General features: G+C 57.2%; 56 protein-coding genes and 2 tRNA genes (1 of these 58 cut by a window edge). 20 read left to right on the forward strand and 38 right to left on the reverse strand.

The window, feature by feature from the left end; all coding sequences use genetic code 11:
- Positions 1–286: 286 nt before the first annotated feature.
- The 3 genes from msrQ to ACR0BI_RS19315 form a co-directional block, all read right to left on the reverse strand.
- On the reverse strand, positions 287–901 hold the full coding sequence (gene msrQ / locus ACR0BI_RS19305) for a protein-methionine-sulfoxide reductase heme-binding subunit MsrQ (RefSeq protein ID WP_480563095.1): 615 nt from the start codon (positions 899–901) through the stop codon (positions 287–289).
- Positions 902–905: 4 nt separating this feature from the next.
- A complete protein-coding gene (msrP, locus tag ACR0BI_RS19310) occupies positions 906–1805 on the reverse strand; it encodes a protein-methionine-sulfoxide reductase catalytic subunit MsrP (RefSeq protein WP_170398526.1) in 900 nt (299 codons plus the stop codon).
- Positions 1806–1936: 131 nt separating this feature from the next.
- Complete coding sequence (locus ACR0BI_RS19315; RefSeq protein WP_170398523.1) at positions 1937–2476, reverse strand: winged helix-turn-helix transcriptional regulator; 540 nt, start codon at positions 2474–2476, stop codon at positions 1937–1939.
- Positions 2477–2516: 40 nt separating this feature from the next.
- On the opposite strand from ACR0BI_RS19315, the gene ACR0BI_RS19320 reads away from it, so the two are divergent.
- Positions 2517–2894, forward strand: a complete 378-nt coding sequence (locus ACR0BI_RS19320) for a VOC family protein (RefSeq protein ID WP_170398520.1) — start codon at positions 2517–2519, stop codon at positions 2892–2894.
- Between the two features lie 72 nt (positions 2895–2966).
- Here ACR0BI_RS19320 and clpB read toward each other — a convergent pair whose 3' ends face one another.
- Positions 2967–5585 (reverse strand): ATP-dependent chaperone ClpB, encoded by a 2619-nt coding sequence (gene clpB, locus ACR0BI_RS19325; RefSeq protein ID WP_480563067.1) that lies wholly within the window; start codon positions 5583–5585, stop codon positions 2967–2969.
- Positions 5586–5712: 127 nt separating this feature from the next.
- Positions 5713–6033 carry a hypothetical protein gene (locus ACR0BI_RS19330; protein WP_170636920.1) on the reverse strand — a complete coding sequence of 107 codons (321 nt, stop codon included), beginning with the start codon at positions 6031–6033 and terminating at the stop codon, positions 5713–5715.
- 141 nt (positions 6034–6174) lie between these two features.
- On the opposite strand from ACR0BI_RS19330, the gene pyrF reads away from it, so the two are divergent.
- Positions 6175–6879, forward strand: a complete 705-nt coding sequence (gene pyrF / locus ACR0BI_RS19335) for an orotidine-5'-phosphate decarboxylase (RefSeq protein WP_170636919.1) — start codon at positions 6175–6177, stop codon at positions 6877–6879.
- Between the two features lie 307 nt (positions 6880–7186).
- Here pyrF and ACR0BI_RS19340 read toward each other — a convergent pair whose 3' ends face one another.
- A complete protein-coding gene (locus ACR0BI_RS19340; RefSeq protein ID WP_480563068.1) occupies positions 7187–7585 on the reverse strand; it encodes an NUDIX hydrolase in 399 nt (132 codons plus the stop codon).
- 91 nt (positions 7586–7676) lie between these two features.
- On the opposite strand from ACR0BI_RS19340, the gene ACR0BI_RS19345 reads away from it, so the two are divergent.
- On the forward strand, positions 7677–8930 hold the full coding sequence (locus ACR0BI_RS19345) for a DNA polymerase IV (protein WP_170819142.1): 1254 nt from the start codon (positions 7677–7679) through the stop codon (positions 8928–8930).
- A 2-nt stretch (positions 8931–8932) separates the two neighbouring features.
- On the opposite strand, the gene ACR0BI_RS19350 is transcribed toward ACR0BI_RS19345, so the two are convergent.
- On the reverse strand, positions 8933–9805 hold the full coding sequence (locus ACR0BI_RS19350) for an N-formylglutamate amidohydrolase (protein ID WP_170514642.1): 873 nt from the start codon (positions 9803–9805) through the stop codon (positions 8933–8935).
- A 149-nt stretch (positions 9806–9954) separates the two neighbouring features.
- Between ACR0BI_RS19350 and ACR0BI_RS19355 the strand changes: the two genes are divergently transcribed.
- From ACR0BI_RS19355 to ACR0BI_RS19390, 8 genes are all read left to right on the forward strand, one after another.
- A tRNA-Val gene (locus ACR0BI_RS19355) sits at positions 9955–10029 on the forward strand.
- Between the two features lie 92 nt (positions 10030–10121).
- Positions 10122–10247 carry a type B 50S ribosomal protein L36 gene (ykgO, locus tag ACR0BI_RS19360; protein WP_005648635.1) on the forward strand — a complete coding sequence of 42 codons (126 nt, stop codon included), beginning with the start codon at positions 10122–10124 and terminating at the stop codon, positions 10245–10247.
- Between the two features lie 184 nt (positions 10248–10431).
- Positions 10432–10818 (forward strand): hypothetical protein, encoded by a 387-nt coding sequence (locus ACR0BI_RS19365; protein ID WP_170398504.1) that lies wholly within the window; start codon positions 10432–10434, stop codon positions 10816–10818.
- On the forward strand, positions 10808–11329 hold the full coding sequence (locus tag ACR0BI_RS19370) for a hypothetical protein (protein ID WP_480563069.1): 522 nt from the start codon (positions 10808–10810) through the stop codon (positions 11327–11329). Before ACR0BI_RS19365 ends, ACR0BI_RS19370 begins: the two co-directional genes overlap by 11 nt.
- A 20-nt stretch (positions 11330–11349) precedes the next feature.
- Positions 11350–11913, forward strand: a complete 564-nt coding sequence (locus tag ACR0BI_RS19375) for a hypothetical protein (protein WP_480563071.1) — start codon at positions 11350–11352, stop codon at positions 11911–11913.
- Positions 11914–12054: 141 nt separating this feature from the next.
- Positions 12055–13071: a Fe(3+) ABC transporter substrate-binding protein gene (locus ACR0BI_RS19380; protein ID WP_480563072.1), complete on the forward strand. Its 1017-nt coding sequence runs from the start codon at positions 12055–12057 to the stop codon at positions 13069–13071.
- 116 nt (positions 13072–13187) lie between these two features.
- The gene (locus tag ACR0BI_RS19385; RefSeq protein WP_480563073.1) at positions 13188–13742 is read left to right on the forward strand and encodes a helix-turn-helix domain-containing protein; all 555 of its coding nucleotides are present in this window, start codon (positions 13188–13190) and stop codon (positions 13740–13742) included.
- A complete protein-coding gene (locus ACR0BI_RS19390) occupies positions 13739–14257 on the forward strand; it encodes an N-acetyltransferase family protein (RefSeq protein WP_480563074.1) in 519 nt (172 codons plus the stop codon). The genes ACR0BI_RS19385 and ACR0BI_RS19390 overlap by 4 nt, the downstream gene beginning before the upstream one ends.
- A 154-nt stretch (positions 14258–14411) precedes the next feature.
- Here the strand turns inward: ACR0BI_RS19390 and ACR0BI_RS19395 are convergent, their stop codons facing one another.
- The 8 genes from ACR0BI_RS19395 to ACR0BI_RS19430 all read right to left on the reverse strand — a co-directional run bounded on the left by ACR0BI_RS19395 (position 14412) and on the right by ACR0BI_RS19430 (position 24490).
- On the reverse strand, positions 14412–15656 hold the full coding sequence (locus tag ACR0BI_RS19395; RefSeq protein WP_480563075.1) for a molybdopterin molybdotransferase MoeA: 1245 nt from the start codon (positions 15654–15656) through the stop codon (positions 14412–14414).
- Entirely contained in the window at positions 15649–16134 is a 486-nt protein-coding gene (locus ACR0BI_RS19400; RefSeq protein ID WP_223117415.1) for a plastocyanin/azurin family copper-binding protein, read from the reverse strand. Before ACR0BI_RS19400 ends, ACR0BI_RS19395 begins: the two co-directional genes overlap by 8 nt.
- Positions 16135–16160: 26 nt before the next feature.
- The gene (locus tag ACR0BI_RS19405; RefSeq protein ID WP_480563076.1) at positions 16161–18359 is read right to left on the reverse strand and encodes a HEAT repeat domain-containing protein; all 2199 of its coding nucleotides are present in this window, start codon (positions 18357–18359) and stop codon (positions 16161–16163) included.
- A gap of 144 nt (positions 18360–18503) precedes the next feature.
- On the reverse strand, positions 18504–21185 hold the full coding sequence (locus ACR0BI_RS19410) for an arsenate reductase (azurin) large subunit (protein WP_170664170.1): 2682 nt from the start codon (positions 21183–21185) through the stop codon (positions 18504–18506).
- Between the two features lie 13 nt (positions 21186–21198).
- Positions 21199–21768 (reverse strand): arsenate reductase (azurin) small subunit, encoded by a 570-nt coding sequence (locus ACR0BI_RS19415; protein ID WP_170425700.1) that lies wholly within the window; start codon positions 21766–21768, stop codon positions 21199–21201.
- 5 nt (positions 21769–21773) lie between these two features.
- The gene (locus tag ACR0BI_RS19420) at positions 21774–22958 is read right to left on the reverse strand and encodes a cytochrome-c peroxidase (RefSeq protein WP_480504086.1); all 1185 of its coding nucleotides are present in this window, start codon (positions 22956–22958) and stop codon (positions 21774–21776) included.
- 11 nt (positions 22959–22969) lie between these two features.
- A complete protein-coding gene (locus tag ACR0BI_RS19425; RefSeq protein WP_170398482.1) occupies positions 22970–24073 on the reverse strand; it encodes a cytochrome c peroxidase in 1104 nt (367 codons plus the stop codon).
- A gap of 162 nt (positions 24074–24235) precedes the next feature.
- Positions 24236–24490: a BolA family protein gene (locus ACR0BI_RS19430; protein ID WP_170398480.1), complete on the reverse strand. Its 255-nt coding sequence runs from the start codon at positions 24488–24490 to the stop codon at positions 24236–24238.
- A 107-nt stretch (positions 24491–24597) separates the two neighbouring features.
- Here ACR0BI_RS19430 and ACR0BI_RS19435 point away from each other — a divergent pair, with 107 nt between their 5' ends.
- Positions 24598–25221 (forward strand): DnaJ domain-containing protein, encoded by a 624-nt coding sequence (locus ACR0BI_RS19435; RefSeq protein ID WP_170398478.1) that lies wholly within the window; start codon positions 24598–24600, stop codon positions 25219–25221.
- A gap of 33 nt (positions 25222–25254) precedes the next feature.
- Here ACR0BI_RS19435 and dld read toward each other — a convergent pair whose 3' ends face one another.
- The 3 genes from dld to ACR0BI_RS19450 form a co-directional block, all read right to left on the reverse strand.
- Positions 25255–26937 carry a D-lactate dehydrogenase gene (gene dld / locus ACR0BI_RS19440; protein WP_480563077.1) on the reverse strand — a complete coding sequence of 561 codons (1683 nt, stop codon included), beginning with the start codon at positions 26935–26937 and terminating at the stop codon, positions 25255–25257.
- A 14-nt stretch (positions 26938–26951) separates the two neighbouring features.
- Complete coding sequence (locus tag ACR0BI_RS19445) at positions 26952–29018, reverse strand: TRAP transporter large permease subunit (protein WP_480563078.1); 2067 nt, start codon at positions 29016–29018, stop codon at positions 26952–26954.
- A 128-nt stretch (positions 29019–29146) separates the two neighbouring features.
- Positions 29147–30199 carry a TRAP transporter substrate-binding protein gene (locus tag ACR0BI_RS19450; protein ID WP_170513809.1) on the reverse strand — a complete coding sequence of 351 codons (1053 nt, stop codon included), beginning with the start codon at positions 30197–30199 and terminating at the stop codon, positions 29147–29149.
- Positions 30200–30529: 330 nt separating this feature from the next.
- Here ACR0BI_RS19450 and ACR0BI_RS19455 point away from each other — a divergent pair, with 330 nt between their 5' ends.
- Positions 30530–31303, forward strand: a complete 774-nt coding sequence (locus ACR0BI_RS19455) for a FadR/GntR family transcriptional regulator (RefSeq protein ID WP_170408227.1) — start codon at positions 30530–30532, stop codon at positions 31301–31303.
- Positions 31304–31359: 56 nt separating this feature from the next.
- Here the strand turns inward: ACR0BI_RS19455 and ACR0BI_RS19460 are convergent, their stop codons facing one another.
- The 10 genes from ACR0BI_RS19460 to ACR0BI_RS19505 all read right to left on the reverse strand — a co-directional run bounded on the left by ACR0BI_RS19460 (position 31360) and on the right by ACR0BI_RS19505 (position 38070).
- Positions 31360–32121, reverse strand: a complete 762-nt coding sequence (locus ACR0BI_RS19460) for a hypothetical protein (protein WP_480563079.1) — start codon at positions 32119–32121, stop codon at positions 31360–31362.
- A 144-nt stretch (positions 32122–32265) separates the two neighbouring features.
- Positions 32266–32859 (reverse strand): GNAT family N-acetyltransferase, encoded by a 594-nt coding sequence (locus ACR0BI_RS19465; protein WP_480563080.1) that lies wholly within the window; start codon positions 32857–32859, stop codon positions 32266–32268.
- On the reverse strand, positions 32852–33250 hold the full coding sequence (locus ACR0BI_RS19470; protein WP_480563081.1) for a ketosteroid isomerase-related protein: 399 nt from the start codon (positions 33248–33250) through the stop codon (positions 32852–32854). The genes ACR0BI_RS19465 and ACR0BI_RS19470 overlap by 8 nt, the downstream gene beginning before the upstream one ends.
- Positions 33251–33252: 2 nt before the next feature.
- A complete protein-coding gene (locus ACR0BI_RS19475; protein WP_170398460.1) occupies positions 33253–33705 on the reverse strand; it encodes an arsenate-mycothiol transferase ArsC in 453 nt (150 codons plus the stop codon).
- A gap of 3 nt (positions 33706–33708) precedes the next feature.
- Complete coding sequence (locus ACR0BI_RS19480; protein WP_170398457.1) at positions 33709–34188, reverse strand: UPF0262 family protein; 480 nt, start codon at positions 34186–34188, stop codon at positions 33709–33711.
- A gap of 98 nt (positions 34189–34286) precedes the next feature.
- Complete coding sequence (hisD, locus tag ACR0BI_RS19485; protein ID WP_480563082.1) at positions 34287–35588, reverse strand: histidinol dehydrogenase; 1302 nt, start codon at positions 35586–35588, stop codon at positions 34287–34289.
- Positions 35589–35648: 60 nt separating this feature from the next.
- Entirely contained in the window at positions 35649–36170 is a 522-nt protein-coding gene (locus ACR0BI_RS19490; RefSeq protein ID WP_170636901.1) for a GNAT family N-acetyltransferase, read from the reverse strand.
- The gene (locus ACR0BI_RS19495; RefSeq protein ID WP_170425681.1) at positions 36167–36643 is read right to left on the reverse strand and encodes a DUF2948 family protein; all 477 of its coding nucleotides are present in this window, start codon (positions 36641–36643) and stop codon (positions 36167–36169) included. The genes ACR0BI_RS19490 and ACR0BI_RS19495 overlap by 4 nt, the downstream gene beginning before the upstream one ends.
- Complete coding sequence (gene murA / locus ACR0BI_RS19500) at positions 36640–37908, reverse strand: UDP-N-acetylglucosamine 1-carboxyvinyltransferase (protein ID WP_170398447.1); 1269 nt, start codon at positions 37906–37908, stop codon at positions 36640–36642. The genes ACR0BI_RS19495 and murA overlap by 4 nt, the downstream gene beginning before the upstream one ends.
- Before the next feature lie 6 nt (positions 37909–37914).
- Entirely contained in the window at positions 37915–38070 is a 156-nt protein-coding gene (locus ACR0BI_RS19505) for a hypothetical protein (RefSeq protein ID WP_170398444.1), read from the reverse strand.
- Between the two features lie 86 nt (positions 38071–38156).
- Here ACR0BI_RS19505 and ACR0BI_RS19510 point away from each other — a divergent pair.
- From ACR0BI_RS19510 to ACR0BI_RS19535, 6 genes are all read left to right on the forward strand, one after another.
- Positions 38157–38231: transfer RNA gene (locus ACR0BI_RS19510), tRNA-Thr, on the forward strand.
- A gap of 79 nt (positions 38232–38310) precedes the next feature.
- A complete protein-coding gene (locus ACR0BI_RS19515; RefSeq protein ID WP_170625443.1) occupies positions 38311–38922 on the forward strand; it encodes a DUF6538 domain-containing protein in 612 nt (203 codons plus the stop codon).
- Positions 38923–39736: 814 nt separating this feature from the next.
- On the forward strand, positions 39737–41233 hold the full coding sequence (locus ACR0BI_RS19520) for an alkaline phosphatase family protein (protein WP_170398441.1): 1497 nt from the start codon (positions 39737–39739) through the stop codon (positions 41231–41233).
- Complete coding sequence (locus tag ACR0BI_RS19525) at positions 41226–41453, forward strand: hypothetical protein (RefSeq protein ID WP_170398438.1); 228 nt, start codon at positions 41226–41228, stop codon at positions 41451–41453. Before ACR0BI_RS19520 ends, ACR0BI_RS19525 begins: the two co-directional genes overlap by 8 nt.
- Complete coding sequence (locus tag ACR0BI_RS19530) at positions 41422–42870, forward strand: class I SAM-dependent methyltransferase (protein WP_480563083.1); 1449 nt, start codon at positions 41422–41424, stop codon at positions 42868–42870. The genes ACR0BI_RS19525 and ACR0BI_RS19530 overlap by 32 nt, the downstream gene beginning before the upstream one ends.
- A 44-nt stretch (positions 42871–42914) precedes the next feature.
- On the forward strand, positions 42915–43529 hold the full coding sequence (locus tag ACR0BI_RS19535; RefSeq protein WP_170398434.1) for a YidC/Oxa1 family membrane protein insertase: 615 nt from the start codon (positions 42915–42917) through the stop codon (positions 43527–43529).
- 621 nt (positions 43530–44150) lie between these two features.
- Here the strand turns inward: ACR0BI_RS19535 and ACR0BI_RS19540 are convergent.
- The 6 genes from ACR0BI_RS19540 to ACR0BI_RS19565 all read right to left on the reverse strand — a co-directional run bounded on the left by ACR0BI_RS19540 (position 44151) and on the right by ACR0BI_RS19565 (position 51797).
- A complete protein-coding gene (locus tag ACR0BI_RS19540) occupies positions 44151–45968 on the reverse strand; it encodes a BCCT family transporter (protein ID WP_170425677.1) in 1818 nt (605 codons plus the stop codon).
- Between the two features lie 77 nt (positions 45969–46045).
- Complete coding sequence (locus tag ACR0BI_RS19545; protein WP_480563085.1) at positions 46046–47056, reverse strand: Ldh family oxidoreductase; 1011 nt, start codon at positions 47054–47056, stop codon at positions 46046–46048.
- A gap of 13 nt (positions 47057–47069) precedes the next feature.
- Complete coding sequence (locus tag ACR0BI_RS19550; protein ID WP_480563087.1) at positions 47070–47699, reverse strand: DUF3726 domain-containing protein; 630 nt, start codon at positions 47697–47699, stop codon at positions 47070–47072.
- Positions 47696–49378 carry a hypothetical protein gene (locus tag ACR0BI_RS19555; RefSeq protein ID WP_480563096.1) on the reverse strand — a complete coding sequence of 561 codons (1683 nt, stop codon included), beginning with the start codon at positions 49376–49378 and terminating at the stop codon, positions 47696–47698. Before ACR0BI_RS19555 ends, ACR0BI_RS19550 begins: the two co-directional genes overlap by 4 nt.
- Positions 49378–50355: a membrane dipeptidase gene (locus ACR0BI_RS19560; protein ID WP_170566732.1), complete on the reverse strand. Its 978-nt coding sequence runs from the start codon at positions 50353–50355 to the stop codon at positions 49378–49380. The genes ACR0BI_RS19555 and ACR0BI_RS19560 overlap by 1 nt, the downstream gene beginning before the upstream one ends.
- The gene (locus ACR0BI_RS19565) at positions 50355–51797 is read right to left on the reverse strand and encodes an aldehyde dehydrogenase family protein (protein ID WP_170398417.1); all 1443 of its coding nucleotides are present in this window, start codon (positions 51795–51797) and stop codon (positions 50355–50357) included. Before ACR0BI_RS19565 ends, ACR0BI_RS19560 begins: the two co-directional genes overlap by 1 nt.
- Positions 51798–51896: 99 nt before the next feature.
- Between ACR0BI_RS19565 and ACR0BI_RS19570 the strand changes: the two genes are divergently transcribed.
- Positions 51897–52769 (forward strand): LysR family transcriptional regulator, encoded by an 873-nt coding sequence (locus ACR0BI_RS19570; RefSeq protein WP_170398414.1) that lies wholly within the window; start codon positions 51897–51899, stop codon positions 52767–52769.
- A 28-nt stretch (positions 52770–52797) separates the two neighbouring features.
- Here the strand turns inward: ACR0BI_RS19570 and ACR0BI_RS19575 are convergent, their stop codons facing one another.
- The 4 genes in view from ACR0BI_RS19575 to ACR0BI_RS19590 are tightly spaced (each overlapping or abutting the next) and all read right to left on the reverse strand, a layout consistent with a single transcriptional unit that may run on beyond the window.
- Positions 52798–53043, reverse strand: a complete 246-nt coding sequence (locus tag ACR0BI_RS19575) for a MoaD/ThiS family protein (RefSeq protein ID WP_170398411.1) — start codon at positions 53041–53043, stop codon at positions 52798–52800.
- Entirely contained in the window at positions 53036–55291 is a 2256-nt protein-coding gene (locus ACR0BI_RS19580; protein ID WP_170408212.1) for a xanthine dehydrogenase family protein molybdopterin-binding subunit, read from the reverse strand. Before ACR0BI_RS19580 ends, ACR0BI_RS19575 begins: the two co-directional genes overlap by 8 nt.
- On the reverse strand, positions 55291–55770 hold the full coding sequence (locus ACR0BI_RS19585; RefSeq protein ID WP_170408211.1) for a (2Fe-2S)-binding protein: 480 nt from the start codon (positions 55768–55770) through the stop codon (positions 55291–55293). The genes ACR0BI_RS19580 and ACR0BI_RS19585 overlap by 1 nt, the downstream gene beginning before the upstream one ends.
- Positions 55767–56278, reverse strand: partial view of an FAD binding domain-containing protein gene (locus tag ACR0BI_RS19590; RefSeq protein ID WP_480563089.1) — the 3' portion only. The gene runs 355 nt beyond the window's last position; the window shows 512 of its 867 coding nt (coding positions 356–867); its start codon lies beyond the right edge, outside the window; its stop codon occupies positions 55767–55769. Before ACR0BI_RS19590 ends, ACR0BI_RS19585 begins: the two co-directional genes overlap by 4 nt.

The raw sequence follows: 56278 nt of genomic DNA on the forward strand, positions 1-56278 counted from the left end.
AAAAACCTCAGATGCCCCCAGTCTCTCCCGAGCGTCTCCGCAGCTTCCACCGCGTCCCAGCACCTCAGCAGCGCCGGTGAAGGGCGTTCTAAGTATATCGCCCAGAAGCCGCAAGTGGAAAAATCAAAAAAACACAAAAAAACGCAAAAACAGTATTTTATCATACTAAAACAAATAGTTACGAAGAGTATTCAGCCATTCAACCCGGAAGTCGCAGACACAGACCATCGCAAATCAGCGCCATGGATATGTTATTCACACTGTTACCCACAGACTCGCCTGCGAGTCAGGCTGAATCGGCTTGCCTAAACCGGATCAGGAATGATGTGACCGGCAGGCGCATGACCAGAAGGCCCAGAATAATAGCCAGGTAGACCAATGGCTCGATCTGAAACCCCTTCGCCAGCATCACATAATGAAGCGCGCCCAGAATTGCTGCCGGGTAGACCAGACGATGCAATTTGCGCCAACGAGGCCCCAAACGGCGAACCGCCCAGTTGTTGGACGTGATTACAAGCGGCAGTAACAATACAAAGGCAGCCATGCCCACCGTGATATAGGGCCGCTTGATAATGTCCGCCCAGATTTGGCTGGGAATCTGAACATCCAGAACCAGCCAGATCAACAGGTGCAATGCGACATAGGAAAATGTCAGTACACCTATCGCGCGGCGGAACTTCATCAGATTTAGGCCAGCGAAGCGACGCAAGGGCGAAATCGCGAGACCCAAAATCAGAAGCTGCAGCGCCAGTTCGCCAAACTCGTGCTCGAGCGCCTCGATCGGCTCGACCCCGAGACCACCGGTCATGCCCTGATAAAACAACCAGGGCGCAGGCAGTGCGCCCAGCAGATAAACAGCCCAATTGGGAAGCCGTCGCAAGAGGTCGTTGAGCCGCCGCATCATCTCAGTAGTTCTTCGCCAGATCCATGCCTTCGTAAAGGCTGGCGACCTCATCTTCATATCCGTTGAACATCAGCGTCGGGATTCGCTTGGCAAACAGACCTCCGCCGATTTGACGTTCCGAAGCCTGCGACCAGCGGGGGTGATCCACATTGGGGTTCACATTGCTGTAGAACCCATATTCCCTAGGACCTGCCATGTTCCAACTTGTCGGAGGCTGGGTATCCGTCAAGGTAATCCGCACGATCGATTTGATCGATTTGAAGCCGTATTTCCACGGTACCACCAATCGCAAAGGCGCGCCGTTCTGGTTCGGGATGTCCCTGCCGTAGATCCCAGTAGCCATAATGGTCAGCGGATGCATCGCCTCATCCAAACGCAGCCCTTCGCGATATGGCCAGTCTAGTACCGGATACGCCACACCCGGCATCTCATCGGGACGATAGGCGGTCTCAAACGCCACGTATTTCGCGCCGTCCTGAACGCCAGCCATGCCGAGTAGATCTGCCAGTTCAAACCCGTTCCAAGGTATCACCATCGACCAGGCCTCAACACAGCGGAACCGATAGATTCGCTCCTCAACAGTCATTTCAGACATGATGTCTTTGAAATCATAATCACCAGGGCGGTCGACCAGACCGTCGATGGTGACACTCCAGGGCTCGGTCACCAGTGTGTGTGCATATTTCGCCGGATCATCCTTGCGAGTCCCGAACTCATAATAATTGTTGTAGGAAGTAATCTCTTCCCATGTATTCGGTTCAAGCGCCTCGGCCGCCGCTGGCCGCGCCAGACTCGCCAGCCCGACACCCGCCAAACCGGCCATGACCTGTCGCCGGTTCAGAAACGCCGCCCTTGGGGTGACGTCCGCATGCGTCAGTTTGTTGGTCCAGCGATGCGCCATTTGGTTCTCCGTTATCCATTAACCTCGAAACTGAGGTAAGGTCTGATAGCACAGAGCCAAGGAAACAGGCGTCACGATTGAGCGAACAGATTGTAACGAAAATTAGGTACGCTTGGGCGCGAGGATAACGGTCATCCGATGTTCAAGCCGACAACACGGTTTATTTCGCATCCAAGATTGACCGCCTGATAGGTCGGAAAAGGCAGCCGGGCCGAAGTTTCGATATCGCGTCGCACCCAGTCCTGCTCCTCTAATTGCTTGAGCGAGGATGACAATGCGCGATCAGTGATCACCTGAAGATCCGACCTGAGCCCTGAAAAGCGCCGCGGTTGGCGGGTCAGCGCCAGAATAGGAACCGTCCAGCTGCGGCGCAGTAGCTTCAATTCAGTATCGTTCGGCACCAAGGCCAAGATTTCTGCCGCTACAGCCGCCGCCTGAACCCCGGCTTTGGTCAAACGGAATTCAGGTCTTAAAGGGTGGCCGTGGCCCGGGTTCCGTTCAAGCAATCCAAGGCTGACCAGATGTTCAAGACTTGCCGCAAATGCCGTCCGGCTTGCCCCGGTCGCGGCGAGCAATGGGGCCTGCCTGCCCGGAACCCCCTGGTGCAGCTGCGCAAGGATGTTCAGCGACCAGGCCCGGGAGGTAAGCTTGACAAGTAATTTTATGTCCATAATATATATTTACTTTATTTTAGGACAAAAGGAAAGTTCCATGGCCCTCGTTTCCTTAGAAAACACCATCACTCTTGCCATTTCGGTCAAAGATCGCCACGCCAGTGCGCGCTGGTATAATGACAAGCTCGGGTTTGAGTTGATCCATCATATTGATGAGGCGGGTTGGAGCGAGATGCTCACCAAAACCGAAGGCGTCACCCTTGGTTTGGGCGAGCAGGCAGAACCAGCGCCCGGAAACACCGTTCCGGTCTTTGGTGTTGCTGATATCGCAAGCGCACGCGATGCTTTGGAAGGGGCCGGAGTTCGGTTTGACGGCGAAACCGAGACGATTGAGGGGATGGTCAGCACTGCCACATTTTACGACCCGGACGGCAATGCAATGATGCTGGCGCAGGATCTGACCGGGCAGGTCTGAACGCTCTTAGTCGCAATACAAGCCACCAAAAAAAGACCCGCCTGGATGGCGGGTCTCTTCATTACCTGAGATTTAATGCACGACTGCATCATCCGGGCGCGGACGCTCGGACGTTCCCAGCCGGTCGCCGATGATCAAACCATCGGTTCCGGCGGTCACCGGAACGGTCTCACCATCCTTTATCTCACCGGCCAGCAGTGCTTCGGCCAACGGGTTCTGCAGGGCGCGTTGGATCACGCGTTTCAATGGGCGGGCACCGAAGACCGGATCATAGCCTTCATTGGCCAGCCATTCCTTCGCGCCATCGTCCAGTGCCAGCTCGATCTTGCGGGCAGCCAGACGTTTCTGCAGACGTGCCATCTGGATATCGACGATGCCATCCATATCGGCCCGTTTGAGCCGGTCGAAGATGATGGTCTCATCCAGACGGTTCAGGAACTCGGGCCGGAAATGCGCCCGGACCGCATCCATCACGTCGCGCCGCGCCTGCGCGCTGTCCGCTCCTTCAGGCAACTGGCTGAGCGCCTGAGAGCCAAGGTTCGACGTCAGGATGATCAGCGTCTGCTTGAAGTCGACGGTACGACCCTGACCATCGGTCAGGACGCCATCGTCCAGGACCTGCAGCAGCACGTTGAACACATCCGGGTGTGCCTTTTCGACCTCGTCAAACAGCACGACCTGATAGGGTCTGCGCCGCACGGCTTCGGTCAGCACACCACCTTCGTCATAGCCGACATAGCCCGGAGGGGCACCGATCAGACGGGCGACCGCGTGTTTCTCCATGAACTCGGACATGTCGATGCGCACCATCGCGTTGTCGTCGTCGAACAGGAAGTTCGCCACGGCCTTGGTCAGCTCGGTCTTGCCCACGCCGGTCGGGCCGAGGAACAGGAACGAGCCCAATGGGCGGTTCTCGTCATTCAGACCGGCACGCGCACGGCGCACGGCGTTGGCAACAGCAGTGACCGCCGCATCCTGACCGATCACGCGGGAATGCAGATCGTCTTCCATCCGCAGCAGTTTCTCACGCTCACCTTCCAGCATTTTCGAGGTCGGGATACCGGTCCAACGCTCTACGACGGAAGCGATCTGTTCAGGGCGCACCGTTTCCTCGGCCATCATGGCGTTGCTTTCGGCGTTTTCGGCCTCGGTCAGCTTTTTCTCAAGCTCAGGGATGACACCGTAGGACAGCTCACCCGCTTTGGCGAGGTTCCCTTCGCGCTTCGCGATTTCCAGATCAGCCCGCGCTTTGTCGAGCTGTTCTTTCAGATCGCGCGCACCGGCCAGCTTATCGCGTTCGGCCTGCCATTGGGCGGTCATCTCGGCGGATTGCTCCTGCAGGTCGGCCAAATCCTTTTGCAAGGTTTCCAGACGATCCTTGGAGGCCGCGTCATCTTCCAGCTTCAGCGCCTCTTCCTCGATCTGCATTTGCAGGATCTGACGATCCAGCTGATCGAGTTCCTCGGGCTTGGAATCCACCTCCATCCGCAAACGCGACGCCGCTTCATCTACAAGGTCGATGGCTTTGTCAGGCAGGAAGCGGTCAGTGATGTAGCGATGCGACAAGGTCGCCGCCGACACGAGCGCCGAGTCCGAGATGCGCACACCGTGGTGCAGCTCGTACTTTTCCTTGATACCGCGAAGGATGCTGATCGTGTCCTCAACTGTCGGCTCAGTGACCATCACCGGCTGGAACCGTCGTGCAAGGGCCGCGTCTTTCTCGACGTATTTGCGGTATTCATCCAGCGTCGTCGCGCCGATACAATGCAACTCACCCCGGGCAAGCGCAGGCTTGATCAGGTTGGCGGCATCCATCGCGCCGTCGGATTTACCGGCACCTACCAGCGTGTGCATCTCGTCGATGAACAGTATGATCTCACCGGCGGCTTCGGTCACCTCGGTCAGAACAGCCTTCAGTCGTTCTTCGAACTCACCGCGATATTTAGCACCGGCGATCAGCGCACCCATGTCGAGCGCGAGAAGCTTCTTGTCCTTCAATGATTCCGGCACATCACCATTGACGATGCGCAGGGCCATGCCCTCGGCAATCGCGGTCTTACCGACGCCGGGTTCACCAATCAGTACCGGATTGTTCTTGGTGCGGCGCGACAAAACCTGCATCGAACGGCGGATTTCCTCATCCCGCCCGATGATCGGGTCGATCTTGCCTTCGGCTGCAGCCTCGGTCAGGTCGCGCGCATATTTCTTAAGCGCGTCGCAGCCTTCTTCCGCCGATGCGGTGTCAGCAGTGCGGCCCTTGCGGATATCGTTGATCGCTTCGTTCAGTTTCTGGGCCGATACAGCACCGGCCTCCAAAGCCTCTTTGGCTTTGGATTTCACCATACACAGCGCCATCAGAACGCGTTCGACCGGCACAAAGCTGTCGCCCGCCTTGGTGGCGAGCTTCTCTGCCTCGTCCAAAACCTTGGCGGTCTGGCCGTCCATATAGATCTGGCTCGCGTCGCCGCTGACCTTCGGAATTTTGCCCATGGCCGCGTCCAACGCCTCAACCACGCGGTTCGGTGCGCCGCCAGCGCGTGTGATCAGGTTGCTGGCCAGCCCCTGATCGTCGTCCATCAATGCTTTCAAGATATGTGTGGGCTCCAGCCTTTGGTGCCCCTCGCGCAGCGCAATGGTCTGCGCGGCTTGCACGAAACCCCGTGCCCGCTCGGTGAACTTGTTCAAGTCCATAGCATTCTCCTTTTCTTAAGCGCCCCGTATTGATGCGCCCGCTTGGCGGCACGCGTCGGTCTGGGCCTCACATTCAATTTGGGAAATGTCTTTTCCCATTCAAGAGGCTAGAGCATATAAAACGGCGTCATCCGCGCGGAATCGAGTAGACGGAATAACCGCCAGTTTCTCCCATCAATTCAGCGTTGTACATTTCGACCAAAGACTGCTCGGCACTGCTGCCTGTAGGGCATGAAACCAGATCTGCTGTATGATCGAGGAAGTTGCCGGTATAGGCTGTTTCCCCGGTCAATTGACACCAGTCGTCTTCCGATCGGTACCCACGCACTAACAGAAGATTGTCATTGGTTGGAGCCGGCGCGACACCGGTTTCGGGCGGATCGCTTTGAGGCGCGTCTTCGCATGCGGCCAACATCAGTGCCACGCCAAGTACTATTACCTTTTTCATCATTTCTATCCCTGTTCTGAACGTCGGTACTTTAGCACATTGCGCAAAATAGTGAGTGATCTGCGTCACCTCGGGCTTCACACATGGACAGATCGCCCTGAACCCGTTAGGACGCAAACGTTTGCCAAAAAGGAGCGCCCCATGTCCGATGACCGCCTTATCGTAGCCCTCGACGTCCCAAACGCCCTGCAGGGTCTAGCCATGGCCGAGCGGCTGGGCGACTCGGTTTCGTTCTATAAGATCGGGCTGGGTATGTTGACTGGCGGCGGTCTGGCGTTGGCCAACGAGTTGAAACAGGATCACGGAAAGCGCATTTTCTTGGACATGAAGCTGTTCGATATCGGCAACACTGTAGAAAATGCAGTGCGTGGGTTGGCTCAGTTCGATCTGGACTTCTTGACGGTGCATGGTGATCCGCATGTCGTACGCGCCGCAAAGGAGGGCGCTGCAGGCAAGGACATGAAAATTCTGGCGGTAACCGTCCTAACATCACTGAACAGGGACGATCTGGATGCAAGCCTTCTGAAAGCGGGTGACGTGCAGGACCTCGTTGTAGAACGCGCGGCCAAGGCTTTCGAGGCCGGAGCTGATGGCGTAATCGCCAGCCCTCAGGAAGCCGCGCTAATCCGCGCCCTGCCCCAATCCGAAAGTCGTTTGATTGTAACCCCTGGGGTACGCCCTGCTGGTGCAGCTTTGGGCGACCAAAAGCGGGTCGCAACCCCGGCCAGTGCAATCGGCGATGGGGCCGATCATATCGTCGTGGGCCGCCCGATTTATCAGGCGGATGACCCCAAAGCCGCCGCACAAGCAGTTTTGAGCGAGTTAAATTCATTGACTCACCATTAGGCGAAAAGCCAAAAATTGCGGAAGGAACGGTGCTCAAGCAATTGACGTTAGGTCAATTTTTTGCGCCGCCGCGCCAAATCGTCCCTGTGCCCGAAAACACACATGAAAAACATGAGTTTTATGGCGTTCGGCTTGTGGCTATCGAAAAACGCCATTTTCGGCGATTCTACACACAAGACACTCCCCAACGGGCCATCTCTTCCTGAGGCTCGTTACCTCCCCCCGCAGGCGCGGGGGGTTTTCTTTCGAAGTCCCGTTCAAAGCTGCGCCGTTAAGTCCCGTTCAAAGCTGCGCCGTTAACTCCCGTTCAAAGCTGCGCCGTTTCCGACAAATAATCCCGAAGGCGATCTGCAAAATTTGGAATGGCCAACGGATTCGACAGATAATCCCGCGGACAAATCAGCCTCCACCCCTGCCCTTCGTTTCCAAAACGGATCAGGCCAACATCTTCCGGCGGGCGCAGGGCGACGTAGAACCAGCTTTGACCATATTGCCGTGACCAGACAAGATCGGTTGCGCACAGGCGCAGTCCAACCTCTTCATCTGTTTCACGCAACGCGCATTCGATCGGTGTTTCGCCTGGCTCTTTCCCGCCGCCTGGAAAATCGAGATGACCTGGAAACGGAATATCTGATCGATCATCTCTTAGAATGACCAGCAGCTTGTGCCCCAGAAACAACGCTATTTTTGCCCCGGAGAAGTCCATCGGTCCTCTTTTTATCCTTATCCATTCGCGATACCTTTTAACCTATCGAATGTCTTGACCAATCCGCCGCTGGCCGGAAAGAAACTACATCATGCCCGCCATCTGTCGCGACTGCCTGAAGGAAACTAAGCAAGGGCCGCGCTGCCCAACTTGCAGCAGCCCGAGGGTCAAATCGCACCCAGAGCTGTTTGACCTGACGATCGCGCATATGGATTGCGATGCTTTTTATGCTTCGGTCGAAAAGCGCGACAATCCCGAACTTGTCGACAAGCCTGTGATCATTGGCGGCGGCAAGCGCGGGGTGGTTTCGACTGCCTGTTACGTGGCCCGCGTTCGCGGGGTACGTTCAGCCATGCCAATGTTCAAGGCGCTTCAACTATGCCCCGAAGCGGTGGTGATCAAACCGCGTATGTCGGTCTATGCCAGCGTCTCGCGCGAGATACGCACCATGATGGACGAGTTGACACCTGATGTTGAACCGCTGTCGCTGGATGAGGCGTTCATGGACCTATCCGGCACCGAGCGGCTGCATGGTGCACCGCCAGCGGTCATGCTTGCGCGTCTGGTCAAGAGGATGAAAGATGAGCTGGGCCTGACGGGATCGATTGGCTTGAGCCATAACAAGTTTTTGGCCAAGGTGGCCTCGGATCTCGACAAGCCTCGGGGTTTTTCAGTGATCGGCAAGGCCGAGACGGCTGATTTCCTGCATGACCGGCCGGTGCGATTAATCTGGGGAATTGGTCCGGCGGCGCAGGAATCTCTGGATCGCGCAGGGATTCGCACATTTGCTGATCTTCTGCGCTGGGATCAGGAGGCGCTGACAGCGCGGTTCGGATCAATGGGCTACCGTCTGTGGCATCTGGCGCGAGGGCAGGACAAACGGCGCGTATCGGCCCATGAGCCGATGAAGTCGATCAGTAATGAGACCACTTTTTTCGAGGATACCGCCAGTCTTGAAATTCTGGACGGGCATCTGTGGCGTATGTCTGAAAAGGTAGCTGACCGGGCCAAAGCCAAGGGATTGGCTGGGCGAGTGGTGACGCTGAAGCTGAAACAGGCCAACCACAAGATCATCACCCGGCGCATATCACTACGCGATGCGACTCAGATAGCGGACCGGATTTATCGCACCGCTCGTGGGCTATTTGATCAGGTTGGCGATCAGGGTCCCTATCGCCTTTTGGGATGCGGTCTGTCTGACCTGTGCTCAGAGGATCAGGCCGATATCTCGGGCGACCTTCTGGATCCCGGTGCAGAACGCCGATCACAGGCCGAACGTGCGACGGACGAAATCCGGCGCCGTTTCGGTAGTGATGCAATCGTAAAAGGTCGTGCGCTGCGCTAGGTCTATTCGGCGGCAAGTGACATTGGATCGGACCCGATACTGGTGATCTGCGCGGTGACCTGCCGCAACACATCACGCAACGCCTCAAAGTTGCCGTTCGGCTGGATCGTTTCCTCGTTCATATAAAGTGACCGATCGATCTCGATTTGAACCGCATGCTGATGGCGGGCAGGTCGACCATAGGTCTGGGTGACGTAGGCCCCAGCAAAAGGCGTGTTGCGCGCCACATTCAGACCCGCGTCGGCAAAAGCGGCCTCGATCTGATCAACGATCACACCGGAAGCGGCCGCACCGAACCGATCGCCCAAAACGATTTCCGGTCGGGCCCGGCGCGAGCCGCCGGCCAGCGCCACCGCCTCGTGCGGCATCGAGTGGCAATCGATCAGAATGGCCTGCCCAAACATCTGATGCGATTCCGCCAGCAGAGATTTCAGACGAGTATGGTATGGACGCCAATAGGTATCGATCCGCAGGCGCGCCTCATCCATAGTCAGCTTGCCGCTGTAGATCGCCCTGCCGTTGGCGACCACGCGGGGAATCACCCCGAGGCCCGAGGTAACCCGCGGATTATGTCCGTGACGACGCGCACCCTGTATCAAAGCGGGGTCCAATTCATCCGAATTGCGATTCAGGTCCAGATAGGCGCGCGGCATGGCCGCGGCGAGCAGCGGTGCACCGAATTCAGCGACTGAGGAAAAAAGCTGATCGACATACGCATCCTCGGAGGACCGAATCATATTGCGGTTCAAAACAGACCGCTTCAACAAAGACTCGGGATAGGTCCGACCGCTATGGGGCGAGGCAAATACCACGCAGGACGTACGCGTTGCGGGCATATCCAGAATATAGGCTGCATTGGTGGCGGCGTCGGGCATGGGCTCTCCGTTGTTCGCACTCAACATAGACCGTAAAATAGTTCTGCCAAACCCCTTGATCCCCCCAACGACTCCTTTTATAGACCCCGCTACCGGCGCGGGGTTCCGCGCCCCATTTCGTTATGGGGCAGGTCACGCAACGGTTTCATGGGCGGTTAGCTCAGCGGTAGAGCACTTCGTTGACATCGAAGGGGTCACAAGTTCGATCCTTGTACCGCCCACCATGAATTCATTGCTCTGGTCTTTCCGGGGCACCCGATTAACCCAGGCGCTGGCCACGTCTTTGATGAAGGCGCCGCAGATTGGAGACAGACCCATGAAGGTCAAGAACTCGCTCCGCTCGCTCAAGAACCGGCACCGTGATTGCCGGGTTGTGCGTCGCAAAGGCCGCGTCTACGTGATCAACAAGACGCAGCGCAAGTTCAAAGCTCGCCAGGGCTAAGGGCTGCACGAACCTAATTAAAAAAACCGCGCTTTCGAGCGCGGTTTTTTTATGCCCTGCTTCTAGCGCCCTTTCGTGTCGGCGGAAGTGCCGGAAATCGCTCCGAAAGTCCGGTTCTGAGATTTAGTATTGTTATGAGACGGTCTCATGCTACGCTTTCCCTGTTTTTAGAAGGGAGGTCGGGTTGGCCAACGATGATCTGGATACGCTATTAGGAACAACCCTGACCGAGATGGTGGCCGATATAGGCCGAAGCGTGGCCCAAGCCGCCGAACAGCTTAGTCTGGATCAGTTGAACGCGCTGAAGAACTATCCTCAGGAACTGCGCGAGATGGGCATTCCGCCAGTCTTTTACCACATGCAGGATGTCGATGTAGAATTGAAGGTCGTCATGGAGATGACCAGTACCACAGAAGAAGGCAAACGCGGGATCATTGGCGCGTTTCTGTGTGGGCCAAAACTGACGCAGACAGATACGCTCGATGCAAGCAGCGCGTCGACCATGCGGATGCGGTTCGCGCCGGGACCGGTGGATGAAGGTGGTTCTGGTGGAGGGGTCGATGGCGACTAAAAAGGACAAGACCCCCAAAAAACAGCCTATAGATGTGCGCATCACCGAACTGCCCGAGGCCTTCACCACACTGCTTCAGTCATTGGAAAACCGCCTGACCGCGCTGGAGGCGCGCGAGGTCGTGTTGCTGGAGACGATCCAGGACCTGCAAGACCAGATCGACGATTTGGAAGAAGGAGGCGGTGGCATGCTGATGGGCGCGGGTTCTCCGGTGGTGAACCCAATGGCCGGAGGCCAGAGCGGAATGGAGGTTGAAGACAAAGATACGCAGATCGTGGATGCGCAGGTTTTTTCGCAGGCCCTGGGCGAACAGATCCTTGCAGGATCCGACGGCAGCGACGATTTCACCATCGACAATGTCCAGGTCGAAGCCTTTGTTGGGCTTGGTCGGGATGGCGACAAAGCCCAGTTCGCTACAAACGCGAAGAAACAGGCGGTCAGCCAGAACGCAGCGAAGGTCTCGTTCTCGGTCAAAAGACGGTCCGCAACGAAGATTATTGATAGAGACTGAATTCACAAAGGAGATTGGAAATGAGTATCGGGCAGGAACTGCTAAACGTCCCTTTCGCGGAAATGGTTCAGAAACTGGCGATTTCCGTGGCAGAGTCGCAAACTGAATTGGATAGACATTCGACTGATATCGCCAAATACATGGCGGAACAGAAGATCCAGCTTCCCGACCTATCCAACCCCGATGGTCCCCCAAAGGAATTCAGCCTCGTGTCGATGGGTTTCCTGCCCGCGTTCTATGCGGTGCAAGAGGCCGAGATCGAGGTAAAGATGGCGATCTCGATGACCAAACAGACCGAGAAATCAGGCAGCGCATCGGTCAAAGGTGGCTGGGGACCCGTGGCGGCGCAGGTCAACGCAAGTTATTCCTCGCGCTATGCCTATAATCAGGAAGGCGCAAGCAGGCTGTCAATCAAACTGGCCCCAGCCGATCCACCGGTCATGCTGCAGAAATACATGGAAGCGGTAACTCAGGCGATGCTGACCAAAGAACCGGTGCTCAGCGACGATCCGGACCCCGAGCCGGCACCGTCCCCCGTCCCACCGCAACCCGAAAGAAAACAAAGTAGGCGGCGTCAATCCTGAAGGGGCCGTCCGGCAAGGTAAGTTCAGCGACGTTTTGACCAACTAATTTTGTCGGATTTCCTTGCATCCCACCGAGAATCGTTTAATTGACCAAATCAGTCGGGTTAATTCCCGTCGCGATTTTCAATGTTGGGACAAATGATGCTGAAATCCTCTACCTGCTTTGCCGCCACCCTGACGGCCCTGATCGCCACCTCTGCCGCAGCCGAGGGCGAGCTGAACCTGTATTCCTCGCGCCACTACGACACCGACGAACGCCTGTATTCCGACTTCGAAGAGGCCACCGGCATCACCATCAACCGCATCGAAGGCAAGGCCGACGAACTGATCGCACGGATGAAAGCAGAAGGCGCGAATTCGCCCGCTGATGTCCTGCTGACGGTCGACAGCTCGCGCCTGGCCCGCGCCAAGAGCGAAGGCATCCTGCAGCCGGTCGAGAGCGCAATCTTAGAGGAGCGTATTCCGGCAAACCTTCAGGACGAAGACAATCAGTGGTACGGCTTTTCTCAGCGCGCACGGATCATCTTCTTTGACAAGGCTGATGTCGCCAACCCACCCGCAACCTATCTGGATCTGGCAAAACCGGAGTATAAAGGGCAGATCTGCATTCGCTCGTCCGGCAATATCTATAACCAGACACTATTGTCATCGATCATTGTAAATCACGGCGCGGAAGAAGCCAGGAAATGGGCTGAAGGTGTCGCCGCCAACATGGCACGCGAACCTCAGGGCGGTGACACAGACCAGCTGCGCGGCATCGTGTCAGGCGAGTGCGAGATTGCGGTTGCCAACACATACTATATGGCCCGCGCTATGCGCAAAGACGTCAAGGGTCTAAGCGCGGATATCGAGATGATCGGCGTGCAGTTCCCGGCACAGGATGCCGAAGGTGCACATATGAACCTGTCGGGTGCGGGTGTTGCAGCAAACGCGCCGAACAAAGAAAACGCGATTAAGTTCCTTGAGTATCTCGCAAGCGATCAGGCGCAGGTCTACTTCTCGAACGGAAACGATGAATACCCCGCTGTCGAAGGCGTTGCGCTGGCTGAGAACGTGGCCGCTCTGGGGGAGTTCAAAGCAGATGAGGTGAACCTCTCAGAGGCCGCCAAAAACATCCCCGAGGCACAGAAAATCTATAACGAAGTTGGCTGGAAGTAATCCAGTCCGATACCCGAGCAGCAAAAGGGCGCAGATTTCTGCGCCCTTTTTCTATTGTGTTTGAAGTAAAGCAAGGCAATAATCCCATATTCGTAACTGATTCCCATATGTGAGCCATGCTCGACACACTATCAAACCGCCTCGCTAAGCGTCTGAACGAGCTGCGCAAGGGTCATGGCTGGTCGCTTGAGCAGCTGGCAGACCAAAGTGGGATCAGCCGGGCGACACTGTCGCGAATGGAAAACGGTGATGTCAGCCCTACCGCTGAAACGCTTGGCCGTTTATGCGCAGCATACGGCCTGCCCATGTCACGCCTGCTGATGATGGTCGAAGATAGTTTCGATCCCAAAGTACCTTTCGAGAAGCAGCCTGAATGGCATGACCCCGAAAGCGGGTTTACCCGCCGTTCGGTTTCACCACCGGCGACTGGCCTCAGTGGGGAAGTAATGGAAGGTCATTTGCCCCCAGGTACTGTCATCACCTACGATACTCCGCCCAAGCCGGGACAGGAGCACCACCTGATCCTACTTGATGGAAGGCTAACGTTGACAGTGGACGGGATTGCCCATGCGCTCAGCGGCGGCGACTGCCTTCGCTATCACCTGTCGGGGCCAACGCAGTTCGAAACCGGACCCAAACGCGGTGCGCGCTATCTGTTGGTGCTGATATGATTACGCGATTGCCACAGGAATATTTCGACGAAGCGCTTGAGGATCTGACCGATATCCTGCACCGCTGTGTCCATAACGGTGCCAGTATCGGGTTCATCCTTCCTTTTTCGCGGGACGATGCCCGCGCCTATTGGCGGGACAGGGTGCAGCCCGAACTCCGCGCGGAGACACTCGATCTGTTTGTCGCATATGGTGACGGACGCATTCTGGGCACGGTGCAACTGATCCCCGCCGCAATGCCAAACCAGCCGCATCGCGCGGATGTGGCAAAGCTGCTGGTTCATCCGCAGGCTCGCCGTCGCGGTTTGGGTCGGTCGCTGATGGAGGCACTGCATGAGCGAGCTCGGGAATTGAAACGCACGATGCTGGTGCTGGACACCCGTAGCAGCGATCCTTCACGCTTGCTGTATCAGTCGATGGGTTTTCAGATTGCCGGAGAAATTCCGAACTATTGCCGAAACCCGTTTGAGGATCGGCTGGAGCCGACCACTTACATGTTCAAGGACGTCACCTAGCTGCCCGTAGCGCGCGCATTCGCGACAGAGCATTCGGCGATCCCCGAAGGTCCCGACATAGGTCGGCACCAAAGGCCTACAGCCGCGCGCCATCGACAGCAAAAGGGCGCTCGTTGACCAAAGAATTTGATACCTCAAGCGCATCGGGATCAATCTAGAATCGAAGGAACTCCAGAGCTTCTCCGGCTGGCAGCTTCTCAGTTTCTGCCGGAATAATTACCAGACCATCGGCCTGTGCAAGAAGGGCAACGCGCCCGCTGTAAGACCCGGCCATCAGGCGCAATCGCGGTGCGCCATTCGGTGTACATCCGTCGATGCTTACCGGGCGGTACTCACGCCGTCCCGCGCGGCGTTGAAGAGGTTCTGCCAAAACCGCCTGCTCCGGGGTGCGTTCGTTCCGATGCAGACCGGCACGGCGTTCCATCATCCGCGCACCAATGATCTGCCACGTCACAAAGGCCGAAACCGGATTTCCCGGCAGGCCCACATAAAGCGCATCACCCCGACAACCGAACATGATCGGCTTGCCGGGTTTCATCGCCACTTTCATCACCTCGGTTTCGCCACCGATTTCACTGAACAGGCGCGGCATGTGGTCTTCGTCCCCGACCGAAACACCGCCCGTGGTGATGATCAGGTCCGAGCTATTACAGGCATCCCTCAAGACCTGCTTCAGCAGCACCGGATCATCTTCGACCGGGCCTCGGTCGGCTAGTTCGATCCAGGGTTTATCCAGCAAAGCCAAAAGCATGTACCGGTTCGAGTTGTAGATCTGTCCGGGGCCAAGCGCTTCACCCGGCTGGCGCAGCTCGCTACCGGTCGAGAAGATCGTGACCTTGAGCTTGCGAAAAACCTTCACCTCGCCATAACCAGCCGAGGCCAACGCGGCGGCCTCACGCGCGGAAATTTCACACCCGCGCCGCAGGATCGGGGCACCAGCTTTCAAATCCTCGCCCGCGCGACGGATATGCTGACCGGATTTTGGACGGCGGTTGAACCGGATGCGATCGGACTGAAACTCACAGTCTTCCTGCATTAATACCGCATCGAACTCAGACGGCACCGGCGCTCCTGTGAATATACGCAAGGCACTGCCATCCGGCGCATCGTGTGCGCCGCTATCGCCGGCGGCTATGCGACCGCCAACTAGCAGTTCGAACACAGGCCCCTCGCCCAGATCGGCGCTGCGAACGGCATAGCCGTCCATAGCCGAGTTATCGAAGGCGGGCATGTCTACCTTGCTGTCGCAATTCTCAGCCAGTATCCGGCCAATAGCCTGCACCAGCGGTAGTGTTTCGGTATCCGTGATGGGGTTGGCCACGGACAAACCGCGCCTTAGGGCGTCATCTACGGTCAGGTACATATGAGCATGGTGGTCGCAGGCACATCCATCAGCCATTTTGGGCCTCCACATACGCAAAGAGCTCTTCGAAACCGACCCGCTCGGCCTCTCCAAGTTTAGGTAGATAGGCCTTGGCTTCTTCGAGATTCGAGCTTGGATCACCAACTACCAGCAGCATGACCATTCCGTGACGCCCATGAACGCGGCAACGGATGCCGTAGACTCCCTCTTTCTCGAAAGTCAGATCCAGTTCGGGTTTGCCCCGAATCTCGAAGACGCGCGCGCCCACGGGTATCATTCGAGGAATGGCAGTGACCGTGTGCCGCCCGGTCGAGCCTTTGAAACGCACAGTCGCCCCAGCGGGAACCTGCAGGAATTTGGGTTCGAACCGAAATGCATGCGCCGGAGTGTCGGCGTTCAGGTCGATGACCTGATGAACTACGGCAACCTCGGGGATCTCCTCGGCCAGTGCGACACTACCAAAAGCCATTGCCCCCGTTAGAATCGCCGCGCCTAGTTTCAGCGAAATCGCCATCTATCCCTCCGGTTTCAGACCGCCCGCTAGGGGTCTCCCAACAGGTCGGCCAAAGCGCTGATCAACACCGGCCACTGGGCGCGGCGGTTCTCGTCGCGCAATCCGGCCAACAATTCGCGCCCAATGGACACCAAGGCAGGGGTGCTGTCATTGACATAGGTCACGATCCGTTGCTCAGGATTGGCCATAAGGAAGGGTACGATGGCCGCACCTGCCTGATCCGGGACCGTTTCAGACAAAAGCCGCATCGCCGCCTGCCGTACCGGGGCCGAGACATCGTCCAGCAAGCTGCGCGCCACATCGGCCGTCCCGTCCCAGCGGGTCAGAATCTGCATGGCGTCGATACGAAAGGCAGTATCTCCGGTTTTCAGCATAGCCCGCAATTTGCCCCGCAGCGCATCCTGCGGTGGCAGGTCAGCCTGTTGCAGCAGGTTCAGCGCCTGCAGGGACAGATTGGCATCGGTATGCGAAAGCCCCTGTGTGATCAGCTCGATCAAATGCGACTGCTTCAGTTCGGACCCGTTGCGCGCGACCGACAAGCCCAGTGCCGCCAGCGCCTGCGCAGCGATCTCGGTCTCGGTCTCGGGGTCCTGCGCGATCTGCGCCAGCATGATCTGCATACCTGTGACGTCGCCCAGCAGGCGGATGGCCGAAATGCGGGTCTCACGCTCCAAGGCTTCGGCATTGTCATCCAACGCCACGCGGCGGCGTTTGGGATGGCGGGCGGCCTTGACCAACAATGCCTGCTCGCGTGGCGTCAGGGGGTGCAGGTCATCATCCTCGGCCTCTTTCTTCATCTCTGCCGCGATAGCGTCATGGCCAAGGATCGCGCCGAGGCTGGAGGTAGGGCCGTTTTCATCACCTTCAGACACATCCAAACCCGCCTCTTCCAGCGCAGCGATGGCGGTTTGCGGGGCCTCTTCCTCGTGCGCGTCTTCGACCACGCTCATCGGGGCGAGCGCGAATGACAGCAGCAATTCGCGGCCCTGCTGCTGGTTCACATGCGGGCGGTCGGTGTCAGTAACAATCATCGCCAGCGAGGCCACGGCCTTCAGCCGCACCGACCGGAAGGGCGCGCGGCAGGCGCGTTGCAGCCATTCTGCCGCCTCGCGCAGGGGCGAGGTCGCCAGCGCGTCGACGATGGCCCATTGGATACGCTCGGCCTTGAGGTCGTCCGCCTCGACCGAGAACAGCGCGTTCAGCCGATCTGCCACCAGTTGCGGGGCCAACGCCGCCAGCAGGCCCAGCGCCTGCGCCGAGACCTCAGGCTGTTGTCCGGTTGCGAGGAAATCCAGCACCTGCCAGCGCAGGTCGTCTTGATCAACGATAGGCTGGCTGCGGTCCAGCCGGTCGATCAGCGCCAGTTTCACCTTGGCGCCGGGGTCGCGCATCATGCGGTCCAGCAGTTCGGGTTCGGAAAGGCCGGACTGGTTCAGCGCTGCGATGCGGATATCCTCGACCGCATCTGTCAGGGCCTGTTCGACCAGCGCCGGGTCGTTCGGCATCAGCGCCTCATATGCGATCAGACGCACGGCCCCGTCCTTGTCGGTGGTGGCTTTGCGCAAGATGGCTTCGGCCTCGGGTCCTCCGATGCTGGCCAGCGTGCGCAGAGCGCGGTGACGCAGACGGCGGTTCGAGGATTGAGCGAACACACCCAAGGTCGGCACGGACGGCGTACCGATCTGGCCCAGCGCTTCGCAGGCCACATCCCCCAGTTCTTGCCCGTCTTCGTCCATCAGGGCCATGACAATGGGTTCAATCGCAGCCGCATCGCCCATGCGACCTAACGCTTTGATCGCCGCGATCTGAGTATCCAGCCAGTCGTCCCATTCATCCTGATGCAGCTCGTCCTCGTCCCACGTGATATCCTCGCCGCGTCCAGTGACGAGGGTGCGCAAGTACGGCGTGGCGTCCTTGGCGTTCAGCTGTGCTAAGGCGGTGACGCAGGCCAGTTTCACCTCACCGTAGGGATCATGGATCAAGTTTTCCAGCAGTTGCGGCGCGGCCTCCGTTACGCCCAGCGCGCCCAGCGCTTGGGCTGCGTCTTGACGGACGTCCTCGTCATCATCCAGCAACGCCTCGACCAAGGCCGGGCTGTTGCTGGCTCCAATGGCGGTCAGGGCCTGAATAGCGCGCAGGCGGATCACGTCATAATCGGATTTTGCGTAGTCGGAGAACAGGCTGGTGGCCTCGTCACGCAGGGCGGTATCGGAATGCATGTTCATATCAGGTCTGCCATGTTTTGCGTTGGGACGGGTTGGGTGAATGTGGAAGACAGGTTTCCCAACCGAAGCCTGCCTTCCAGGTGGTCCCTTCTGCAGCGGGACCGGACCCGAGGGGCGGCATGGCGTCCGCCCCCCGGAAAAGCGTCAGGCGATGTCGCGCGGCGCGAAGGACATCGTGCGAAACGAGGTCTTGTAGGGGCTCGGACCCAGCTTGCGGACCTTGGCAACGCCCATCTTGTAGTTGTAGTTGCCGCTGATCCAGTCGACGATCCGGCCCTCAAGCGCGTTGGCGGGCTGCTGCATGTGCAGGAAGTCCATGTAAACGACGCTTTTCTTTATGGCGGGCGTAACCATGGCCACGGCGGTGATCGCCGCTTTGGTCAGTTCGATATGCCCATTCTCCATCAGTTTCGAGAACTGGAAGTCGTCGCCTTCCACACCCAGCAAAGTGTGCTTGTTGCCCGGAACACGTTCCGAGTAAACCATCACGTAATCACCGTTTTCGATGCCACGCTCGGCCGCATCGTCGGGGTGAATCTCGACCCAGTTTTCCGGCCAGCGCTGCACGATATAGGGGCGGCGGCGGTCGTCGAAACCAGACTGCCAGCGTTCGTTGATCCGACCGGATGTGGCCCACAACTCGCCTTCGTCCTTGTTGGGTTTCAACCATTCCCAGTAATCCGAGAACAGGCCCCACGGCGATTTCTGGATGTTGCACTTGCCGGTCTGGCTGTTGAAGTGCGTCAGCTTCTTGTTGAATACATCCGCACCAGCCGCACCGGTATCAGGCAGCGTGCGGGTTGTGTCATGCAGACGCTTGGTTTCAATCAGCGTGACACCGTCGGCATCCAGCATGACCGGGCATTGCACACCATCGGTGCCGAATTCTCGGACCTTCTGGTGCAGACCCTTGCCCTCTTTCTTGGCTAGACGGAAGACCGCGTGGAAGTCCTTGCGCGACCCGCGCGTAAAGCGCACGGCCTCTTCGGCAACCTCGTTCGAGTTCTGCCAGTCGAACCCGTCAAAGCCCATCCGCTGTGCCAGTTGCGCAATGATCCACCAGTCGGGCTTGGCCGCACCGGGCGCATCATAGAACTTCTGGTACAGGCGCAGGCGGCGTTCGCCGTTGGCGCGCAGAAAGTCCTCTTCGCCCCAGGTCGCTGCGGGGAACACGATGTCGGCATAGCGGTTGCCGATCGGATCTTGCAGATAGATGTCCTGGTTGATGACCACCATACCGCCGCTGTCGGCGCGGGCCTTCAGCGTGTCGATCATTTCTTGCTTGTCGAAAGACGCAATCTGATGCGGGTTGCGGACGGTCAGTTCCTCGAACTTGTCAGCTAACTGTTGCGAACCACACATCGCCTGAATCCATGTGGTGCCGATCACATGGGCCATACGGGTATGACCTGCAATCAGATACCGGTCCGTATCCATGGCGCGGCGACGGCGACCCGGCAGTTTCTCGGGCGACTTGTTGCGCGGGTATTTCCCGCCCTTCACGCCGCCCCGCTGGTGACCACCGGCCCGGCCAATCACCTGACCCGGACGACCACCACAGCCGCAGATGATGCCCAGAGCCGAGATCGCCTGCGTGTTGCCGGTGTTGTTCGACCAGTAGAACCCTTTCTCGATCATGACCGAGGTCTTGGGCCGGGTGCCATCCGCCTTGGGCTTGGCAAGCCATTCGGCGGCAGTATAGATTTTCTGCACGTCGATCTCGGCCATGGCTGCAGCGGTTTCAGGCGCGAATTCGTCCTGCGACAGCAGCCATTCTTTCCAATCCTCAAAGCCTTTGGTCTGGAACTTGCCCCAGGTCGTGCGCCACTGCCATGGCGTGTTGCGCGTACCCTGACCGAAGCCCGACGAGCTTTCCCATTTGTTGTTGACCCATTTCTTGATCCAGTCGCTGTCTTCCCAGCCATTTTCCACGATGACGCGGGCGATGGCGTTGACGACCAGAAGGTCGGTGCCGGGCAGAACGTCGATATGCAGGCCACCCATCTTTTCAGCATGGGCCACACCGGCAGACCGGCGCGGAATCAGATAGATCTCTTTCTGACCGTTCTGCATCCCCTTCATCATCCACTGGGTATATAGGATAGTCTTGGTCTCATACGGGTCGGTGCCACAGACCAGAAGGGTTTCCGCATCCCGCCAGTCCTCGTACGAGGGACCAAAGTTGTCGAAACCCGCGTCCCGGAAACCGGGGGTCGAGGTCACGTCGGACGGCGTGTCGTGGAAGGTGAAGTTCGCGGTGTTGATATGGCGCAGCGCGTATTTCGAGATCGCATAGGTGTTCTCGATATATTGATAGCTGAAGGTTTTTACGCCATAGGCATTGGTACCGTGCTTGGCGATCACGTGGTTGCCCACCTCAGCCGCAACATCCAGCGCCAGATCCCACGGAACCGGCATCAGCGTGCCATAAATTCGCATCAGCGGCGTCTTCAGACGGTCACGAGTGGGCGTCTGCGGGTTGTAGCATTTCTGCGCGATACACCCGCCCCGCAGAGAGCTGTCGCCGTCGGTGTTGACGTATTGCGTGTCCTTGTCGGGGATGATCACAACGTGGTGCGGCTGACCTTTGTGCAGGACGATATTGTGTTGGTTCGGCGCGACCCAGGCACCCAGCGGTGCAACGGGGAAATCCTCGCCAAAGGCGTTCTCGTCCGCGGTGGGGCCGCCGGGTTTGGCCGTCACGGGCCAGCGATAGACTTTGTAACCACAAGCCACGATGCAGTAGTCGCAGGCGGTCGAGATGACCTCGGCCCCTTTGGGCGGCAGCGGAACGTTGGTTTCGGGTACGTAATACGGGGTTGCCATGATTCCGCTTCCCTTATGCAATGAGGTTGTCGTAACGGCCGTAGATCAGGCCGAACATGCCAACGGCGTAGATGTCATCGCCGTCCAGTTCCAAAAGGACCTGCGGCAGCGACTGATAGGCCTGCCCCGAGACGAGGATGCCGTGCCGTGTCACGTCATAGGTGGACAGGTGCAACGGGCACGGGCCCAGCACCTTATGTTCAGGCTTGTAGCTGTCATACATCGACCCGCCCTGATGGGTGCAGGTGAGGTTGAAGGCCACAACATCCTTTTGCGGACCAATGCCGCCGCCGCTTTCCACGCCGGTTTTCACAAGGATCGAGTCCGAATAGTCGCCCTCGTCCGGGTAGTAGAACTCGACCGGCACATCCTGTTCCAGTTCGGACAGTTTGCCGATCAGCTTGCGCGGATAGGTCGATACCAATGCGGGCACCTGTTCGGCCTGACCGTGGCGGGTAGGCATGGTCACCATCACGGCAAAGGTGGTGGCACCCGAGGCGAACAGGAACTGGCGGCGGTTCACGGTGCAGGCCTTTTTGGCCTCGCCCGAACAGCTGCATCCGGTTGCGTTATGATCTTTCATGACGCTTACTCCTCTGCTGCCGCGGGAAGCGGCTGGTAATCCGGCAGATCAGGTTCTTCGACCAGAATCTCGTCACCGGACAGGGATTTCAGGAAGGCCACCAGATCCGCTTTTTCTTGATCATTCAGGCCAAGGGGTTGGATCAGCGGAGATTTATTGGCCGAGAACTCATTCTCGCCGCCGCCCTGGTTGTAGAACTCGACCACATCCACAAGCGTCTCCAACATGCCGTTATGCATGTAGGGTTCGGTATAAAGGGTGTAGCGCAGGCTTGGCGTGCGGAACTTCCCCTTGTCGGCCTTTTCCTTGGTACGGAAATAGAAGCCGGGGTCGTCCTTGGTGTGGCGGTACATTTCTTCGGTCGAGCCTTTGGCGTAAAGCTCATACCGGAAGGTCACTTGCGCCAGACCATCGTCCTGCCAACCGTCATAGGCGGGCACACCGGTGTTGTAGTATTTTTCATCCGACAGCAACGCACCGTTATGGCATTCGGAACATTGCGCCTTGCCGGTAAACAGTTCCAGCCCGCGTTTCTGTTCGTCGGTTAGCGCCGCATCATCCCCGCGCAGATAGTTGTCGAAGGGCGTGTCGGTCTGAACGATGGTCCGTTCAAACGCTGCGATGGCGCGCCATGCGTTGCTGATGCGCGGCCATTGATCGCCGAAGACATCGTTAAAGCGTTCGACATATTCGGGGACAAAGGCCAGACGGGCCTCCATCATGTCGGCCTCGCCGTTGCCGGCGACCGCACCGCCTGCGGCGGATTTGGCCTGGCTCTCAAGGCTTTTCGAGGAACCTGCCCAGAACAGCTTGCCGTAATAGGCCGAGTTCACGATGGTCTGGCTGTTGCGCCAGTGGGTCGTGCCCGGATAGCCGAACGAGATCGGTGCCTCGACGTCCCAGCCGACATCTGGCATGTGACAGGCCGAACAGGGCGTCGACGGATTCCCGCCAAGACGGGCATCAAAGAACAGCATCTTGCCCAGTTCGATCTTGGCGTCGGTTTGCGGGTTGTCCAGCGGGATCGGCGGCTCGCCCAGCGCCACCAGCGGCGAGTCTACATCGGGGTCTGCGCCGCCGATACCGGCCTCAATCTCCATACTGGTTTCCGCAATGGCCTGCGAACCAAGAACGGCAAACAGGGCAGCGGTGGCGATTGTGCCTGACAGGTAAGACTTAAGGTCTTTCATGGGTCCACTCCTCAGTTTGTCGCGTCTTGCCAGTTTTCGATCGGCGCATAGTCCGTATCGATATCCTCGGCGACGAAGTCGGGGCCGGTCAGCGGGTCGCCGGACAATGTCTTCAGGAAGGCCACCAGCTGCGCTTGCTCGGTCTCGTTCAGGTTCAGCGGCTTGATGCGCGGATCCTTGTTTTCATCGTCGCCGCCACCGGCGTTGTAGAAGGCCACCACGTCTTCGAGCGTCGCAATCGAGCCGTTATGCATATATGGCGCGGTATAGGTCAGCTCACGCAGCGTGGGGGTCATGAACGTGCCGAAGGTATCGGCGGTGTGAGTGCGGATATACGCACCGGGGTCGGCGCGCAGGTTCATGTAATTCTCGACGCCGAGGAACTTCATCATGGTCACAAAGGTGATGTGACGTTCCGGGGTCGCCCAGATATCGGGGTTGTCGCCCACGCCGATATTGTGCGGCAGATCATCCGTGAACCGCTCGCCCGAGTGGCAGGAATTGCAGCCGCTGGCATTGAACAGCTCATAACCCGCCTTGGCTTCTTCCGACATCTCGCCTGTATCGAACGGCGCGCCGCGCGAAATCAGCGTTTTCAGATATTCCGGGATGGCGTTACGGACCCCGCCGTTCGACGGCTCGCCAAATCCGGCGGCTTCGAACATCTCGACATAAACCGGATCTTGCTTGATGCGTTCCTGCATCAAACGCATATCCATGTTCATCGAGTATGTCTCGGTGATGCTTTCGCGGGTCGCGTCGTTGAGGTTGGTGCCAATGCGCCCGTCATGGAACCACGCGGCGCGCTTGGCGCTGTTAATCAGCGTCGGCACGTTGCGGAAATGCAGGCTGCCGGCATAGGCATCCGATAGGGCCTGCCCGTCGGTAAAGCCGTTTTCCGGCTGGTGGCAGCTGGCGCAGGACAGTTCGGTGTCGCCAGACAGGCGCGGGTCAAAAAACAAACGTTTGCCAAGTGCCGCCTTGGCTTGGTCGAACTCAATGGCTTCTACCGGGCCCGGCTGTTCCGCCTGGGCATGGTGAACCGGGAACGCAACACCCACCGACAGCAATGAAACTGTCGACAGTGCCGAGAACCACGTTCTGGCTTTGGTCATCATTTAAAAAGCCCTCATTATCCGCAAATCTGATCGCTCCGGTTAACCGGAGATCGACGAGGCGAATATTAGAGGGTCATGTATCGCGATGCCTTGATCGAGATTAAATCCGCAGAGAATTGGCGACGTAATCGTCGCTTATCTGAACCAAGGCCGCGACTGTCAGACGTCGATATCCAGAGCAAGCGCATGGATACGGGGGACTATATCCCCCAATGCCGTATGTACTGCGCGATGGCGGGCAACGCGGGATTGCCCCTCGAAAGCCGCCGAACGAATAAGGACGTTGAAATGACTCTCACCGCCCTCCTGATATCCAGCGTGACCACGATGGCTCTCGCTGTCGTCAACCACCTCCAGCTCACGCGGGTTAAATGCTGCCTGCAATCGTTCACGGATTTCGTCGGTCACGCTCATTTTTATGCTCAACGGCAAATAAATTGCCGTCCCCCTCTTCTACTTTCGGCTGCTTAGATTAAACTGCTGCCTCCGAGTCGAAAAGATGCCTTCGTGAGGTTGTGCAGATGGTAAAGTCAGATCCCTTCGGATTCGATATGTCCGTGTCGAGCGCTAAGAAAAAGAAGCCGCGCGGCCGTCGGGGTATGTCAGGTGCGTCCGAAACTTCGGTGCGAATCTGTGATCATGAGGGCTGTGAAGAACCCGGTAAGTTTCGCGCGCCCAAAGCTCCGGACGTGCTGGATGATTTTTTCTGGTTCTGCCAGCAACATGTGCGCGAATATAACCAGAAATGGAATTTCTTCGACGGCACCACCGAGGCCGAACTGAACGCGCAGCGTTCGAAGGACAAAGTGTGGGAGCGTGAGACCAAACCGATGGGCGACCCTGAGGCCCGTGCCTGGGCACGTCTGGGGATCGAGGACCCGCATCAGGTTCTAGGCGAAAACGCCACCAAAAATCCCGGCCGCGCCAATTCCGGCGGTCGACGCCTGCCGCCGACCGAGCGCCGCGCGATAGAGATCCTCGAAGCGCAAGATAGCTGGTCGAAGGCAGAGATTCGCAAAGCCTACAAGAAGCTGATCAAGGTGCTGCACCCGGATATGAACGGTGGTGACCGATCTCAGGAAGAGCAGTTGCAAGAGGTCGTCTGGGCCTGGGATCAGATCAAGGACAGCCGCAGCTTCAAGTAGTATCCAACGGATACGGGTCAGCAGCGTTCCGTCTCACGAATAGTGCTTGTTGCGGGACATCTTTCCGATTCCCGGGTTCATACTGTTCGTGGGATCGATCGACTTGTAGAAAGCTGCCAGATCGGGTTTGGCTGCATAGAGATGGCCAACATTATGTTCCGCCGGGTATTCAGCGCCGCGTTTGTCCAGCAACTTTAGCATTGCGGCCTTCAACGCGTTCGGGTCTGCGTCTTTCTTGACGATGTAATCCTGATGCAGAACATGACACATGAAGTGGCCATAGTAGAGTTTGCCGACCAGTTGATCCGCGATCTCAGCTGGCAAGTCTTCGAACCAGTTGACGTCATTGCGGCGCAGCGCGATATCTAGGGCGATGATATCTTCCACTTCGGCTGCATGAACCTTCATATAACGAATGGCTGCACCTGCGGCAGCAAAACGATGTAGCCCAGCGATTTTTGCCTCACGCAGGTCGCATTCAAAGAAATCCAGCTTGTCTTCGGCAGTCATGTCATTGAGTAGATCGCGCGCTTCATCGATACCGCCATCGCGCATTTTGAGTATCAGGTGATGCGGATACCGATCCCGATAGGCCCGCATCCGGCGCGGCAGGATATCGGGCCAAAGTCGCATCGCGAACTGCATGAAACGATCGGTAAAATTGCCGAGAACCGGAATGCCTTCTAAACGCGCGTCCACCGCGCCCTTCAGCGCAAAGAAAGTGGGCAAACGGTCGGTTCCCAACTTGTCAATCATCACCATGGTGTCTTTGCCATAGCGGTCAGAGATATCGAATACCTCCTCATGCATGTATTCAGCGCTGACCGGCAGGGTTTTGAAGTCGGACAGGATGCGACGGCGCAATTCCGTGAATGCCTCGGTGTCGTGCGCCCCGACGTAGAAAGTACGTTCTGCTTCGTTCTTGGCATATGTATCCAGCCGAACCGCAAAAACCGCCAGTTTACCCGCGCAGCCCGCTGCTTCGTATAGACGCGACTTATCAGCGTTAAAGCGTGCTGGCGTTTCAGCATCCACATTACGCACCCGACGGGCGTAATCGGTGTCAGAGGCTTTGCGATTGTCGGTGTCGATATCAGTTGCTGAGAAATCACCGTTCTGCAGCCGGGTCAGGATTTCTTCGGGTGTATCACCCAACTGCATGCCCAGATGATTGACCAACTCAAGCTCGCCGTCCTGAGTGATCCGCGCGTACAGTGACAGCTCGGTATAGGAGGGGCCGCGCTCGACCAGCGAACCGCCCGAGTTGTTGCACACCCCGCCAACGACTGAGGCACCGATGCACGAAGATCCGATCACCGAATGCGGCTGGCGGCCAATCGGGTCCAGCAGCTTTTCCAGCGCAAACAGTGTGCTGCCCGGAAAGCTGATGACCTGCTTGCCATCATTGATCAGATGCAGATCGTCCATCCGCCGCGTGTTGATCAACACTACATCACGATCGTAGCTACCCTTGGGCGTAGACCCTTCGGTCAGGCCGGTATTGGCGGCTTGCATGATGACAATTTTGTCAGCGGCAACACAGGCCTGCAGCACCTGCCATTGTTCCAGCAGCGTAGCGGGCTGAACCACCGCGAGCGCGTCCCCTTCACCCGATCTGAACCCCCGGCGAAAGCGGCGGGTGCTGCGCGACGAAGTCAAAACGCGCCGCCGCCCACAAATGGCCTGAAGACGCTTGATCAGATCGGCATCGTTCATCCCGCTACCCTCCGTTAATACGCGACCGAGGGCAACCACGTGGCCAGTTGCGGCCACAAGAAGACAAAGAACAGGCCGGTCAGCTGCAGGATCACGAATGGGATAATCCCTTTGTAGATGTCAGTCAGGTTGATCTCGGGCGGGCAGACCCCTTTCAGATAGAAAAGCGCAAATCCAACCGGAGGTGTCAGGAAAGAGGTCTGCAACGTCACCGCCACAAGGATTACGAACCACACCAGCGCAGGTTCATCGATGACACCGAAGCCGTCGATATCCAGACCCAGCCCGTTCACGATGGGGCGCATCAAGGGCAGAACGATGAGCGTGATCTCGATCCAGTCCAGCACGAAGCCCAGCAGGAAGACGATGAACAGGATCATGAAGACAGTGCCATTTGGGCCGAGCCCGGTACCGTGGATCATATCCTCGATCAGCGCGTCGCCGCCCAGTTCGCGCAAGACATAGGAGAACACTGTGGCACCCAGGAAGATCGCGAAGATATAGGCGGTGGTGTTGAACGTTGCTTTCAGCACATTCACCAGCTTGGCCAGCGTCAGCTTGCGATATCCCAGCGCCAGCAGAGTGGCTCCCAACGCGCCCACGCCCGAGGCTTCGGTCGGTGTGGTCAAACCCGCGAAGATCGAGCCCAGCACGGCGAGGATCAGGGCCAGCGTCGGCAAGACTGCAATCAGCACGTCCTTGACTGCGTTCCAGTCAGGACGGGTTGCGCCTTCGGGTACTGGGGCCACGTCGCGTTTGATCAGGGCGATGACAAAAATATAGGTCAGGTAGAGCGCGCCAATGATCACGCCGGGGAACACCGCAGCCATAAATAGGTCGCCGACCGATAGCGCCATCTGGTCCGCCATGATGACAAGCATGATCGACGGCGGGATGAGGATGCCCAGCGTGCCTGAAGCGCTGACCACACCGGCGGCCAATGAGGGGCTGTATTTCTGCTCCATCATCGACGGCAGCGAAAGCACGCCCAACAGAACCACAGACGCCCCAATGATCCCGGTCGAGGCGGCCAGAATGATGCCGATCATCGTTACCGTGATCGCCAACCCGCCGCGCACCGTGCCGAACAGGCGCTGCATCGAGGACATCAAACGCTCGGCCACACCGGATTCGTCCAACATCAGGCCCATGAAGATGAACATTGGCAGCGCCACCAGAACCGCATTTGACATGGTGGCATAGACCCGGTTCACCACCGCGCCCAGCGTCAGATAGTCCAGACCGGTCAGCGTTTCCTCAAGCCCGGTCCAGTTCATCATGCCATTGTCGAACAGATAGGCCAGACCGCAATAGGCAACGCCAACCCCGGCCAGCGTCCACGCCACCGGGAATCCGGTGAACAGCAACGCGATGAAGGTCAGGAACATGGCGATGACCAGTTTTTCCTCGGTTGTTTCAACCAGGAAGGTCAGCGCTGTTGCGACCACAGCAAAGCCCAGAAGGGCCCAGATGATCAGGCGCAGGCCCTTGCCCTGACGCTCTTCATCCAAATTCATGAATAGCGCGTGCACGTCGTGAATCAGCCGCGCCGCTGCAGCCAATGCTAGCAATACAAAACTGGCCGGGATCGCACCTTTCAAGGCCCAACGCGCGGGCAGGCCGGTGGGGCTGTCCGAGGATTCGTTGACCCTCCAGCTTTCGTAGAAATAGTCATAGCCCTGATCGATCATCAGATAGATGAACGGCACGAGCAGGGTGAAAATTCCGATGATCTCGATAATCCGCCGCGCACGCTGGCTGAGTTGCATATGCAGCAAGTCCACTCGCACATGGCTGTCGGTGACCAGCGCATACGAGATGCCGACCATCGTCACCAACCCGTAGAAATGCCACTGGATCTCGTCTAGTTTGGGATAGTTCTGGTTCAGTAGATAGCGCATCGCCACCTGTGAAACGATGGCCCCAACCAGCAACAGGTTGGCCCACATGACCACATGACCTACCGCTTTGACGCCGTTGTCGATCGCTACTGCCAGCTTTTGACGGTCGGGCTCACCATGCTCAAGGATACTTTCATAGACTTCAATCGGGTCGTCCTGATGACGCTGTGTCTCGGCCATGGTCTCCTCCTCAAGAGTTTGGCAGTGGGGACGTGAATGCGCCCGGGTCGTTGGGGAAAATAAAGAAAATCAGAAGGGTCCGAGGGCGGCGGAAGGAAGCCGCCCCCGGACAATCGCAAGTGGCAAATTTACTTGCGGGGGAGGAATGCGTTCTCTTTCCAGACCGCATAACCGTCACGGAATTCGTTCATGTCGGCCAGAACCTTGGCAAAGAATTCGTCGTTGGCGGCCTGTTCTGCGGCAACCTCTTCCCAGGTCGCGCGGAAGGTCGACAGCATCTCGTCGTTCCACTGCTTGATCTGAACACCATTGTTTTCAACGTTGTCCAGCAGCGCAGCGTGTTGGATCGCCTCACCTTCGGCAAAGCTGTCAGCCATCGAAGCCTTACAGGCATTTTCGATGATCGCTTTGTGCTGATCGCTGGCTTCGTTCCAGACGTCCTTGTTGATCATCAGTTCAAACACCGTCGCTTGCTGGTGCCAGCCGGGGAAGTAGTTGTACTTGACCAACTTGTGGAAGCCGAGGCGTGCGTCGATGGCAGGCATCGAGAATTCGGTCGCGTCGATCGCGCCTTTTTCCAGCGCCGGGAAGATTTCACCTCCGGGCAGGAGTGAGGTGGCCACACCCAGCTTCTGCATCACTTCGCCACCCAGACCGAAAAAGCGCATTTTCAGGCCGTTCAGGTCTTCGGGGCTGTTGATCTCATTCGCGAACCAGCCCGAGGTTTCGGGGGCGATGATTGCGCAGGGAATGACATGGACGTTGAAGCCTGCCTGATCATACATCTCCTGATACAGGTTCATGCCGTTGCCATAGTACAGCCACGCCATGTATTCGCCCGCCTCAGGGCCAAACGGAACGGCCGAAAACAGCGGTGCGGCCGGAATCTTGCCCGCCCAGTAACCGGCGGTCGTATAACCCGAGTTGATCTTGCCTGAAGACACCGCATCCAGAATTTCAAACGGCGGGACCAGCTTGCCCGGTTCGTAAACCTTCATCTTCAGCGTGCCGCCGGACATCAGGTCCAGCTGTTCGGCCACGCGCGGGATCGGCGAGCCGAGGCCCGGTAGAGCGGTTGAAAACGCGATTGGGGTTTTTAGCAGCATCTTATCCGCCGCGTGGGCAACCGGGGCTGCCAACAGCGAGGCCGCAACGGCAAGCGATGTCAGGGTGGTCTTCATGGGTTCTCCTCCAAGGTAAAGATCAGCCGGTGGTCTGGCTGTCACTCTCGCCGCGAGCACGGCTTAAGTGGTAAATATTGTTTACCTTATCATTCAGTCAACAATTTTATTTACCAATATGGCTACGCCGTTGTGATGTGGCTCATAACCAAGATTGACCTTTCATAACCCGGAATTTTCGAATAATTTTGTGACACTCAATAAAAACAAACGCTTATACGCGCAGCGAGTATCCGTATTTTTGGGTAGTTTTTCTTGCAATGTCGAAAGCTAGTGGTAAATATTATAAACAACTTCGACGATCTCTAATCTAACTACCGGACAGGAATTATGAGCACGAACAGCCTCTTTGATCCCGTTGGTCACGAATCAATTGCCGATGCGGTCGTCGCACAAATCGAGACAATGATTGTTGATGGAATCCTGAAAGAGGGTCGCAAAATCCCGTCTGAACGGGAGCTTGCGGAAGCCCTAGGCGTTTCACGCCCCAAGCTGCGCGAAGCACTCCAAATCCTCGAAAATCGCGGCTTGGTGACCGTGCGACATGGCGAGGGCACCTTTATCGCCCCACTGACCGGTCGTGCCATGTCGCCCGCCCTTCTGTCTCTCTATGCCCGGCACGGCAGTGCTTTCTACGATTATCTTGAATACCGGCGCGAGCAAGAGGCCTTTGCCAGCCGCCTCGCCGCACAGCGCGCCACACAGTCCGACAAGGAACGGATTGCAGAAATCATCGATGAAATGCAGCGAGCCTGGGAGAATGACGATCAGGATGCCAGTGAAGAGGCTGATTTTCGACTGCACGCCGCCGTTGTCGATGCGAGCCAAAACACGACCCTTATCCACATGATGGCATCCATCTATGACCTCACGCGCCAAGGCGTGTTCTACAACCGCCGCTTCCTGCGCTCGATGGACGGCACGGGTGAAGCACTGCTAGATCAGCACAAGGCAATCGCGCAGGCCATCATCGATGGCGACCCGGACCGCGCAGAAACCGCCGCACGCACGCATATGGATTTCGTCGAGGATTCATTTCGCGTTGGACAAGAACAACAAGCTCGCGAGATCCGCGCAGCAAAACGGCGGCAGTTTTCGGATTGAGGTCAAAAACAGAGGCGTATTTTTTTGTTCTACGGAAAAGTCTCCCGCACGACGTACTAAGTCTTGGCTTTGCCTTTCTCGACCGGTTCTCGCCTCAGGCACTTTTCCAAGTCTACTTCCAATGCACTGAGGTTTATGTCTCCAGCTCGCAGAGCGTCCACCTCATTGGCTCCTTGCCTCGTCAAACCAAGGTTTTTGAGCAACGTGTTCCAATCCGGTACGTCCCGCTTCAATCCCGCGCGCAGCAAAACCTCAATTTTTCGAATGTACCAAAGGGTCAGAGAAGACACACGAATGTCGGGTGGAGTGTCCACAGGTACATGGGCGGCAATCGCAGCGCTTGCGCACGCCATTGACTCGGATGCCACGTAGAAAGCCTGCGCCGCGCTGTTAGGGTTTACGTATTTAACGCCTTCATTGATCAAAGCTCCACCGGCCAAGACCAAGGCCAAGTCTTTCCCTGAGATCGAGGCCGCACTTCCAAGCGCGGCACCGCCTGCTACAGTGATCAGTGCCGCCGCTGTCAGGTCCCGATTGCGCGCTGCTTCGTCGCCCAGCCTTTTGTAGGCATCTGAAAGTTGCAGCGCATAATACGACGTACGAATAGGACCGCGTTCAAGCAACAGGCTTGTGGACTGAAATGTTTTTGGTGCCGTTTCAAACGCACCCCCGATCCCTAAAGCGTGCTGGATAACGTCTCCCGATGTATTCGACAGCACGGTTTGCTCGGCATTAAAGGCCCTGTTCTCGTAGGCACAACCGGTGATCAAAGTCAGCGGCACCAAGGCCGGAATCAGGCGATTGAAAACGGACTTCATCAAATTTCCCCATGAAAACGCGCAATTGAATAAGTGAAACTATACAATCACAGGGTGTTTCAGGCAAATTCGGCCGCACATGTCATCGCCAACTCACAATGCCACAACCCGTTTCAAACACCCGGCGCGATGCGCATGGATGGCTTATAAATCCCGAATCCAGAATTGAAGCGGCTTTTGGGTTTCGCAATCGTCGCCTCGATCCTTCCACGAGAATTGCGCCACGACGCCAGGAAGTGGCGCATATCCCCGCGCGCGCCAGAAGGCATCCAACGGGCGGTAATGATCTGGTCGCATGGGGTGGTCGTCAGGGCGTACTACACTGCAGAAGGCGCTTTTGGTGAATCCCATCGCATGGGCGTGGGCTTCGCGCAGATCAAAGAACGTATGGCCTGCGCCCTGCCCGCGATACTCAGGCAGCAGAACCGATTCTGCGCAATAGAAGATATCGCCCAGCGACAGGCCCGAGCCTTCGAACGCGGCCGCGAAATCGTCGGCGTGATCCGTCAAGGGCGCACCCGTCGAAGCACCCACCAAAGTATCACCGTCGAACGCTCCGACAACGATGGCCCTGGCGCTATCGACGTAAGACTGCAGGTATTTCCGCTCATACTCCAGATCGCCATCATAGAGATATGGCCAGGCGTGAAATACGTCGATCCGCAGGCGCGCGACTTCATCCAACGCGTCGACCAATGTCGATCCGGTCATTGCGCGGACCTGCGAAATCTCAGCCATTCGAGACCTGTTTGGTCCAGTCCGCAAGGTTGTAGAACGTGGTCACGCGGGTGATCTTCCCGTCGTTAAGGTCAAAAAACGAACCCGCAGGCAAGCGGTAGGTCTGCCCATTCGCTTCTGGCAGACCTTCATCAGTTTCCAGATAGGTTCCGTTGACGATGAACTCAGCCGCGGCACGGGTACCGCCTTCGGCCTCGAAGATCACGATATCCGTCAGGTTCTCGCGGTAGCAGCGGTTCATATGCGCGCAGAAGGCGGCAAATTTCTCTTTGCCGACGCGAATCTGACCTTCGTTGACATGATGGGCCACGTCATCCGACAGGCAGGCCAACATGCCATCCACGTCACCGGCATTGAAGGCATCAAAATAAGTTTTCACGGTCGGGTTCATGGTCACTCCGTCGGTTCACCCCAGCGGTCTTTCAGATGCGCGATGATCTGATCTCGGGTTTGTCGATAATGACGTAGCTTGTCCTCGCGGGTTTCACCTAGTCCGGTAGGGTCCATAATTGGCCAATAATCGACATCGAGGTGAAAAAAACGCGTCAGTTCCAGCGCTTTTCGCTGGCTGGCGGGTGACAGGGCCACGATCAGATCAAATGAACTGAGGTCATCGCCCCATTGCTCCATTTCGTCAAAAGAACGCGAGCGGTGACGGGACAGCTCAACGCCAATCTCCTGACAGGCTGCGATGCAGAACCCATCGATCTCCAGATCGTTATGCACGCCAGCAGATTGCACATAGGTGCCGGTGCCGTAAAACTTCTTCATGATGCCTTCGGCCATGGGTGACCGAACCGAATTGTGGTCGCAACAGAACAGAATGGACTGCGGCAGAGGCGTCACCCGTTAGCCTCCAAAATGAAGGACGCAGATGAGCGTAAAGAGGCGGCGGGCAGTATCAGTATCAACCTCAGCTTTGCCTTCCAGCCTTTCCTGTAACACGCGGCTGCCTTCGTTGTGGATGCCGCGCCGAGCCATATCGATCGTTTCGATCTGGCTGGGCGGCAGTGTTTTCACCGCATCGAAATAGCTCTCGCAGATCTGAAAATAGTCTTTTACGACCTGCCGGAATGGACCAAGCGACAGATGAAACTCAGCCGCCTTCTCGCTGGCTTCGGTGGCGATATCGAAAACCAGTCGCTTATCACGGATTGATAGCTGCACATGGTAGGGCCCGTCGGGGATCATCCGATCGTCGCGTGCTGGCAGCGTGAACGAGTTATCTTCAAGCAAATCATATATGGCGACCTTCCGCTCCTGCTCGATCTCCGGTGTCGGCGGGGGCAGATTTCGGTCGTCCAGTTCGATATGCGAAATACGGGTCATCTTAACGGTCACAATCCTTGCGTCTGCACAGACCTATAACAACGATTTTCATTGAGCAACGTACAGAAGCGCCATGCGCGCCAAGTCATTGCGTCACTTCAGCCATTCAGCCGGTTAAGGCGCGCCGAAACGGACAGGCCATGCGCTTCGAGGCTTTCGGATTGCGCAAGCGTTTCAGCCGCCGGGCCGATGGCGCGCAAAGCTTCGGGTGTCATCTGGCTGAGCGTTGTGCGTTTGAGAAAATCCATCACGCTAAGGCCAGACGAAAAGCGCGCCGAACGCGCTGTGGGCAGCACGTGATTGGGGCCGCCGACATAATCGCCAATGGCTTCGGGCGTGTACTGGCCAAGGAAAATGGCACCGGCATGGATCGTTTGCTGGCTTAACGCCACCGGGTCGGCCACGCAGAGTTCCAGATGTTCGGGCGCGATGCGGTTGGACAACGCGGCAGCCTCGTCCAGATCGCGCACAGTGATTACGGCACCAAAGTCGCGCCAGCTGGCTCGGGCGATGGCGCGGCGTTGCAGGGTCTCAAGACGTTTTTCCACCGCTTGCGTCACGGCTTGACCAAATTCTGCGTCATCCGTGATCAAAATGGACTGGGCGCTTTCGTCATGCTCGGCCTGGCTGAGCAGGTCCAGCGCGATCCAGTCGGGGTCGTTGTCCTTGTCTGCAATGACCAGAATTTCCGAGGGGCCCGCGATCATGTCGATGCCGACTTTGCCGAATACACGGCGTTTCGCGGCGGCCACGAAGGCGTTGCCCGGGCCGGTGATCTTATCGACCGGCGCAATGGTTTCGGTGCCATAAGCCAGCGCGGCCACAGCTTGCGCGCCGCCGATGCGATAAATCTCATCCACGCCCGACAGTTGTGCCGCCAGCAGGACCAGCGGGTTTGCCTGACCCTCAGGTGTGGGGACGACAATGGCCAACCGGTCTACGCCCGCCACCTTCGCAGGTATTGCGTTCATAAGAACCGACGACGGGTATGAAGCCAATCCGCCCGGCACATAAAGCCCCGCAGCCGACACCGCCGACCAGCGCCAGCCGAGTGTTGCGCCTGCCTCATCGGTCCACTGATGATCCTCGGGCATCTGCTTTTCGTGATATGCACGAATGCGTTCTGCAGCCAGTTCCAACGCGGCGCGGTCCTGGGGCGTGACCTGCGCGACGGCCTCGGCGATCTCATTGGATGAAAAGGCCATGGTCTCGGGCGTCAGCTCCAGCCGGTCGAATTTCGCGGTAAGTTCGATCACCGAAGCATCACCACGGGTCCGCACATCATCGATGATCTGCGCCACGACCGCATCCACATCGGGGCTGTCCTCGCGCTTGGCGGACAACAGCGCCTGAAATGCAGGTTCGAAATCGGCGGAGGTCGTATCGAGGAAAGCGGGCATGTGAGAGACTCCGGAAGCGTTTCAACGGGTCTTATCGCCCGGGCCGGGTGGCCTCAACCCTTAGGCCGCTGGGTGCAGCGATTTGCGCATCGGGAATTGGGGGATGCCGTGCCATTCCGTCGGGTCGCCGACATCATGCCAGCCGTGCGCCAGATAGAACGAATGTGCCGTTTTGGTCGCGTGCAGATGCGCCTCAGAGGCGCCACGTGCTTGCAGTTCCTCTTCCAACTGGTGCAGCAGCGCTGCTCCGAGCCCGCGCCCTGCGTGATCGGGATCGACATAGAGCAGAGATATCTCACCCTCGCCACTTAAACCGCCCACTGCAGTAACCACTCCCACTTGCGTAGCGACCCAAAGGATTGCTCCATTATCGATCCAGTTTCGGACCGAAGCCGGATCCTTATTGGCAGACCAGCGGGAAAGGTTTTCGGGATTATCTAGATGATCCGCCCGACAGAGGTCACGGATCGATCGGATCAGAACACGGCTGATGTCGAATACATCAAACACGGTTGCCCGCCGCACCGCGATGCCGCGTGGCGGATTCGGGAAGGCCTGAGCGATGCCACGTTTATTCTTCACTCGGGGTGATGGGGCGCTTGTCCAGAAGGCGCCTTGTAGGGACGCGTCACATCCTTGAGCGTTGCATCGATGGCCTCAACCGACAGGCGGATCGCGCCGTCGCCTGCCAAGGTCAACAGGATTTGTCCCGCACCATCCTCGCTTGACTCGAATTCGACCGAGAGCAGAGACAGGATCATGTCCTTGTCGCTGCGGTCGATGCCCTGACTGGCTACCGACAGAACCGAGCCGAACATCAAAACGGCCTGCACCCGCTCGTAGGCGCGACCGCGCCGGGCAGCGGCATCCTTGTCTTCCCAACGAAAGCGATTGAGCAACAGCGCAAAGCGGCGCTGGCCGGGTTGCCATGTCATCTCGGTCACCGGGAAAACCGCATCCTGCGTCAGGGTCGCAATCACCTGGAGATCATCCGCATCCTCGGCTCCAAGGTTCAGCGGTGCCTCGCGGCCATCTTTGAAACTTGCGTCTGTCATTGACCCTTAATCCGTTCGATCTTTGCGCCCACGCCTTCCAGCTTGCGCACCACATGTTCATATCCGCGGTCCAAATGATAGACCCGACTGACAACCGTCTCACCTTCCGCCGCCATTCCGGCAAGGATCAGCGAGACCGAGGCCCTCAGGTCTGTCGCCATCACCGGAGCACCTTTCAATCGTTCGACCCCGGTTACGGTGGCCGTGCCGCCATGTACCTCGATATTCGCGCCCATGCGCACCAGTTCGGGCGCATGCATAAAGCGATTCTCGAAAATACGCTCTTCAAGCACGGACACACCCTCGGCAGTGCACATCAGCGCCATCATCTGCGCCTGCAGATCGGTCGGGAAGCCGGGGAAGGGTTCGGTGACCACATCGACCGAGGTCACACGCCCGTTCTTACGAGAAACTTTTAGCCCCTTGTCGGTTTCGGAAACACTGATCCCCGCCGCATCCAGCTTGGCAGCGAAGGATTCGACCAGCGACATGCGCCCGCCCAGCAGCTCAACCTCGCCCCCGCAGATCGCCGGGGCCAGCATATAAGTGCCCAGCTCAATCCGGTCGGTCACCACCTGATGGGTCGCGCCGTGCAGACGATCGACACCCTGAATTTCGATGGTCGAGGTCCCCTCACCCGAAATCTGAGCGCCCATCTTGCGCAAGCATTCGACCAGATCGACAATCTCGGGCTCGCGCGCGGCGTTTTTCAGCACCGTGGTGCCCTTGGCCAGCGTGGCGGCCATGACGATGTTCTCGGTCGCGCCAACCGAGGCAAAGCGCATCTCATGCACAGCACCTTTCAGCCCGCCCGACGCCTTCGCGTGCAAATAGCCATCTTTAAGCTCGATCTCGGCGCCCAGCGCCTCAAGCCCTTCGACATGCAAATCCATCGGGCGCGCGCCAATTGCACATCCACCAGGTAGCGACACCACGGCCTGCCCCAGCCGCGCCAGCATCGGCCCCAACACCAGGTTCGAAGCGCGCATTTTTCGCACGATGTCATAATCCGCCGTGTGGCTGTTCAGGTCATGGCTGGACATCGCAATGACCTGACCATCCTGCAGCGAAGACACCTCGGCCCCCAGCGACCGCAGCAGCGCCGTCATGGTCTTGATGTCACTCAAACGCGGCGCATTGGTCAACGTCAGCGGTTCTTCGCTGAGCAAGGTCGCGGGCATCAGCGTCAGACATGCATTCTTGGCCCCCGCAATGGGAATCTGCCCGTTCAGCGGGCCATTGCCCGTTACCAGAATCGAATCCATTTGCTCTTATCCCTCGTCCTTGCCGGCTTTGTCCCCGGAGGTGGCTCGCGCCTTGGCCTGAGCCTTTCGTCGCGCCATATTCGCTTTTAGCGCCGCCTTTAGACGGTCTTCGCGCGTTTCCTCGGACTTGCCGTGTTTTTTAGGTGAATTTTTGTCTGCCATTGCCTTTCTCTACAGGAGTAGAAAAAAACCGTCCAGACACCCTTGCGCCGCGTTTCGTTTGAGTCTAATCACCCGCCCACAGCGCTGCTGCTGTAGCTCAGAGGTAGAGCACTCCCTTGGTAAGGGAGAGGTCGAGAGTTCAATTCTCTCCAGCAGCACCATGATTTCCTTATCTTCATCAGAAACTTACGATAAAACAGCGGCTTGCGCTTGCAGTCTCCTACATAGGAGTTCTACACAGTGACGCTTATCATGCCTACACCAGGCAAAGACAAAAACAGCGGAATATACTACATCAGGGTGCGAGTTCCGGCGGACCTTAAGGGAATCTTCGACCGTGCCGAGGTGTCAAAGTCACTCCGCACCAGAGACTCTGCAGAGGCCAAAGAGAGATTTGCGGCTGAATACGCCAAAATCCAAAAGCAGTGGGCGTGCCCGCGGTCAAAGCCTGAAACCCTCCCTTTGAAAAAGATCGTTGCTCTTTCTGGTCGCGTGTATTTCCGCCTGATGGAAATGCTAGATAGTGAACCGGGTGAACCTGAGATATGGAACCGTGTACTGCACCTGAGCCAACAAGCGGAAGCTACCGAAGGCGGCATTAAAAAATGGTACGGAGATGTCGCTGACGAGATACTGGCGGAAGAAGGTATTGCTGTAGACGAACCGACGCGTGCGCGATTACAACGTGAAGTCCACAGGTCTTGGATGCAGGCGGCTAGCCAGCAGTTGAAGAGAACGGAAGGCGATTTCACCCCGGACCCTCAGGTCATGCGTTTCCCCGAATGGGAACCCGAAGGCGTATTAAAAAAGGCGGCAGAAGGCCCAGCACTCACCCATCTCACGGAGCGGTGACAGAAAGACCACCTGAGCTACGGGAATGTATGCAACGATTGAGACTTCGCTCATAAGAAAGACACGTTGGCTGCCTATCCGGAGCACGAGGATATCTCTCGAGTAAGGCCTAAGGACATTGCAGATTAGTGTGACTACCTTCGAGACGAAAAAGGATTGAAGCTACCGATGGACGATCAATAAGCGCCCTTTAGGTACCGACGAGGTGCAGTTCTGTCTTTGCACTAATGCATGCCGCTGCCGCCTCATGGAACTAAAGCGGTACGTCCACATGGGTGATGACGTGGTGGACGATTATGACGACTTTGAACCAGCTGCGGAATGGCCAGGGCCTGGGCTGAGATCTCCCGTCAAGGTGCCAGACCGGTCTATTTCAATGTGATCCCTACGGGACCTTTTGGTCACCATCGAGACGGGTGGCTCTGACGTGCAATGCTCCTCACGTTAGGCAAAGTGGTACCTCTTTCCCTGCCAGAACTTCAATCTGTCGCAATTTCGTGACTGCCTCCCCGGGCTTCGATCGCCTGTCTGCCATGTGCCTACTCCGGTTTCCTAAACATAGTGGAGGACCAGTCCAACGGAAGAAAACCAAATCACTAGAGCCCGCGAGCCAGTTCCAATCAGATTGCATCGAAGACCGATCTGCAAAACACGTTAAAAATCTCTCGGAACTGTCTCTAGCTACTTTTCAAAAGCCCTAGTGTGTAGTACCGGTCCCTCTCGAGCTCTCAACCAGCCTTAACCACCCGCAATTGAAGAAAATGGTACTTTTCTCTAAACACTCGTCTGAAGACCGAAAGTTGATTTCTCTGCAATGAATAATCGCAAAAGACTCCTGGGTATTTTCTTAAGCGCATTCATATTAGTTGTAGCGCTATCGATTTTTACGCTGGATACAGTTTTCAGCGCTAGAAATGAATTTCGCCCCGTTGAGTTGGACTACATCAGAACAGCCTTTCTGGCCTGTTCTTCCGCCCTTATTGCAATGGTTGTCGTTGCAAATTTGTTGCCTTCAAAGCTTGCAATAGCGGCCCGAGCTCTGACGGGTGTGCTTTTCGCTGCCGCTGTTTTTTCGATTAATTGGTCGATGGTCGAAGCATTCGTATTGCTTCCGATGATAGCAATGGCTGGCCTTTGCCTCCTTGCGATCTATTTGACTTACATCGTTCTGAGCTTGGGTGTTCGGGGCCGGGCAATAGTTGCTGTAATCGTGGCTGTGATTTTCATCCTTGTCCCTGGGCGGGACATGCTGGATGCGAATGAAGAGGCTGAAAACACAGAGTTTCCAGGCATCGAAGATATCACGTTTGATACAAAACCAAATGTCTATCTTATCTCGTTTGACTCAATTCACCCCAAAAGCCTGACATCTCGCTACATGGGCATTGAAGAGACAGCTTTCCACGAACCGGTTTATACCAGAATGGACAGGTTCGAGAATCTGTTTTCGGTCCGTGTCCCCACAAAATATGCGATGAATCTAATGCTACGGATGGAGGTTGATGAATTTGATCGCGGCAAACGTAAAAGTTTTGAACTCTATACGGGTAAGTACGACGGTCGACTAAACGCAATTTTCCGCAACAATGGTTACGAAATCAACACGGCCTATGCCGGAAAATACTTTGGGACCGAACAGGGCAGCTATGTGGATCGGTATCATATTCCGTCGCGAACAGCGGGCGCGTGCGAATTCAATGATAGCAAGTTTCGACAGGTGTCGTTGTTTGGTCTCTGCCGATTCATCGACAAAAACAAGTCCGATACAAAGGTCGACAAAGCAGCACATGTACTTGATTTCGTGTCTTATCTGTCACGTCAAAAGGAGCCGCAGTTCTTACTGGCCTCCATCTACTCCCCAGGTCACACCGGCAAAGACTTTTTGATCGAAGACGAAGAAGCCGATGCCGCTTACAATGACTTCTACCTGGAGCGTTCTTTGGAAGCACAGCAAACGTTGAACCAGCTTCTGGACCAGCTTGAGCGGGAAGATCCCACGGCGATTCTTTATATCTTCGGTGATCACGGCCCTTGGCGGAGCCGGGGAACTTGGGAGACCCGTTTTGCGAAAGATCCAGAGTTCTTTGTACATGACCGTTTTGGGATATTAGGGGGCGTTTTTCCGAAGGGACGTTGTAAAACCTATGTGGACCTGAGAAATGAGCAGACATATACGACGAGCGTTCAAGGTGCGGAAGCAATCTTAAAGTGCCTGACCGAGGGTCGCTATCAGGAACTGGATCAAGTCTATAGAATCAACCAAAGCGTTGACGGCGTAAGTGATAAATTCGAGGACTATGTATATGAATAGCCGCAAGAAATTGGCATTGCTCATCATTGCCGCTGCCATTGTGCACCCATCCGTTGCTCTGGCATACGTGGATCCAGGTTCGGGGAGCGTCATTGTAACCACAATTCTCGGGTTCTTCGCAGCGATTGCTTACACGTTCCGCAAATACTTCTATAAGCTGAAGCGAAAGATATTTGGCACAAAAAGCGATGAAGAAGACAGTCGAGCGCTCGATGACTAAGGCAAACAGCGGCTCCTTTCGTGACCCCAGCAGCCGTGTATATACAATTGACTTACCCGAAAATGGCAGTTCTGCGATTTTTCGAGGCGTCGACAATAAAACGCTTGAGAACTTCAAAAAGCTCCAGACTGAGCCCTTCTACCAACAACTTGAAATCGAAAAGCGCGTTGTAAAAACCAAGCTTTGCGCGCCTGACGATCCTGTTGCAAAAGAAATCCTAGAAGCCGGATGGGCAGGTGTGATGCAGCATGAGCCTGTCTCGATCGTTTCTTACTCTTACGAATGGTCGTTCGCCATGCTAAGACGAGCGGCTCTATTGCATCTGCGTATCTTGACCGACGCGCTGGAAGCTGGGTGGACCATTAAGGACTCAACACCTTTTAACATCCAGTTTGAAGGTACGGCACCAGTCTTTATTGACATCCCATCGTTTGTGCCTTGGCAGGAAGGCGAACCCTGGTTGGCATACCGACAGTTTTGTTGCTGTTTTCTGACGCCGTTGATGATGCGTAGTCATCTGGGCATCAATCACCTTCCATTATTACGGTCCTACTTGGACGGTATACCTCCGGTTGAGGCTGCGAACTTTTTCAGAGGTTTCTCCCGTTTCAAGCGCGGTGTTGCTAGCCACATCATGCTACCTGCTCGCGTAGAAAAGCGGATTGAGGCGCGTGAACGCGATGCCGTTCCCGCTCAGGACCGAAGTCAGCGCAAAGTCAGTCGAAAATACGTACTGGCACTTGTTGAAAGTGTAACGCGACTGGTCAAGTCGCTTTCTGTGAACATCGAGCACACGGACTGGTCGGAATACGACAAAACCCACACTTACGATGACGAGGAACTCCAAGCGAAAAAAGGTTTCGTACAAAATTTCGTACAAGAAAAGAAACCTTATTGCCTAATGGATATCGGCTGCAACACAGGCACTTTTTCAAAAATTGCTGCGGAACATGCAGACTTGGTCATTGCAGCTGATGGCGACCACGATGCGGTCCAGAAACTGTTTATGCATGAATCCAGTCACTCGGTGCACAACAACATCTTGCCGTTAGTGCTGGATTTGTCCAACGTCTCCCCCAATCAGGGATGGGCAGGCAAGGAACGCTCTTCATTCGACAGTCGCGCCAATCCAGATGCAATTCTGGTTCTGGCCCTTGTCCACCACATTCGGATTTCTGCCAATATCCCGATGGCATTGTTCCTAGACTGGTTGCGGTCTTTCAATTGCGACATCGTTATTGAGTTCGTTGATCGGCACGACGAGATGGTCGTCAAATTGCTGCAGAACAAAACGGAACAGTATCTGGATTACGACCGCGTGGCCTTCGAGCACGAGCTAAAAGAGCGCTTTAAAGTGCGTACTTCCAAAGACCTCAAAGGCGGTAAGCGCGTGATTTACCATATTGAGCCACAGTGATAGGGGATGTTGTTTATACGGTCCTGTTGCCGGTTATATATCCGATGGACTTGCTGTTCGATTTGATGTGGACTGCAACGAATTCTGCTGGGCTATCGATAATTCTGCTTGCAATGGTGATCTCGATTTTGACCATCCCGCTTAAGAAGTGGGCGAAAAAGTCCGAGGATAAATTTCTTGCGGTCAAGCAGTTGGTCGACATCGATATCGCAAAGCAAGCTGCTGGACTAAAAGGCGAAAAGCGATTCGAAGTAGTTGAAAAAGTTTATGAAAAACACGGCTATCATCCAATCAAATCGATCGTCGCCGGAACATCGTTCGTTGTTATGCTTCCATTTCTGATTTCGGCGATCTTTATTTTTGGAGGCTCGGATGAATTGAAAGGCGTTAGCTTTTTGTTAATAAGTGATCTTTCGGAACAAGATCATCTGTTTTTTGGATTAAATTTACTCCCTATCTTAATGTTGCTCCTTGGAATTAGCGAGGCCCTATTGCGCTGGCATAACCAAAAGGATCAATTGATCCGTTACTTAATCGTGTCGGTTGTTCTTTTTGCGTTGGTCTATTCACTTGCATCTGCACTAATACTCTACTGGATTAGCATGAACATTTGTGCCGGGATCATCTTTTTTGCGGCGAGAAGCCAGAATCCTCGTTAGAGGTGAACTTTCGGTTGGCGACAACCTGTGTCTCGCGCCAGATTGCCTCTCCCGTTTTAGGAGACAGCTCCAGTGTCGTCCGGCAGCGAATTCACGGTTACAGGAGGCAGCTATTATTTAGCTGACCAATAAAGTTCGCTGTAGAAACGGTGGCGAAATGATGTTTGGTGCGTATCTGAGAATCTGCAAAGTTTGTAGAGTAACTTTGCTTTGAGCTGAAGGCTGCCCGGTGCATTCACGATATCCTGACTAAATGCGAGGACGCGTAGGTGCAAGTGTTCGGCTATCGAGAAGCTTGCGAAGGATATTCCTTCAACAATTGCCGAAGTTACATTGTAGCTTATGTTAGTCATGATATTGGCCAATACGCCTCCGCAGGACCCCCACATATAGCTGCTCTACGTATGGTTTTATGTCATTAAATCAATGTATTGGAACTCCCTCATCCAAATTCAATTCCCTCCGGGCACACCATCTTCACGTCCGACATAATGCTTCGAATGGTGCACGAAAACGTGGCGTCTCTGCCACTGGCATTTTCATTGAATTGAGTTGAAGTTGACGCGCGCAAAAGCGCCTGACGACAGCGGGCGGTTGCATCACAACCGCCCGTGCCTAGGTTTATTCCGCAGGTGCTGTGGTCTGCTTTTGCCTCAGACCATCGCGATAAAGCGCCTTGGCGAGCGCTATGCACATCAGGCCCATGACCATCGTAAAGGGTAGCGCACCGATGATCATCGCATTTCGCAAGGCGTCCATCGGATTGTTTTCACCCGCAGCGAGGATCAGAGCGCCAATCACCGCTGTCAGGATAAGGCCCCAGACGATCTTGTGCTTGTTGCCGATGTTCTGATCTCCGCCAGACATGATGGTGTTCATCACCAAAATGCCCGAGTCCGCCGAGGTAACCAGGAAGGTCATGATCAAGACGACGCACATCACGGTGATGCCAGACAACAGCCCACCGGTGATCATCTCTTGCAAGGTGACAAACAGCTTGGCGGTGTTCGACGCCCCGATGATGGCGCCTTCGGCGGTGCCATTCAGTTCGAGATCGATCGCGGTGCCACCCAGAATGGTCATCCACGCAAAGCAGACCAGCGCAGGGGCAAAGACACAACCGATGATGAACTCACGCACAGAGCGTCCTTTGGAAATGCGCGCCAGGAACAGGCCGACGAACGGCGAAAACGCTATCCACCAGGCCCAGTAGAACGTGGTCCAGCCCGCTTGCCAGCCAAACTGCCGACCCGGATCACCTGCGGCGTAGACCGAAGCCAGAACAGATTCCGGCAGCGCGGCGGCATCGCCTTCCAGGCCAGATTTGAACCCGTCAAACGATCCCCAAGGATTGGTCGCACCGGCATAAAGCGCATCGGCAAACGGCGCTGCTTCACTCGGCAGGGCAGCATCAAACGCCGCCGCCGATTGCGGATTGAAAGCACCAAAGCTGAGCGAAATGAAGTGCAGGATGTAATCGACAAATGCAGTTGCGTAAGTCGTCATCGCGAACAGGAACGACCCAAAGACAACAAAGACCAGCAACAGGATCAGCGACAACACCAGGTTCAGGTTAGACAGGTACTTGACGCCACGACCAACACCAGAGACAGCCGAGATGATCGAAAGGCCCATGATCACAATGAGGCCAGCCAGCAGACCAACAGTGCTGGGGGCTGGTGCGTCACCGGTCAGATCCATCATCCATTCCATACCCGAAATGGCGTATAGGCCGTCGATGAACTGCGAAACCCCGTACCCGATGGTAACTGAAACACCCAAAATGGTTGCCACCACGCCCAGTACATCCACGACGTGGCCCAGGAAGCCGTTCATCAGCTTGCCGAACAGAGGTGTCAGCGCGGTGCGAATAGTCAGGGGCATGTTGCGCGTGTAGGCGTAATACGCCAGCGACAGGCCGGTCACCACATAGATCGCCCAGGCGTGAAACCCGTAATGCAGGAAAGTGTAGCGATATCCCGACTGCAATGCGTTTTCGCTATTGCCGACGACATCGCCCGCGATGACAACCGGGTTCGATCCCCACAGCCCTAAAGGCTCAGCGGTAGCGAACACCATGAGACCGACGCCCAAGCCCGCGCCAAACATCATCGAAAACCATGAGAAATCCGAGAATTCTGGTTTTTCGCCCTCTGGGCCCATAAGCCGCTTACCGGTTTGCGGCAGCGCCGCCACGACAAACAGGAAAAAGACAAAAAAGCCGACAATAATGATATAGAAGGCGTTGAAATCTTCCAGCAGACGCGAGTTCAGGCTTCCAAGAACTCCGTTTGCATTTGCGGGCCAGACAAGCGCCCAGATAACCAGCGCGACCATGATTGACTTGCTCAGCAAGGCAATCTCAACACTGTGCCCTTCATAAAACCCGCCCGAAGATCGCTTGATCTCCAGATCGGTAAAAGGTTCCTTCATAGACATGTGTTTCCTCCCTATTCGCACGTGTCCTGATTTCCAGAAAGATCTTCATGAGCGTCCCGGAGCTTCGCCATCGAGCCCTACGTCAGCAGAGCTTCTATTTTTTCGAGGGTCGCTACACTGACAGCCACACCATCGTTCTTGGCCACCAAACGCTTTGCCTGGCGGCCGTCACCGGGCAAATGTGCGCCGTTCTGAGATCGGATCGCTTCGACAAGATCGACAATTCTGGAAGAAAATGCGTCATCCGCAGTCGCAGAAGCGTCAATTGCAATAAAGAACTGGCCTGTTTTCGGAGGCCCACCGGCGGTTCCCGAAAAAGGTGAGGCGTGTATCCCAAGCGTGGCACCGGTCAGCGCTGCAGCCAAAACCTCGGTCATCAGGGCAACGCCAACCCCCTTGTACCCACCCGATGGGGCCATGGAACCCTTAAGCCCAACATTCGGGTCGGTCGTAGGGTTGCCATCTGCGTCCAACGCCCAGCCAACCGGGATTGGTTTGCCTTCGCGCGCGTGTTTCATGACCTCGCTTTTGGCGATGGTGCTGGCGCTTTGATCGATCAGTAATGCGGGTTGGCCGTCGTTTCCAGGGACCGCGATTGAAAATGGGTTGGTTCCGACCACCGGTTTGGCACCACCGGACGGCGCGATGGAGGCGGGCGCGTTGGTGAACCCAAGTCCCACAAAACCAGCCTGCGCCAGCCGGTAGGTGTGATAGCCCAGAACGCCGCAGTTATAGCTGTTGCGGATCGCTAGCACCGCAACGCCCTGCGTGCGCGCCGCAGCGATCAATGCCTCGAACCCCGCGTCGATCGCCGTGTGGGCGAACCCGGTCGCGGCGTCGACCGTCACTACGCCGGGGCGCGGCTGGGACAGCTGAGGGGTGGCCCGCCCATCTACCTTGCCGCACTGAACATGTTCGCAATAGATCGAGATATAGGCCAGACCATGGCTCGCTACCCCGTCCGCCTCGGTTGCGGCGGTTGCAATTGCCAATGGGCGCGCGTTTTCTTCGCTGGTGCCCGCGGACACCAACGCACGGAAAGAAAGATCCTCGATTTCAGCTAGGCTAAGGGTACGGGTTTCGATCATGTCGCTCTCTCATTCAGTCATTGTCGGACAGGCCAGCGCCAGCACCCAACAGTCGGGATTCTTCGGTAGCAGGCGCGTAGGTGCGATGGGCAAATCGGTTGAGGGTGTCCCAGCAAGCCGGGTCCGGGGTTGCGCGGGTCACGTGCGGTCGAGGGGTGGTAAGTTGGCCGCCCAGCGTGATCTGGGTGTGATCAGAAAACGATGGCCAATCCTGCCCCGCCTCCAGACGATCGCCATCCGTTGCGGCCCTGAACAGATCGCACGTATGCGTGATCACGATATTCTGGGCGCGTGCCGCCGAGGCTACGAAGGGCAGCAGAAAAACAGGTACTGCGAGCTTCTGGATACGTATGGGACCTGCGTGCAGCAGGTCAGACCGATCAGACAGCAAAGCGCCCGTGATGATCGGGCAAAGCACGCCTTGCCCCGCCCAAGCCGACTGCATCTCAACCGGGCGGTGATTCTTGAGTGAGGCTGCCAGACCTTGCTCCAACAATTGCGCAAGGGAATTCGTGCCATCAATCCCGTTTGCGCATAGCCAACGTGTGGCTTTGCCGACCTCTTCCGCCAGTCCCCAGGGGTATCCGGCTCCGCGCGCGGCGCGTTTGGCCGTGGCTTCGACCTCATTCAGCGATACGTTCACGGTCCAAGCTCCGGATAGACCCACAGATCGGCAGTCTTGCTGCTTAACTCTTCGGGATAAGGCGCGCCAGCATACATGCAGATACGTACCCAGCGGTCTGAACGAGGATCGAAATGCGTGGCACCAAAGAACGAGAGTTTGGCACGCAGCATGTCGATCGGCAGAACATCCGCGCTGATCGTGTTGTCGCGAATTTCGCCGTAAGGCGCGACGCGGCTCATTTGCGCGCGACGGATCGTGTGGCGGTGTTCAGGGTGTTCAAGTAGGAACTCGGCGATGGGTGCACCATCCGCCCATTCCGAAAGCGCGCTTTCGGCCAGAGCCGCGTCGCGCGCCGGGGCTAGCGGCTGTTCGTAGTCTGCAATCGGTTCGTCAAACCGCTCACCCAGCCGGGGCTCGAGCTTTTCCTCGGACACATACCAAGCGCGCGCGCAGTGTTCGGGCGCGTTCCAGTCCAGATCCATTGCCCAGCCAAAGCTGGCGCGGATCAGGTCGCGCACCTTGCCAACGGTCATCGTGCCATCAATCACATGCGCCGCACCGTTGCTGTCTGCCATACAGCTGGTCAGCCCATCGACCAGTTCTCCGTAGGGTTCAAGGATCAGCGAGGCCAACAACTCCTGCCCTTCTTCGCTGAGCGCAGCCTGAGACCACTGTATCAAGCGGTCCCAGGGCTGATTGCCCGTCAGATCGGTCTTGTCGAGATGGTCCGATATTGCGCACAAGTCAGCATTCAGCGCCGCGAGCTTTTCGATCTGGATTGGATGCTCGGACTTCCACCACGAGATCGACAATCTGCTACGGGCGAAGATGTTGCGAAACTTGGCCGCTTCTGCCTCTGTTGCGGTCTCAATGGACCGAACCCGCGAGATCGCCTCTTCCCGGACCATGATCCAGTTGTTGAACAGGATCGGGTGATTGACGATGAAAGGCGCCATACCTAGCCCGGTCGAATTGCCTATACCCAGCCAACGCGCGATTTCCGGGTTCAACTCTGCGGTCTGGTCGCCACCCTTGGTGCGGGCCATATGTTGCACCAGATCGCGCACGAAGGTCCGCGTCAGGTAGACCGAAAGCATCTCGGCCTGAAATGGCGCGCTGACTTCGTCTCGGTCTGCAATCCTCTCACGATCTGCCGCGCCGAACTTGCCCGAGCCATACACGGCGGTTGTCCGCATCAGGTAACCGACCTTGTAAATCTGTTCGAGGTCGGGCTGCTGACCGGTGGCAAGACGATCCACGACATGTGCCCACAGACGCACCGAGCGGTTGGCCCGTGACAAGGACAGCTCGCTTTCGCTTACACGCCCGGCCTCTTGCAGAGGTACGTTTTGCGAAAGCCGCTCAATGTCTTCCGGGTCAGGAATTCCGTCAAACAACGCAAAGGTCGCGTCCCATGCCTCGGCGATTACACGATCCGAGCGTTGCTCGGGTGGCAGATCATGGGCAAACGCCACCAACGAATAAGCGCGTTCCGGACCTTGCGCAGTGTAGACCGCGTGACCGACGCCCTTTTCATCAATCTGGAAGACTGGGCGGGTGAACGTCCAGTTTTCGGCAGCCATCCGACGGGTCAATTGCCGCATGAAACTAAGACGGCATTGATGCAACGATCCTAGACGGGACAGGCGCATCACAGTGGCCGGGTCGCGGCGTGCGATATGCGGGCTTTGGTCCATCATATGCCTTGTGGCCTAAAATTATCGGCAAAGAAGCGGTACCAGTTGCCGCCCATGATCCCCGCGACCTCGTCGGAGTTCATGCCAGTGGCGCGCAAGCCGGACTCGATGTTGCCGAAGTCGCGATTGTCCCGAAACCAGCCCGGCATGGGCGGGAAACCGGGGGCCGAGGCCGAACCCTCGCCATAGTCGATCTGTTTTGTCCAGCGCCCCACGCGCATCCATTCAACCACACTGTCGGGCTGATCTTGACACAGGTCGGTGCCAATCCCCAGATGCTGGGCACCGTATTTCTCAGCCGTTCGGGCGATCATCTCACAGAAACTCTCCAACGTGCAGTCGGACTTGTCCTTGAGGTGATGAGGATAGACCGAAAAGCCCAGCATCCCACCATTTTCCGTCACCGCCCGGATCACCGCATCGCGCTTGTTGCGTAAAGCGGGTGACCATTCGTGCGGATTGGCATGGGTGATGGCAATGGGGCGCTCGGACAATTCCGCCGCTTCGATGGTCGACCGATCCGCCGAATGGCTCATATCGACAACAAGGCCCACGCGGTTCATCTCTTTGATCACCTGCTTGCCCATGCGGGTGATGCCGGTGTCTTCGGCCTCGTAACAGCCGGTCGCCAGCAGCGACTGGTTGTTATAGGTCAGCTGCATGAAGCGGGCGCCCAGATCATGCAGAACCTCAACCAGACCGATATCGTCTTCGATCGGGGATGGGTTCTGAAACCCGAAGAACACAGCCGTCCGCCCCGTTTCGCGCGCGATGTCGATGTCGCTGGCCCAACGGCCTTTCATGATCAGATCTGGGTATTGCTCGAACCAGCGATTCCACTTTTCAAAGTTCAGAACGGTTTCGCGGAAATTCTCATGATAAGCGATGGTGACGTGGATCGCATCCACGCCGCCTTCGCGCAGTTGGCGGAAAATCTTCTCCGACCAGTTGGCATATTGCAGCGCGTCGATACGCATCAGACGGGGCCTGCGCTGATATAGGCGGTCTTGACGGTGGTATAGAACTCTGCCGCTGCTTTGCCTTGTTCGCGCGGCCCGTACGAGCTGTCGCCGCGACCGCCAAAGGGTACGTGATAATCGGTGCCTGCCGTAGGCAGATTCACCGTCACCACACCAGTTCGCGCATTGCGTCGGAAATGGGTGGCACGGGCCAGCGATTTAGTCACGATGCCCGAGGTCAGGCCGAAATTGGTGTCGTTCACCACACTCAGCGCCTCGTCATAGCTGCCAACCTTGATGACGCTGGTCAGCGGCGCGAACATTTCCTCGCGGTTTATGCGCATGTCGTTGGTGGTGTTCAGGAACACGCCCGGCGACATGTAGAAGCCCTCATGCGGCATCTCTAGGCGCTGTCCACCGCAGGCCAGTTCGGCCCCTTCAGATTTACCCAGATCGACATAGGCGAGGTTCTCGCCTAGTTGCTGCTGGCTTACGACGGGGCCCATCTGAACACCTTCTTCCAGCGCGTGGCCAACTTTCATCGCCTGCGCGCCTGCGACGAGTTTCTCGACAAAAGCATCATGGATGCCTGCATGCACCACCAGCCGCGACGAGGCGGTGCATTTCTGACCGGTGCCGCCGAACGCGCCGCCCAATGCCAGCGAAACCGCCAGATCCAAATCCGCGTCGTCCATCACGGCCAGCGCGTTCTTGGACCCCATCTCCATCTGAACTTTGGTCAGGTTCTGGATCGCCGCCGCCGCGATGCCCTTGCCAACTGGAACCGAGCCGGTGAAAGAAATCGCGTTGACTTTAGGACTTTCGACCAAACGCTGCCCGATACTGCGGCCTGAGCCCATAACGAGGCTGAACAGACCTTTGGGAATGTCCTGCCGTTCGATGATTTCGGTCAGTGCCACGGCCGAGGCCGGGGTGATGTTCGCCGGTTTCCACACCACAGCGTTGCCATAGCACAGCGCGGGCGCAATCTTCCACGAAGCGGTCGCAGTGGGAAAGTTCCACGGGCTGATAATGGCGACAACACCCACCGCTTCGCGGCGCACGTCAATCTCGATGTCGGGGCGAACGGAGTCGGCGTTTTCCCCAATCTGACGAAGACATTCAGCGGCGTAGTAGGTAAAGAACTGACCCGCTCGATAGACCTCGCCCTTACCTTCGGCCAGCGGTTTGCCCTCTTCCCGGCTGAGCAACGTGCCCAGTTCCTCGGCGCGGGTCATCAGCTCGTTACCGATGGCGTTCAGAACTGCCTGCTTACGTTCCAGCCCATAGGCAGCCCATTCAGCTTGCGCGACACGTGCCTGATCCAGCGTCGCTTCAAGTTGGTCGCTGCTGGCTTGCGCGAACATACCAACCAGGTCAGTCAGATCAGAAGGGTTGCGGTTTTCGATTTCGCTTTCGCCTGCCAGCCATTCGCCAGCGATCAGGTTCAGTTTGGTCACAATGCGCCCCAGAGTCAGAATTCGTTTGTCACAGGATGGATTTTCCGATGCACATCAGTCAAACTCAAATAACTTAAACAAACTTCAAGGAACCTGAAGTTGGCAATCAAGATTGAGATGCTGCGTTGCTTTTGCACGGTGGCCCAGACCGGGAACCTGTCCGAGGCCGCCGACCGCCTTGGTCGAACGCAATCAGCCGTCTCGATGACATTGAAGCAGCTCGAAGACCATCTGGGCAAAAAGCTGTTCGAAGGCGAGCGCAAGAACCAGCTTTCCCCGCTGGGTGAGCAGGTACTCGATCTGGGCTTGCGGCAAGTGCGCCAATTCGATCAGACCGTCCAGAATATCGAGGCCGCCGCGCTGGCTGAACAGGGATTGATCCGGATCGTATCCGTCCCGTCGGTTGGCGCGTTGATCTTTCCACCACTATTGCACCACATGAGCAGCGAATCCCCCGGGGTGAAGATCGAGCTGCGCGACACCGACACGCAGCAGGTGTTGGATGCCATCGCTCAGGATCAGGCAGATATCGGAATCGCATCCGGGTATCACGCCCTGAACGGCATCCAAACCATTCCACTATTTCAGGACTCCTTTGGATTGGTCGCGGCCTCGGATCATCCTCTGATCACACGCGCAGAACCGCTGAATATCCCCGACATCGCCAGCGCACCCTTTGTCCGAAACACGTTGTGCGATCTGATTCAAACGCCGGCTTTCCATACGGCAATCAAAAACGCCGAGATCACAATTCACAACACGCATTCATTGATCACGCTGGTGCGATCGGGCGAGTGGATCACAGTGCTTCCTCAAACCGTTGCCGAATTCTTGCCGGAGGCGGTGTCTTACCGCCCGATCACGGACCTTCACGACAAAAGGCAAGTGTATCTCTATGTCCGCGAGCGTTCGCGCTTCCAATATCTGACCGAGCAGTGTTGCGCGTTCATCCTGTCCCGTGATTTCGCGTGACGGCGGGGCCCAACTAGACCTTTCGCCTTCAACCGCCCCTGAGACGCTGCATTAAATAAACTTCGGCACCTTCCGGAATCGGCTCGGACAGTCCGGTCGCGATGATGCGCCCGTCCAACGCCACCGAGACCCCCGCATCGATCGGTGCCTGCAGCCGGGGATGTACACGCACCAGTTCCTGCAGCAATTCGCCCGTGGTGGCGGCCTCAACCTCGACCACCTCGCGACCCCCGGTCAAAGACCGGAGGCTGGACCAGAGGTGGACCTCAACCATTGTCCTTGAGCGCGGCAAGAATGCGCGGCGGGGACATTGGCAGTTGCTTCAGGCGTACACCGGCCGCGTTGGAGACCGCGTTGGCGATGGCGGCCAAGGGCGGCACGATGCCGGTCTCTCCCACGCCGCGTACACCGAACGGGTGGCCGGGGTTGGGCACTTCGACAATCACCGTGTCGATCATCGGCAGATCGCTGGCGACCGGGATGCGGTAATCGAGGAAAATCGAGTTCTGCAAGCGGCCATCCTCACCATAGATATATTCCTCGTTCAGCGCCCAGCCGATGCCCTGCGCAGCACCGCCCTGATACTGGCCTTCGACATAGGTCGGGTGGATCGCCTTGCCCGCGTCCTGAATGACCGTGTAGCGGGTGATGCTGGTCTTGCCGGTTTCCGGGTCGACCTCGGCATCCACGATATGGGTGCCAAAGGATACACCCGCGCCTTCCGGCGTGGCCTCGAAATGGCCCGAGATCGGGCCGCCGGTCGCGCCCATATGGGCGGTGATATCGGCCAGCGGGCGCGGATCGAAGTCACCGGCATTGGGGCCTGAGGGCACGGCACAGCCGTTCTCCCATTTCACCGCATCAACCGGGATTCCCCAACTGGCCGCTGCGCGGGCGCATAGCTGCTCGACCGCGTGGCGCGCCGCCTTGATTGTCGCCAGACCCGAGGCATAGGTCACGCGGCTGCCGTGGCTCACATCATTGTAACCCAGCGTTGCCGTATCGGCGACGGTGACGCGAATGTTCTCGTAGGGAATGCCCAGAACCTCGGCCGCCATCAGCGCCATTGACGCGCGTGATCCGCCGATATCCGGCGTACCGACCATGACTTGGGCCGAGCCGTCCTCGGACAGCGCCAGAGATACCGAGGTCTCACCACCATGGTTGAACCAGAACCCACAGGAAATCCCGCGCCCTTGCCCCGGCTTCAACGGGGCCGAGTAATGCGGATGCGCCTTGGCGGCCTCAAGCGTTTCGACAAGACCTATGCGCTCATAGGTCGGGCCATAGCTGGCTTTGGTGCCTTCATGCGCGGCGTTTTTTAGGCGCACATCCACCGGGTCGAGGCCGAGTTGATTGCACAGCTCATCCAGAACGGATTCGACCGCGAACGCACCCATCGGAGCGCCTGGCGCGCGATAGGCGGCCTGTTTCGGGCGGTTGGCCATTACGTCATAACCGACCTGGCGAACGTTGGTCAGGTTGTAGGGCGCAAAGGCACACATGGCGGTCATGTCGCCCGGCGCACCCGGGAAGGCACCGCCCTGCAGGCGGAAGATGCCTTCGGCTGCCGTGATGGTGCCGTCCTTCTTCATACCGATCTTGATATCCATCGACGCCGATGAGGTCGGGCCGGTCGCACGGAACACCTCGGACCGGGTCATCACGATCTTTACGGGGCGGTTGGCCTTGCGGCTGAGCGCCAAAGCAACCGGTTCGATGAACACAGTGGTCTTACCACCAAAGCCGCCCCCGATCTCAGACGCGGTCACACGCAGTTGTGAGGTTTCGATGCCCAGCAACGCCGCGCAGGTTTTCTGTGCGATCCAATGGCCTTGGGTGGTGCACCAAAGCTCACCTTTGCCGTCAGTACCCAGAGACCCCATGCAGGCATGAGGTTCAATGTAACCCTGATGGGTTGCCTCGGTAACGAAGCTGTCCTCAATTACCAGATCCGCCTCGGCAAATCCGGCTTCGACATCTCCGTGGCCGCTTTCGTGATAGCGCACCACGTTGGGGTGCATCCCCTCAGGCACCGAATAATCTGCCGCACCTTCGCGGATGACAGGCGCGTCCGGTGCCATCGCCTTGTCCACATCTGTGACGTGGGGCAAAACTTCATATTCAACCTCGATCAGCTTCAGCGCATCGCGCGCCGCCAAGGCTGATGTCGCTGCAACTGCTGCAATCGCGTGGCCGTCATACAGAGCCTTTTCGCCCGCCATGACATTTTCCAGCACGTTCCAGAATTCGCCTTCCAGCCCCGGCTTGAAGGGGACATCGGCGAAATCGGCGCGGGTAACAACGGCTTTGACGTCTTTGTGGGCCTCGGCCTTTGAAGCATCAATCTTGACGATCCGCGCATGGGCATGGGGTGAACGCAGGATAGCGCCATGCAACATGCCGGGGGCTGAGATATCCGCACCGAACTTGGCGCGGCCCGTCACCTTGTCCAGACCGTCAGGGCGGTCAGGGCGGGTGCCGACAAACGTGAAGTCAGATTTGCGATCGTCCAGTGCCATTACGAAGCCTCCCGCATCTCAGCCGCCGTATCCATCACGGCGCGAATAATCTTGTCATAGCCAGTGCAGCGGCAGAGATTGCCTGCCAGCCAGTACCGGGTTTCCTCTTCGGTGGGATTGGGGTTCTTTTCCAGCAGCGACTTGGCCGCCACCAGAATGCCCGGGGTACAGATGCCGCATTGCAGGGCGGCATACTCGATCATCTTCTTTTGCAGCGGATGCAGGACGTCGCCGTCCGCGATCCCTTCAACCGTTTCGATCTGCTTACCTTCAGCCTCGACGCCCAACATCAGGCATGAACACACAAGACGGCCATCGACGCTGACCGAACAAGCACCGCAATCGCCGGTGCCGCAGCCCTCTTTCGCGCCGGTCAGGTTCAGCTTGTCGCGCAGACAGTCCAGCAGGGTTTCGCGTGGGTCGCAGAGGTATTCAACCGCGTCCCCATTTACGGTGGTGGATACGTGGAACTTACTCATACGTCTTCTCCCTTTGCGCGGGCATAGGCGATTTTTGCGGCGCGCTTGGCCAGAACGCCAGCAACTTCGGTGCGGAATGCAATAGTGCCGCGTTTGTCATCAATGGGGTTGCAGGCAGCCGAGGCCGCTGCAGCGAGCGCGTCCAGCGCCGCGTCATCCAACGCGCTGCCAATCAGCGCTTTGGCGCAGTGTTCAACCAGCAAGACGGTTGGTGCGACAGCCCCCAGTGAGACGCGCGCCTCGGTGATGGTATCGCCATCCAGTCGTAAGTTTACGCCCACACCAACCACCGCGATATCCATCTCGGTGCGCGGGATAAAGCGCAGATAGGCGTCACCGGCGTTGTCGCCACGCGCTGGAATGTTGACCGCCGAGATCAGTTCGCCTTTGGCCAGTGAGGTCTTGCCGGGTCCCGTCGGGATGTCTTCGACCGCCACCTCTCGTGTGCCGTCCGGGCCCGTCACGGTGACTGTAACGCCTGCCGCAACCATCGCTGGCACCGAGTCCG

This window comes from Ruegeria sp. E5 (assembly GCF_056534105.1).

Excerpts from the sequence above, each read along its gene's own strand:
- murA (WP_170398447.1), bottom strand. The coding sequence starts at position 37,908 with ATGGATTCGATTCTGGTAACGGGCAATGGCCCGCTGAACGGGCAGATT.
- ACR0BI_RS19390 (WP_480563074.1), top strand. The coding sequence starts at position 13,739 with ATGATTACGCGATTGCCACAGGAATATTTCGACGAAGCGCTTGAGGAT.
- ACR0BI_RS19530 (WP_480563083.1), top strand. The coding sequence starts at position 41,422 with ATGAAGAAGACAGTCGAGCGCTCGATGACTAAGGCAAACAGCGGCTCC.
- ACR0BI_RS19380 (WP_480563072.1), top strand. The coding sequence starts at position 12,055 with ATGCTGAAATCCTCTACCTGCTTTGCCGCCACCCTGACGGCCCTGATC.
- ACR0BI_RS19385 (WP_480563073.1), top strand. The coding sequence starts at position 13,188 with ATGCTCGACACACTATCAAACCGCCTCGCTAAGCGTCTGAACGAGCTG.
- ACR0BI_RS19540 (WP_170425677.1), bottom strand. The coding sequence starts at position 45,968 with ATGTCTATGAAGGAACCTTTTACCGATCTGGAGATCAAGCGATCTTCG.
- ACR0BI_RS19470 (WP_480563081.1), bottom strand. The coding sequence starts at position 33,250 with ATGAACCCGACCGTGAAAACTTATTTTGATGCCTTCAATGCCGGTGAC.
- ACR0BI_RS19450 (WP_170513809.1), bottom strand. The coding sequence starts at position 30,199 with ATGAAGACCACCCTGACATCGCTTGCCGTTGCGGCCTCGCTGTTGGCA.
- ACR0BI_RS19435 (WP_170398478.1), top strand. The coding sequence starts at position 24,598 with ATGGTAAAGTCAGATCCCTTCGGATTCGATATGTCCGTGTCGAGCGCT.
- pyrF (WP_170636919.1), top strand. The coding sequence starts at position 6,175 with ATGTCCGATGACCGCCTTATCGTAGCCCTCGACGTCCCAAACGCCCTG.
- ACR0BI_RS19420 (WP_480504086.1), bottom strand. The coding sequence starts at position 22,958 with ATGAAAGACCTTAAGTCTTACCTGTCAGGCACAATCGCCACCGCTGCC.
- ACR0BI_RS19375 (WP_480563071.1), top strand. The coding sequence starts at position 11,350 with ATGAGTATCGGGCAGGAACTGCTAAACGTCCCTTTCGCGGAAATGGTT.
- ACR0BI_RS19410 (WP_170664170.1), bottom strand. The coding sequence starts at position 21,185 with ATGGCAACCCCGTATTACGTACCCGAAACCAACGTTCCGCTGCCGCCC.
- msrP (WP_170398526.1), bottom strand. The coding sequence starts at position 1,805 with ATGGCGCATCGCTGGACCAACAAACTGACGCATGCGGACGTCACCCCA.
- ACR0BI_RS19395 (WP_480563075.1), bottom strand. The coding sequence starts at position 15,656 with ATGGCTGATGGATGTGCCTGCGACCACCATGCTCATATGTACCTGACC.
- ACR0BI_RS19580 (WP_170408212.1), bottom strand. The coding sequence starts at position 55,291 with ATGGCACTGGACGATCGCAAATCTGACTTCACGTTTGTCGGCACCCGC.
- ACR0BI_RS19350 (WP_170514642.1), bottom strand. The coding sequence starts at position 9,805 with ATGCCCGACGCCGCCACCAATGCAGCCTATATTCTGGATATGCCCGCA.
- ACR0BI_RS19415 (WP_170425700.1), bottom strand. The coding sequence starts at position 21,768 with ATGAAAGATCATAACGCAACCGGATGCAGCTGTTCGGGCGAGGCCAAA.
- ACR0BI_RS19495 (WP_170425681.1), bottom strand. The coding sequence starts at position 36,643 with ATGACAGACGCAAGTTTCAAAGATGGCCGCGAGGCACCGCTGAACCTT.
- ACR0BI_RS19505 (WP_170398444.1), bottom strand. The coding sequence starts at position 38,070 with ATGGCAGACAAAAATTCACCTAAAAAACACGGCAAGTCCGAGGAAACG.
- clpB (WP_480563067.1), bottom strand. The coding sequence starts at position 5,585 with ATGGACTTGAACAAGTTCACCGAGCGGGCACGGGGTTTCGTGCAAGCC.
- ACR0BI_RS19575 (WP_170398411.1), bottom strand. The coding sequence starts at position 53,043 with ATGGTTGAGGTCCACCTCTGGTCCAGCCTCCGGTCTTTGACCGGGGGT.
- ACR0BI_RS19585 (WP_170408211.1), bottom strand. The coding sequence starts at position 55,770 with ATGAGTAAGTTCCACGTATCCACCACCGTAAATGGGGACGCGGTTGAA.
- ACR0BI_RS19535 (WP_170398434.1), top strand. The coding sequence starts at position 42,915 with ATGGACTTGCTGTTCGATTTGATGTGGACTGCAACGAATTCTGCTGGG.
- dld (WP_480563077.1), bottom strand. The coding sequence starts at position 26,937 with ATGAACGATGCCGATCTGATCAAGCGTCTTCAGGCCATTTGTGGGCGG.
- ACR0BI_RS19480 (WP_170398457.1), bottom strand. The coding sequence starts at position 34,188 with ATGACCCGTATTTCGCATATCGAACTGGACGACCGAAATCTGCCCCCG.
- ACR0BI_RS19330 (WP_170636920.1), bottom strand. The coding sequence starts at position 6,033 with ATGAAAAAGGTAATAGTACTTGGCGTGGCACTGATGTTGGCCGCATGC.
- hisD (WP_480563082.1), bottom strand. The coding sequence starts at position 35,588 with ATGCCCGCTTTCCTCGATACGACCTCCGCCGATTTCGAACCTGCATTT.
- ACR0BI_RS19560 (WP_170566732.1), bottom strand. The coding sequence starts at position 50,355 with ATGCGTATCGACGCGCTGCAATATGCCAACTGGTCGGAGAAGATTTTC.
- ACR0BI_RS19555 (WP_480563096.1), bottom strand. The coding sequence starts at position 49,378 with ATGGACCAAAGCCCGCATATCGCACGCCGCGACCCGGCCACTGTGATG.
- ACR0BI_RS19345 (WP_170819142.1), top strand. The coding sequence starts at position 7,677 with ATGCCCGCCATCTGTCGCGACTGCCTGAAGGAAACTAAGCAAGGGCCG.
- ACR0BI_RS19455 (WP_170408227.1), top strand. The coding sequence starts at position 30,530 with ATGAGCACGAACAGCCTCTTTGATCCCGTTGGTCACGAATCAATTGCC.
- ACR0BI_RS19525 (WP_170398438.1), top strand. The coding sequence starts at position 41,226 with ATGAATAGCCGCAAGAAATTGGCATTGCTCATCATTGCCGCTGCCATT.
- ACR0BI_RS19545 (WP_480563085.1), bottom strand. The coding sequence starts at position 47,056 with ATGATCGAAACCCGTACCCTTAGCCTAGCTGAAATCGAGGATCTTTCT.
- ACR0BI_RS19460 (WP_480563079.1), bottom strand. The coding sequence starts at position 32,121 with ATGAAGTCCGTTTTCAATCGCCTGATTCCGGCCTTGGTGCCGCTGACT.
- ACR0BI_RS19315 (WP_170398523.1), bottom strand. The coding sequence starts at position 2,476 with ATGGACATAAAATTACTTGTCAAGCTTACCTCCCGGGCCTGGTCGCTG.
- ACR0BI_RS19425 (WP_170398482.1), bottom strand. The coding sequence starts at position 24,073 with ATGACCAAAGCCAGAACGTGGTTCTCGGCACTGTCGACAGTTTCATTG.
- ACR0BI_RS19340 (WP_480563068.1), bottom strand. The coding sequence starts at position 7,585 with ATGGACTTCTCCGGGGCAAAAATAGCGTTGTTTCTGGGGCACAAGCTG.
- ACR0BI_RS19520 (WP_170398441.1), top strand. The coding sequence starts at position 39,737 with ATGAATAATCGCAAAAGACTCCTGGGTATTTTCTTAAGCGCATTCATA.
- ACR0BI_RS19445 (WP_480563078.1), bottom strand. The coding sequence starts at position 29,018 with ATGGCCGAGACACAGCGTCATCAGGACGACCCGATTGAAGTCTATGAA.
- msrQ (WP_480563095.1), bottom strand. The coding sequence starts at position 901 with ATGCGGCGGCTCAACGACCTCTTGCGACGGCTTCCCAATTGGGCTGTT.
- ACR0BI_RS19370 (WP_480563069.1), top strand. The coding sequence starts at position 10,808 with ATGGCGACTAAAAAGGACAAGACCCCCAAAAAACAGCCTATAGATGTG.
- ACR0BI_RS19465 (WP_480563080.1), bottom strand. The coding sequence starts at position 32,859 with ATGGCTGAGATTTCGCAGGTCCGCGCAATGACCGGATCGACATTGGTC.
- ACR0BI_RS19430 (WP_170398480.1), bottom strand. The coding sequence starts at position 24,490 with ATGAGCGTGACCGACGAAATCCGTGAACGATTGCAGGCAGCATTTAAC.
- ACR0BI_RS19400 (WP_223117415.1), bottom strand. The coding sequence starts at position 16,134 with ATGGCGATTTCGCTGAAACTAGGCGCGGCGATTCTAACGGGGGCAATG.
- ACR0BI_RS19405 (WP_480563076.1), bottom strand. The coding sequence starts at position 18,359 with ATGAACATGCATTCCGATACCGCCCTGCGTGACGAGGCCACCAGCCTG.
- ACR0BI_RS19320 (WP_170398520.1), top strand. The coding sequence starts at position 2,517 with ATGGCCCTCGTTTCCTTAGAAAACACCATCACTCTTGCCATTTCGGTC.
- ykgO (WP_005648635.1), top strand. The coding sequence starts at position 10,122 with ATGAAGGTCAAGAACTCGCTCCGCTCGCTCAAGAACCGGCACCGTGAT.